61 protein-coding genes, 3 pseudogenes and 1 riboswitch (1 of these 65 running past the window's edge) are annotated in these 54,270 nt (G+C 67.5%); of the genes and pseudogenes, 40 read left to right on the top strand and 24 right to left on the bottom strand.

Annotated features, from left to right (window positions below):
* Positions 1-51 precede the first annotated feature (51 nt).
* The 3 genes from JVH1_RS36695 (at position 52) to JVH1_RS36685 (ending at position 3,309) form a co-directional block, all read left to right on the top strand.
* On the top strand, positions 52-720 hold the full coding sequence (locus JVH1_RS36695) for a PAS and ANTAR domain-containing protein (RefSeq protein ID WP_009472698.1): 669 nt from the start codon (positions 52-54) through the stop codon (positions 718-720).
* 238 nt (positions 721-958) lie between these two features.
* Positions 959-2,518: a membrane protein gene (locus JVH1_RS36690; protein WP_009472699.1), complete on the top strand. Its 1,560-nt coding sequence runs from the start codon at positions 959-961 to the stop codon at positions 2,516-2,518.
* 197 nt (positions 2,519-2,715) lie between these two features.
* On the top strand, positions 2,716-3,309 hold the full coding sequence (locus tag JVH1_RS36685; protein WP_237735072.1) for a nitroreductase/quinone reductase family protein: 594 nt from the start codon (positions 2,716-2,718) through the stop codon (positions 3,307-3,309).
* Positions 3,310-3,359: 50 nt separating this feature from the next.
* On the opposite strand, the gene JVH1_RS36680 is transcribed toward JVH1_RS36685, so the two are convergent.
* On the bottom strand, positions 3,360-4,088 hold the full coding sequence (locus tag JVH1_RS36680; protein ID WP_009472701.1) for a TetR/AcrR family transcriptional regulator: 729 nt from the start codon (positions 4,086-4,088) through the stop codon (positions 3,360-3,362).
* 169 nt (positions 4,089-4,257) lie between these two features.
* Between JVH1_RS36680 and JVH1_RS36675 the strand changes: the two genes are divergently transcribed.
* The 3 genes from JVH1_RS36675 to JVH1_RS36665 all read left to right on the top strand — a co-directional run bounded on the left by JVH1_RS36675 (position 4,258) and on the right by JVH1_RS36665 (position 8,024).
* Positions 4,258-5,787: an APC family permease gene (locus JVH1_RS36675; RefSeq protein WP_009472702.1), complete on the top strand. Its 1,530-nt coding sequence runs from the start codon at positions 4,258-4,260 to the stop codon at positions 5,785-5,787.
* Between the two features lie 60 nt (positions 5,788-5,847).
* Positions 5,848-7,503 carry an amidohydrolase gene (locus JVH1_RS36670; RefSeq protein ID WP_009472703.1) on the top strand — a complete coding sequence of 552 codons (1,656 nt, stop codon included), beginning with the start codon at positions 5,848-5,850 and terminating at the stop codon, positions 7,501-7,503.
* A 116-nt stretch (positions 7,504-7,619) separates the two neighbouring features.
* The gene (locus JVH1_RS36665) at positions 7,620-8,024 is read left to right on the top strand and encodes a hypothetical protein (protein WP_009472704.1); all 405 of its coding nucleotides are present in this window, start codon (positions 7,620-7,622) and stop codon (positions 8,022-8,024) included.
* A 10-nt stretch (positions 8,025-8,034) separates the two neighbouring features.
* Here JVH1_RS36665 and JVH1_RS36660 read toward each other — a convergent pair whose 3' ends face one another.
* Positions 8,035-9,198: a sensor histidine kinase gene (locus JVH1_RS36660; protein ID WP_029539645.1), complete on the bottom strand. Its 1,164-nt coding sequence runs from the start codon at positions 9,196-9,198 to the stop codon at positions 8,035-8,037.
* 46 nt (positions 9,199-9,244) lie between these two features.
* Here JVH1_RS36660 and JVH1_RS36655 point away from each other — a divergent pair, with 46 nt between their 5' ends.
* The 5 genes from JVH1_RS36655 to JVH1_RS36635 all read left to right on the top strand — a co-directional run bounded on the left by JVH1_RS36655 (position 9,245) and on the right by JVH1_RS36635 (position 13,682).
* Positions 9,245-10,012, top strand: coding sequence for a TSUP family transporter (locus JVH1_RS36655; RefSeq protein ID WP_009472706.1), 768 nt, complete (start codon positions 9,245-9,247; stop codon positions 10,010-10,012).
* Positions 10,013-10,034: 22 nt separating this feature from the next.
* On the top strand, positions 10,035-11,555 hold the full coding sequence (locus tag JVH1_RS36650) for a TldD/PmbA family protein (protein WP_009472707.1): 1,521 nt from the start codon (positions 10,035-10,037) through the stop codon (positions 11,553-11,555).
* Entirely contained in the window at positions 11,552-12,913 is a 1,362-nt protein-coding gene (locus JVH1_RS36645; protein WP_009472708.1) for a metallopeptidase TldD-related protein, read from the top strand. Before JVH1_RS36650 ends, JVH1_RS36645 begins: the two co-directional genes overlap by 4 nt.
* A 218-nt stretch (positions 12,914-13,131) precedes the next feature.
* The gene (locus JVH1_RS36640) at positions 13,132-13,338 is read left to right on the top strand and encodes a hypothetical protein (protein ID WP_009472709.1); all 207 of its coding nucleotides are present in this window, start codon (positions 13,132-13,134) and stop codon (positions 13,336-13,338) included.
* The gene (locus JVH1_RS36635; RefSeq protein ID WP_009472710.1) at positions 13,335-13,682 is read left to right on the top strand and encodes an ANTAR domain-containing protein; all 348 of its coding nucleotides are present in this window, start codon (positions 13,335-13,337) and stop codon (positions 13,680-13,682) included. The genes JVH1_RS36640 and JVH1_RS36635 overlap by 4 nt, the downstream gene beginning before the upstream one ends.
* Here JVH1_RS36635 and JVH1_RS36630 read toward each other — a convergent pair.
* Positions 13,651-14,838, bottom strand: coding sequence for a DUF418 domain-containing protein (locus JVH1_RS36630; protein WP_009472711.1), 1,188 nt, complete (start codon positions 14,836-14,838; stop codon positions 13,651-13,653). The two genes, JVH1_RS36635 and JVH1_RS36630, sit on opposite strands and share 32 nt — an antisense overlap.
* 79 nt (positions 14,839-14,917) lie before the next feature.
* Between JVH1_RS36630 and JVH1_RS36625 the strand changes: the two genes are divergently transcribed.
* Positions 14,918-15,502: a TetR/AcrR family transcriptional regulator gene (locus JVH1_RS36625; RefSeq protein ID WP_009472712.1), complete on the top strand. Its 585-nt coding sequence runs from the start codon at positions 14,918-14,920 to the stop codon at positions 15,500-15,502.
* 58 nt (positions 15,503-15,560) lie between these two features.
* Here the strand turns inward: JVH1_RS36625 and JVH1_RS36620 are convergent, their stop codons facing one another.
* The 3 genes from JVH1_RS36620 to cobN form a co-directional block, all read right to left on the bottom strand.
* A complete protein-coding gene (locus JVH1_RS36620) occupies positions 15,561-15,770 on the bottom strand; it encodes a hypothetical protein (RefSeq protein WP_237735073.1) in 210 nt (69 codons plus the stop codon).
* A gap of 198 nt (positions 15,771-15,968) precedes the next feature.
* Positions 15,969-16,370 carry a PPOX class F420-dependent oxidoreductase gene (locus JVH1_RS36615; protein WP_009472714.1) on the bottom strand — a complete coding sequence of 134 codons (402 nt, stop codon included), beginning with the start codon at positions 16,368-16,370 and terminating at the stop codon, positions 15,969-15,971.
* 32 nt (positions 16,371-16,402) lie between these two features.
* A complete protein-coding gene (cobN, locus tag JVH1_RS36610) occupies positions 16,403-20,005 on the bottom strand; it encodes a cobaltochelatase subunit CobN (protein WP_009472715.1) in 3,603 nt (1,200 codons plus the stop codon).
* A gap of 55 nt (positions 20,006-20,060) precedes the next feature.
* A riboswitch (cobalamin riboswitch) is annotated at positions 20,061-20,204 on the bottom strand.
* A gap of 6 nt (positions 20,205-20,210) precedes the next feature.
* On the opposite strand from cobN, the gene cobG reads away from it, so the two are divergent.
* The 3 genes from cobG to JVH1_RS36595 are packed head-to-tail and all read left to right on the top strand — an operon-like array spanning position 20,211 to position 23,494.
* Positions 20,211-21,344, top strand: coding sequence for a precorrin-3B synthase (gene cobG, locus JVH1_RS36605; RefSeq protein ID WP_011593486.1), 1,134 nt, complete (start codon positions 20,211-20,213; stop codon positions 21,342-21,344).
* 24 nt (positions 21,345-21,368) lie between these two features.
* On the top strand, positions 21,369-21,995 hold the full coding sequence (locus JVH1_RS36600; RefSeq protein ID WP_009472718.1) for a precorrin-8X methylmutase: 627 nt from the start codon (positions 21,369-21,371) through the stop codon (positions 21,993-21,995).
* On the top strand, positions 21,992-23,494 hold the full coding sequence (locus JVH1_RS36595; protein WP_043777431.1) for a precorrin-2 C(20)-methyltransferase: 1,503 nt from the start codon (positions 21,992-21,994) through the stop codon (positions 23,492-23,494). The genes JVH1_RS36600 and JVH1_RS36595 overlap by 4 nt, the downstream gene beginning before the upstream one ends.
* A gap of 5 nt (positions 23,495-23,499) precedes the next feature.
* On the opposite strand, the gene JVH1_RS36590 is transcribed toward JVH1_RS36595, so the two are convergent.
* Both JVH1_RS36590 and JVH1_RS36585 read right to left on the bottom strand, forming a co-directional pair.
* Positions 23,500-24,411: a serine hydrolase gene (locus JVH1_RS36590; RefSeq protein WP_009472720.1), complete on the bottom strand. Its 912-nt coding sequence runs from the start codon at positions 24,409-24,411 to the stop codon at positions 23,500-23,502.
* Positions 24,408-25,301 carry a LysR family transcriptional regulator gene (locus tag JVH1_RS36585; RefSeq protein WP_009472721.1) on the bottom strand — a complete coding sequence of 298 codons (894 nt, stop codon included), beginning with the start codon at positions 25,299-25,301 and terminating at the stop codon, positions 24,408-24,410. The genes JVH1_RS36590 and JVH1_RS36585 overlap by 4 nt, the downstream gene beginning before the upstream one ends.
* A 147-nt stretch (positions 25,302-25,448) precedes the next feature.
* Between JVH1_RS36585 and bla the strand changes: the two genes are divergently transcribed.
* Positions 25,449-26,402, top strand: coding sequence for a class A beta-lactamase (gene bla, locus JVH1_RS36580; protein ID WP_009472722.1), 954 nt, complete (start codon positions 25,449-25,451; stop codon positions 26,400-26,402).
* Between the two features lie 164 nt (positions 26,403-26,566).
* On the opposite strand, the gene JVH1_RS36575 is transcribed toward bla, so the two are convergent.
* Positions 26,567-26,887: a hypothetical protein gene (locus JVH1_RS36575; protein ID WP_009472723.1), complete on the bottom strand. Its 321-nt coding sequence runs from the start codon at positions 26,885-26,887 to the stop codon at positions 26,567-26,569.
* A gap of 219 nt (positions 26,888-27,106) precedes the next feature.
* Here JVH1_RS36575 and JVH1_RS36570 point away from each other — a divergent pair, with 219 nt between their 5' ends.
* Positions 27,107-27,229 (top strand): hypothetical protein, encoded by a 123-nt coding sequence (locus tag JVH1_RS36570; RefSeq protein WP_009472724.1) that lies wholly within the window; start codon positions 27,107-27,109, stop codon positions 27,227-27,229.
* A gap of 15 nt (positions 27,230-27,244) precedes the next feature.
* On the opposite strand, the gene JVH1_RS36565 is transcribed toward JVH1_RS36570, so the two are convergent.
* Entirely contained in the window at positions 27,245-27,418 is a 174-nt protein-coding gene (locus tag JVH1_RS36565) for a hypothetical protein (RefSeq protein WP_009472725.1), read from the bottom strand.
* Positions 27,419-27,576: 158 nt separating this feature from the next.
* On the opposite strand from JVH1_RS36565, the pseudogene JVH1_RS36560 reads away from it, so the two are divergent.
* From JVH1_RS36560 to JVH1_RS36545, 4 genes and pseudogenes are all read left to right on the top strand, one after another.
* Positions 27,577-27,735, top strand: a pseudogene (locus JVH1_RS36560) (hydroxyquinol 1,2-dioxygenase); the annotation flags it as partial.
* Between the two features lie 146 nt (positions 27,736-27,881).
* A complete protein-coding gene (locus tag JVH1_RS36555) occupies positions 27,882-28,631 on the top strand; it encodes an SDR family oxidoreductase (RefSeq protein WP_009472727.1) in 750 nt (249 codons plus the stop codon).
* 59 nt (positions 28,632-28,690) lie between these two features.
* A complete protein-coding gene (locus JVH1_RS36550) occupies positions 28,691-29,152 on the top strand; it encodes an Rrf2 family transcriptional regulator (RefSeq protein ID WP_011593492.1) in 462 nt (153 codons plus the stop codon).
* Between the two features lie 69 nt (positions 29,153-29,221).
* Positions 29,222-29,416, top strand: a complete 195-nt coding sequence (locus JVH1_RS36545; RefSeq protein ID WP_005246414.1) for a hypothetical protein — start codon at positions 29,222-29,224, stop codon at positions 29,414-29,416.
* Positions 29,417-29,469: 53 nt separating this feature from the next.
* Here the strand turns inward: JVH1_RS36545 and JVH1_RS36540 are convergent, their stop codons facing one another.
* Together JVH1_RS36540 and soxR are read right to left on the bottom strand one after the other, a co-directional pair.
* Positions 29,470-29,772 (bottom strand): hypothetical protein, encoded by a 303-nt coding sequence (locus JVH1_RS36540; protein WP_009472729.1) that lies wholly within the window; start codon positions 29,770-29,772, stop codon positions 29,470-29,472.
* Between the two features lie 170 nt (positions 29,773-29,942).
* Entirely contained in the window at positions 29,943-30,383 is a 441-nt protein-coding gene (gene soxR, locus JVH1_RS36535; RefSeq protein WP_009472730.1) for a redox-sensitive transcriptional activator SoxR, read from the bottom strand.
* Positions 30,384-30,433: 50 nt separating this feature from the next.
* Between soxR and JVH1_RS36530 the strand changes: the two genes are divergently transcribed.
* The gene (locus JVH1_RS36530; RefSeq protein ID WP_043777435.1) at positions 30,434-31,813 is read left to right on the top strand and encodes an MFS transporter; all 1,380 of its coding nucleotides are present in this window, start codon (positions 30,434-30,436) and stop codon (positions 31,811-31,813) included.
* Between the two features lie 26 nt (positions 31,814-31,839).
* Here JVH1_RS36530 and JVH1_RS36525 read toward each other — a convergent pair whose 3' ends face one another.
* The 4 genes from JVH1_RS36525 to JVH1_RS36510 all read right to left on the bottom strand — a co-directional run bounded on the left by JVH1_RS36525 (position 31,840) and on the right by JVH1_RS36510 (position 35,125).
* Complete coding sequence (locus JVH1_RS36525) at positions 31,840-32,676, bottom strand: CoA ester lyase (protein ID WP_009472732.1); 837 nt, start codon at positions 32,674-32,676, stop codon at positions 31,840-31,842.
* A gap of 130 nt (positions 32,677-32,806) precedes the next feature.
* Positions 32,807-33,094, bottom strand: a complete 288-nt coding sequence (locus JVH1_RS36520) for a hypothetical protein (RefSeq protein WP_009472733.1) — start codon at positions 33,092-33,094, stop codon at positions 32,807-32,809.
* Between the two features lie 67 nt (positions 33,095-33,161).
* Positions 33,162-33,791, bottom strand: a complete 630-nt coding sequence (locus JVH1_RS36515; RefSeq protein WP_009472734.1) for a transglycosylase family protein — start codon at positions 33,789-33,791, stop codon at positions 33,162-33,164.
* A 482-nt stretch (positions 33,792-34,273) separates the two neighbouring features.
* Positions 34,274-35,125 (bottom strand): LuxR C-terminal-related transcriptional regulator, encoded by an 852-nt coding sequence (locus JVH1_RS36510; protein WP_009472736.1) that lies wholly within the window; start codon positions 35,123-35,125, stop codon positions 34,274-34,276.
* Positions 35,126-35,248: 123 nt separating this feature from the next.
* On the opposite strand from JVH1_RS36510, the gene JVH1_RS36505 reads away from it, so the two are divergent.
* From JVH1_RS36505 to JVH1_RS36485, 5 genes and pseudogenes are all read left to right on the top strand, one after another.
* A complete protein-coding gene (locus JVH1_RS36505) occupies positions 35,249-36,853 on the top strand; it encodes an AMP-binding protein (protein WP_009472737.1) in 1,605 nt (534 codons plus the stop codon).
* Between the two features lie 82 nt (positions 36,854-36,935).
* On the top strand, positions 36,936-37,667 hold the full coding sequence (locus JVH1_RS36500) for a hypothetical protein (protein ID WP_009472738.1): 732 nt from the start codon (positions 36,936-36,938) through the stop codon (positions 37,665-37,667).
* Between the two features lie 241 nt (positions 37,668-37,908).
* Positions 37,909-39,312 (top strand): phenylacetate--CoA ligase family protein, encoded by a 1,404-nt coding sequence (locus tag JVH1_RS36495; RefSeq protein WP_043777455.1) that lies wholly within the window; start codon positions 37,909-37,911, stop codon positions 39,310-39,312.
* 116 nt (positions 39,313-39,428) lie between these two features.
* A complete protein-coding gene (locus JVH1_RS36490) occupies positions 39,429-39,746 on the top strand; it encodes a chorismate mutase (RefSeq protein WP_009472741.1) in 318 nt (105 codons plus the stop codon).
* A gap of 173 nt (positions 39,747-39,919) precedes the next feature.
* Positions 39,920-40,350, top strand: a pseudogene (locus JVH1_RS36485) (UPF0182 family protein); the annotation flags it as partial.
* A 223-nt stretch (positions 40,351-40,573) separates the two neighbouring features.
* On the opposite strand, the gene JVH1_RS36480 reads toward JVH1_RS36485, so the two are convergent.
* A complete protein-coding gene (locus JVH1_RS36480) occupies positions 40,574-41,002 on the bottom strand; it encodes a DoxX family protein (protein ID WP_083849682.1) in 429 nt (142 codons plus the stop codon).
* A gap of 96 nt (positions 41,003-41,098) precedes the next feature.
* Between JVH1_RS36480 and JVH1_RS36475 the strand changes: the two genes are divergently transcribed.
* Positions 41,099-42,025 (top strand): LLM class F420-dependent oxidoreductase, encoded by a 927-nt coding sequence (locus JVH1_RS36475; protein WP_043777444.1) that lies wholly within the window; start codon positions 41,099-41,101, stop codon positions 42,023-42,025.
* An 11-nt stretch (positions 42,026-42,036) separates the two neighbouring features.
* Here JVH1_RS36475 and JVH1_RS36470 read toward each other — a convergent pair whose 3' ends face one another.
* The 4 genes from JVH1_RS36470 to JVH1_RS36455 form a co-directional block, all read right to left on the bottom strand.
* Complete coding sequence (locus tag JVH1_RS36470; protein WP_009472745.1) at positions 42,037-42,423, bottom strand: hypothetical protein; 387 nt, start codon at positions 42,421-42,423, stop codon at positions 42,037-42,039.
* Between the two features lie 157 nt (positions 42,424-42,580).
* Positions 42,581-43,633, bottom strand: a complete 1,053-nt coding sequence (locus JVH1_RS36465) for a sigma-70 family RNA polymerase sigma factor (protein ID WP_009472746.1) — start codon at positions 43,631-43,633, stop codon at positions 42,581-42,583.
* A 94-nt stretch (positions 43,634-43,727) separates the two neighbouring features.
* Positions 43,728-44,225, bottom strand: a complete 498-nt coding sequence (locus JVH1_RS36460; protein WP_083849683.1) for an SMP-30/gluconolactonase/LRE family protein — start codon at positions 44,223-44,225, stop codon at positions 43,728-43,730.
* Positions 44,226-44,229: 4 nt separating this feature from the next.
* A complete protein-coding gene (locus JVH1_RS36455) occupies positions 44,230-45,504 on the bottom strand; it encodes a serine hydrolase domain-containing protein (protein WP_043777458.1) in 1,275 nt (424 codons plus the stop codon).
* Between the two features lie 220 nt (positions 45,505-45,724).
* On the opposite strand from JVH1_RS36455, the pseudogene JVH1_RS36450 reads away from it, so the two are divergent.
* From JVH1_RS36450 to JVH1_RS36395, 12 genes and pseudogenes are all read left to right on the top strand, one after another.
* Positions 45,725-46,580: pseudogene (locus JVH1_RS36450) on the top strand (cupin domain-containing protein).
* A 461-nt stretch (positions 46,581-47,041) separates the two neighbouring features.
* Positions 47,042-47,194 carry a hypothetical protein gene (locus tag JVH1_RS36445; RefSeq protein ID WP_009472754.1) on the top strand — a complete coding sequence of 51 codons (153 nt, stop codon included), beginning with the start codon at positions 47,042-47,044 and terminating at the stop codon, positions 47,192-47,194.
* A gap of 284 nt (positions 47,195-47,478) precedes the next feature.
* On the top strand, positions 47,479-48,192 hold the full coding sequence (locus tag JVH1_RS36440) for a hypothetical protein (protein ID WP_371113077.1): 714 nt from the start codon (positions 47,479-47,481) through the stop codon (positions 48,190-48,192).
* Positions 48,193-48,197: 5 nt separating this feature from the next.
* A complete protein-coding gene (locus JVH1_RS36435; RefSeq protein WP_371113076.1) occupies positions 48,198-49,379 on the top strand; it encodes an SRPBCC family protein in 1,182 nt (393 codons plus the stop codon).
* Entirely contained in the window at positions 49,376-49,789 is a 414-nt protein-coding gene (gene gvpJ, locus JVH1_RS36430) for a gas vesicle protein GvpJ (protein WP_009472758.1), read from the top strand. Before JVH1_RS36435 ends, gvpJ begins: the two co-directional genes overlap by 4 nt.
* Complete coding sequence (locus tag JVH1_RS36425; protein WP_043777483.1) at positions 49,789-50,577, top strand: GvpL/GvpF family gas vesicle protein; 789 nt, start codon at positions 49,789-49,791, stop codon at positions 50,575-50,577. Before gvpJ ends, JVH1_RS36425 begins: the two co-directional genes overlap by 1 nt.
* A 3-nt stretch (positions 50,578-50,580) precedes the next feature.
* The gene (locus JVH1_RS36420; protein ID WP_009472760.1) at positions 50,581-50,835 is read left to right on the top strand and encodes a gas vesicle protein GvpG; all 255 of its coding nucleotides are present in this window, start codon (positions 50,581-50,583) and stop codon (positions 50,833-50,835) included.
* A gap of 6 nt (positions 50,836-50,841) precedes the next feature.
* Positions 50,842-51,132, top strand: coding sequence for a gas vesicle protein (locus JVH1_RS36415; protein ID WP_009472761.1), 291 nt, complete (start codon positions 50,842-50,844; stop codon positions 51,130-51,132).
* Complete coding sequence (locus JVH1_RS36410) at positions 51,129-51,536, top strand: gas vesicle protein (protein WP_009472762.1); 408 nt, start codon at positions 51,129-51,131, stop codon at positions 51,534-51,536. Before JVH1_RS36415 ends, JVH1_RS36410 begins: the two co-directional genes overlap by 4 nt.
* Positions 51,523-52,302: a GvpL/GvpF family gas vesicle protein gene (locus JVH1_RS36405; RefSeq protein WP_009472763.1), complete on the top strand. Its 780-nt coding sequence runs from the start codon at positions 51,523-51,525 to the stop codon at positions 52,300-52,302. Before JVH1_RS36410 ends, JVH1_RS36405 begins: the two co-directional genes overlap by 14 nt.
* A 4-nt stretch (positions 52,303-52,306) precedes the next feature.
* The gene (locus JVH1_RS36400; protein ID WP_011593512.1) at positions 52,307-52,516 is read left to right on the top strand and encodes a gas vesicle protein; all 210 of its coding nucleotides are present in this window, start codon (positions 52,307-52,309) and stop codon (positions 52,514-52,516) included.
* Positions 52,509-52,841: a gas vesicle protein K gene (locus JVH1_RS36395; RefSeq protein ID WP_009472765.1), complete on the top strand. Its 333-nt coding sequence runs from the start codon at positions 52,509-52,511 to the stop codon at positions 52,839-52,841. Before JVH1_RS36400 ends, JVH1_RS36395 begins: the two co-directional genes overlap by 8 nt.
* Positions 52,842-52,862: 21 nt before the next feature.
* On the opposite strand, the gene JVH1_RS36390 is transcribed toward JVH1_RS36395, so the two are convergent.
* The 3 genes from JVH1_RS36390 to JVH1_RS36380 all read right to left on the bottom strand — a co-directional run.
* On the bottom strand, positions 52,863-53,057 hold the full coding sequence (locus JVH1_RS36390; RefSeq protein ID WP_029538518.1) for a CsbD family protein: 195 nt from the start codon (positions 53,055-53,057) through the stop codon (positions 52,863-52,865).
* 97 nt (positions 53,058-53,154) lie between these two features.
* Positions 53,155-54,213, bottom strand: coding sequence for an S-adenosylmethionine:tRNA ribosyltransferase-isomerase (locus JVH1_RS36385; protein WP_009472767.1), 1,059 nt, complete (start codon positions 54,211-54,213; stop codon positions 53,155-53,157).
* Positions 54,210-54,270 carry the final stretch of an SDR family oxidoreductase gene (locus JVH1_RS36380; RefSeq protein WP_043777495.1) on the bottom strand. Its footprint extends 650 nt past the window's final position, so the window shows 61 of its 711 coding nt (coding positions 651-711); its start codon lies off the right edge, out of view — the gene reads right to left on this strand; it ends in the stop codon at positions 54,210-54,212. The genes JVH1_RS36385 and JVH1_RS36380 overlap by 4 nt, the downstream gene beginning before the upstream one ends.

Raw genomic sequence — 54,270 nt, 5'->3', positions numbered from 1 at the left:
GATGATCGCTGGACCAGTCGTCGTCGGGGCGAAACCACGAAGGAAGTACGCATGCCCGGGTTCCCCCTCGCACCGGCCGACAGCGTCGGCCACGACGCGTTCACATCGCTGGTCTCTCTTCCGCGCCCGGTCTGCGTCTACGACGACCGACGGCAACTGGTGTTGACGAACCCTGCCCTCGCCGACCTCGTCGGATACCGATCGGACGAATTCGATCGTGTGGACCTCGCGGAATTGATGCACCCGTCGGACGCGCCGCGATGGTTCGGCCTCGTCCGGGGTGTCCTCGACACCGGTACCTCCGACGCCGGGTATGCCCGCGTCCGGCACAGGAACGGGAACTGGCTGTGGGCGCACGGGTTCGCCTCCACGTTCACGTCCGCGGACACCCGCTTCGTCGTGCTCGTGTGGCAGGACAGGACCGACGAGGTCTGGAACAACCCGCGCTTGCTCGACAAGGCCGGCGTCGCTTCGGCCGACGTCGTCCGTTCGCGGGCGATCATCGAACAGGCCAAGGGTGCGCTGATGCTCGTCTACTCCATCTCCGCGGACGCCGCCTTCGACCTCCTGACGTGGCGGTCACAGGAGACGAACACGAAAATCCGCGTGATCGCCGACCAACTCGTTCTCGCGTTCGGCGACGAAATCCACACGCCCGCTTCGTTTCGCGACCGTTTCGACGCTCTGCTGCTCACCGCTCACGAGCGGCACCGCCGATAGGAAAAGCCCGGGGGCGGTCCCGCGACCTGGGGGCTCAACCCGCGGAACCTGGGCCGGTGGTGCCACCGGTGACGCTTCCGACCCTGGAGCGTCGATTTCCCGTCTTGTCGAATGACTAAACAGTCGACGGGCACCAGCGAGTGCGCGCGGTGCGACTCTTCCGGGGACCGGGACCGTGCGGCCGTCGAATTCGGTGGCTGCCAGCAGCAGTCGCGGCTCCGGTCTCTAGGATGTCGCGGTGTCCACAGGATTGCTGAACGAACCGCTCGAGCGGTCTGCCCCGCCACCGGTACCGAGAGCGTTCCGGGCGCCGATGATCCTCGCCGCGTCCGGCGCGGTGGTGGCCGCCGTGTTGTTCTGGATCGTCTCCGGCAGCCTGACGGACGATGCCTACATCAGTTTGTCGGCCGCCAGGAACCTCGCCGTCCACGGGGAGTGGGCGATCGTCCACGGCCTGACCGCGAACACGTCGACGTCCCCGCTCAACGTGCTCGTGCTCGGGGCACTGACGTTCCTGACCCGGTTGTGGGGCCCGGGCGATCCCCTGTTGGCACTCGGAATGCTCAACGTCGCGGTCACCGCCCTGTTGGGCTGGGTGCTGGCGCGGATGTGCCGGCGGCTCGGCCTCGGGTCCGGGTGGGCGGTGCTCGCCGGCGCGCTGGTGGTGTTCAACCCGTTCGTGTTGTCCGCGGTCGGGCTCGAGGTGCTGCTGATCCCGGCGGCCGTCGCGGTGATGGTGTGGTTCGCGGTCGAGGGCAGGACCGCCTGGTTCGGTGCGGCCGCGGGGATGGCGACGCTGGTACGTCTGGACCTGCTCGTTTTCGTTGTGGTCATCGCCGCCCTGTCACCGGTGATTCGCACGCAACTGCGCCGCGCCCTCGCCGGCTTCGCCGCGATCGCCGGGCCGTGGTACCTGTTCAGCTGGGTCGTCCTCGGTTCGGCGCTGCCCGACACCTTCCTGATCAAGCAGGGCCAGGCCTCCGACGTGGGCGGATACAACTATCTCACCGGCCCGATCATGTACTTCGAGTCCAACCCGTGGCGGACCGTGGCGGCATTCGGTCCCGCGGCCCTCGCGCTCGTGCTGATTCTCGTCGCGCTCGCCTCGTACGCCAGACCGTGGAAGCGACCGGTGCCGGTGCCCGTGCCGCTGCTCGCGCTCGGCTTGTCCGGTGCCCTCTACTACGTCGCCTACGTCGTGCTCGACACCGTGCCGTACCACTGGTATTACGTGGCGCCGGCGACCACGCTGGCGATGTTCGCCGTCCTCGCCGCCGGCATCCACTGGAGCGCCGCGCGCGACACCCCTGACCGCGCCGTCGCCGGCTCGCTGGCCGGCCTCCTCGCTGTGCTGGGAGTCGGCGCCGTGTACTACGACGTCGAGAGCGGTCTCCCGTGGGACGCGCCGCCCATCTTCGGTAACTGGGCGAGCGCGCAGGACTACGAGCGGGTCGGCCGGGCGGTCGGGACACTCGTCGGGGAGGCGCCGGTGCGATCCCCCGGTGAGATCGGGACCCTCGCGTACTTCTGTGAGTGCGTGATCGTCGACGAGTTCTCCGACCGCGGATTGGTGGTCGAGGACCGGTTGGTGCCCCGTCTCGCGGAGGCCACCGAACCGGCGCGAACGTTGCTGCGCGCCAATTACGCCTTCTTCGACTACCGGCTCGCACCCGTGAACCCGGCGTTCGATCTCCGGTACGAGGAAGGCCGTGGTCCCGGCGGTCCCATGTCCTGGGACGTGTTCTCCGCCGCCCGCGGAGCCGGTCACTTCATCCTGGTGCCGCTCACCGCCGGCTGACGCCGTCGCGCGGCCTGCCCTCGAAGACGGTCCGTGCGTTGAAAAGGTGCGGATCCATCGGATTTCTCCGCCAACGGATTCTACGACCCGCTGCTACGACACGGCGCGCGATTCTTCGTCGCCTGACACGTGAAATGCCGCCGCGTGGAACGGTGAACCGTTGCCATATTGCTCGCGGGGAACGCTGGGACGGGGCGATGCGAGTGGCAGCTGACGAGAATCGATCGGCCACGCCGGATGATCACGAGCGGAACCGGAAGGTCCGCACTGCGGCGGCGGAGGAGGCGTCCAAGCACGGGCGCCTGATGCGGAGGCCTCGGAACGGGGCAGTCCTCGGTGCCCTGATGCTGCCCGGCTTCCTCGTGCGCCCTCCGACGGGATTTGCAGTACTGACGACGACTGGACGCAAGACGGGCAAACAGCGACGAAAGTGCGTGCGGGTGATCCAACGCGGTGATCGTGCCTTCCTCGTCTCTCTTCTGCCACCCGCGTTGGCGATGACGCGCCCGGATTTCGTCGCCGGCTGGGTGTGGAACATCCGTGGGAACCCACGGGTTCGACTTCGGTTGCCGGCAGGTTGGTTCGATGGACTCGCGCGAGAGATCACCGATCGCGCGGAGTTCGACGATGCCCGGGACGCGCTGTGCGAGACGGTCACTGTGTTCGACTACGGCGAATGCGCCGTGCATCTGCGCGGGTTGCCTACGCGCGCGAAGATCAAGGATCTACACCGGTACTGGTTCGACACAGGTCGGCCGCTCGTCGTCGAGCTCCGGGATGCTCCCCGGTGATCCGGCCCGGGTCCTCGGGCCGTTCGGCCGCGATTCGAGCCGAACCATTGTCACGAGGTTGCCGATTCTCGCTTCGCGTCGAGTCGGTGAAGCAGGGCGCGCGCGCCGTCGAGGAGCAGTTCGAGTGCGTCGGGATAGGCACTGCGGTCGGAGAGGTCGACGAGCAGGCCCGCGGTCGCGGCGATGTGCGGGTGCGTCTCGGCAGGCAGTTGCGCGTAGGACGATCGCCACAGTTGCCGGTCGGACTCGCGGACGTCCTCGGGTAGTGCGAGTTCGGCTCCGTCGAGGGCGGCGAACGCCAGCATCTGATCGACGAACGCGCGGTAGAGGCGCACCGCTGCGCCGTCGGGGAACCCCGCCTCGCGCAGTATCCCGAGGATTTTGTCGACGGCCGCTTTCTCCGAGGTGCGACCGCTGACGCGGCTGGCCGACAGGACTGCCGCCTGTGGATGATCCAGATACGCTGCATGCGAGCGTATTCCGAGGGAGTGCAAGTCGCGCCACCAGTCTCCGGTGGGTTCCCACCCGTGGAAAGACCGTCCGATCAGCTCGTCGGCGATCGCCAACGTCAGGTCGTCGATGCCCCGGAAGTACCGGTACAGGGTGCTGGGGTCGGCCCCGAGCGCAGCCCCGAGGCGGCGGACGGACAGGCCCGCACTGCCGTGGTGCCGGAGCAGCCGCAGCGCCGTCTCCATGATCAGCTGCTCCGAGAGAACTGCACCCTGTTTCGTCGGCCTGCGCCTCTTCCGGGACGAGTCCGACACCACCTGCTTCGCCATTCCCGGCTCCTTCCATCGGCCGCAGCTTATGCCAACACCGTTGACGGTGTAAACGGTGACGGTGTTGCATGTCACAGGCAGGGAGCGAAGCCCCAGGCCGCGGCACGAGACACCGGACCGGCGCGTGGCCTCGCGTCCCTCTCCACCCTCCAGCGAAAGCGACGCACACATGGCAGTAGTGAACAACGGCGCGGCCGACGCGCCGAGGGCGACGGCCCTCCGCAAATCCCTCGGCGTCATGGACGGAGTTGCGATCGCCGCCTCGAGTACCGCCGCGACAACCAGCATCGGTGTCGGTTTGGGAGTCATCGCCGCCGTGGTCGGCCTCCAGATGCCGGTGGTGCTGCTACTGGCCTTCGTCCCGATCCTGGGAATTGCCAGCGGATACGCCCGGCTCAACCGGGTCGAACCGAATTGCGGCAACAGCTACGTCTGGGTGGGCCGCAGTCTCAGTCCGTGGCTGGGCTTCCTCACCGGGTGGATGGCCATCGTCGCCGTTGTCGTGTTCATGGCCTACACCACCGCGATCGCCGGGTCGGCGATCCTGCAACTCGCCGGCATGGCCGGGCTGCACAGCATCGGCGGGCTCGCTCTCGATCCCGACTCCACGCTGCAGTCGACGATGCTGGGGCTGACGATCCTCGGTGCGGTGACCTTCACCGCCGTCCGCGGCGTCGCGGTCGCCGCACGGCTGCAGAAGTATCTCCTCGTCTTCGAGTACGTCGTGCTGATCGGCTTCTGCACGTATGGGCTGTTCGCCGGGAGCCAGCCGTTCTCCCTCTCCTGGTTCAATCCCTTCGCGATTCCGTCGTTCGCCGTGCTGGCCGAGGGAATGGTGATCGCGGTCTTCTTCTACTGGGGTTTCGAAGCGGCGTTCAGCGTGAGCGAGGAGGTGCGCGATCCGCGCGACGCGTCCCGCGCCGGCGTGATCACCGTCTTCCTGGTCCTCGGCCTGTTCCTGCTCGGTGCGGTGGCGTTCCAGCGCGTCCTCACCCCCACGGAACTGGCGGACAACGGGACCGTCGGGCTCGCGTTCCTCGGCGAGGCACTCGCCCGTCAGCCGCTGGCCGCGCTTCCCGTGGTGGCGTTGATGTTCTCCGTCGTCGCCTCGCTCCAGGCCACCGTGATACCCAGCGCGCGTGGACTGTTCGCGATGGGCCGGGACCGCACGCTCGGCCCGGTGTGGACCCGCATCCATTCCCGCTATGGAACCCCGGCGGCCGGAACCGTGCTGCTCGGCGGCATCTCCGCCGTGGTCGCGCTGCTGGCCACGGTCATCCCCAAGCTCAGCGACCTTCTCGGTGCGGGCATCAGTTCGATCGGTCTGGTGGTCGCCCTCTGGTACGGCCTGACGGCACTCGCCGCAGCCGTCCGGTTCCGCGGACTCCTGCGGGAACGTCCGTGGGAGGGACTGCGCGCGGTCGTGTTTCCCGCTCTCAGCGCCCTGGTGTTGCTGGCATTGGGCGGCTACCTGGGCTGGATCTTCTACACCTCGGCAGATCATCTCGAATTCAGCGCGACCAACGGTTGGTTTCAGCTGCTGTTCCCGATCCTCATCCTGATCTCGGGGCTGGTTGTGGCCGCGCACGCGAAGTGGGTCCGGCGGTCGCCCTATTTCGTCACCGGCCGCGGAACGGATGCCGACGACGTCAACCTGCTCGGTGCGCCCGCCGACGTTCCCGTGACCACCCGTTCCTGATCAGCGCGACGCGACCTGATCCGACCACCGACTAAATCACTTCCCGACAGGAGATTTTCGATGTCAGCAGAACCCGCAGATCTGGTCTTCACCGGCGGATCGATTGCCACCCTGGACCCGGCCCGCAGCCGCGCCACGACGGTCGCCGTCACCGGTGGCCGGATATCGGCCGTCGGCCACGACGAGGTCCGGGAGCTGATCGGCTCCCGCACCGAGGTCGTCGACCTCACCGGCAGGCTGCTGCTGCCCGGCTTCCAGGACGCGCACATCCATCCCGTGGTGGCCGGCCTCGAGTACGCCCGCTGCAACCTCACGGGCACCAGCGACGCCGCCGGCACCCTCGCCGCCATCCGCAGCTACGCCGACGCACACCCGGAGTTGCCGTGGATCGTCGGCGGCGGGTGGTCGATGGAGGCGTTCGACGGGGGCACACCCACCGCGCAACTCCTCGACACCGTCGTGCGGGATCGGCCGGTGTTTCTGCCCAACCGCGACCACCACGGGGCTTGGGCCAACACGAGAGCGCTGGACCTCGCGGGCATCACCCGAGACACCCCCGATCCCGTCGGTGGACGTATCGAACGCGACGCCGACGGCGTGCCGACCGGCATGCTCCAGGAGTCCGCGATGGAGTTGGTCGGCTGCCACACCCCGCAGCACACGCCCGACGACCGGCTGAAGGCCCTGCTCTACGCCCAGCAGCACCTGCATTCGCTCGGCATCACCGCCTGGCAGGACGCGCTACTCGGCGACACCTCCGGGATCTCCGACGTCTCGGACGCCTACCTGAGCGCGGCCGGCGACGGGTCACTCACCGCGCGGGTGGCGGGCGCCTTGTGGTGGGATCGCGATCGGGGCGCCGAGCAGATCCCCGATCTGCTCCGGCGGCGTTCCCTTCTCCGCGTCGGGCGGATGCGGGCCGACACCGTGAAGATCATGCTCGACGGTGTCGCCGAATCCCGCACCGCGGCCATGATCTCCCCGTATCTGGATGGATGCGGCTGCGCGACAGCCCATTCCGGCACCAGCTTCGTCGACCCGGACGAGCTGCGCGGATACGTCACCGAGCTCGACGCCCTCGGATTTCAGGTGCACTTCCACGCGCTCGGTGACCGGGCCGTGCGCGACGCGCTCGACGCGGTCGACGCCGCTCGGACGGCGAACGGATTCCGCGACACCCGGCCGCACCTCGCCCACCTGCAGGTCGTGGACCCGGACGACATCCCCCGCTTCCGCGCGCTCGGCGTCACGGCCAACATGCAACCGCTGTGGGCAGCCCACGAACCGCAGATGGACGAACTCACCATCCCCTTCCTCGGGGACGAACGCTCCCGCCGGCAGTATCCCTTCGGTTCCCTGCTGCGCTCGGGCGCAACGCTGGCGGCCGGCAGCGACTGGCCGGTCAGCAGCGCCGACCCGATCCACGGCATCCACGTCGCGGTCAATCGCGTGCTGCCGGGCCGGGACGGGCAGGGGCGCCCGGTGTTCCTCCCGGAGCAACGAATCGACCTCACGGCCGCACTGACCGCCTACACCGCCGGGTCCGCGTACGTGAACCACCTCGACGACACGGGGAGCATCGAGGTGGGCAAGCTCGCAGACCTGGTGGTCCTCGACCGGGATCCGTTCACGGGAACCGCCGACGAGATCGGCTGGAGCCGGGCGGTCCTGACCTATGTGGGCGGTAATCGCGTCTACTCCGCACCGGACGCCTGAGGACCAGCGGGAGGCAGCCCTGCTCGGCGGCGCGGATGCCGATCGGCGGACCGTCGTGGCGCCGATCGGCATCCGCGGCCACACTGGAGGTGTCCCGCCGAAGTCAGGAGACAGTGATGGGCGACAACAGGCCGTTCGGGTTCGACCCCGACGATCTCGACCGCGTGATCCGTGAGGCCGGCGAGGAATTGCAGGGCGTCAAGGACCGGATCGTCAGGTTCCTGGACCAGGCGGATTCTCAGATTCCGTGGACGGGCGTGTTCGCGGACTTCGCCCGCTCTCCGCGCGGCGCGGCGAAGCCGGAAACCGCCGGCGAGACCGGTGACGGTGTGTGGGCGATCTACACGCTCGACGACGAGGGCGTCGCACGCGTCGAGCAGGTGTATGCCACCGAACTCGATGCGCTCCGCGCGCACAAGCACAACACGGATCCCCACCGGTCGGTGCGGTTCCTCCCCTACGGCGTCACCGTCAGCGTCCTCGACCAGCCGGAGGAAGCAGCGCCACCGGAGACAGAGTGACCGAGGCCGCTCAGTCCTCCAGCTCGAGCGGCAACTCCGCGGTGACCCGCCAGCTGCCGTCTGTCTGCCGTCCCGCCTCGAGGGTGCCGTGCAGGACGGCGACCCGCTCTCGCATACCGAGCAGGCCGTTGCCCGACCCGAGCGAGAACTGCCCGGACGAGTTGCCGTTGTCGGTGATCTCGACGAGGACATCCGTCTCGCGCCGCCGCACCCGCACCTTCGCGCGCGGACGCTCCCCGGCGTGCCGCAGCACATTTGTCAACGATTCCTGGACCAGCCGGTGGACGCCGAGGCTGACCGCGGGGCTGATGTCGTCCAACTCCCCCGTCAGTTCGAGTTCCACGGGCAGGCCGGCGCTGCGCATCATGTCGACCACTCGGGCGAGGCCGGCCGTGCCGTGCTGGGGCATGTCGTCGGTCGCCGGTTCGGTGCGCAGCAGCGAGACGGTGCGCCGCAGTTCCGCCAGAGCCTCCCGCCCGGTGCTCGCGATGTTGGTGAGTGCCTGCTTCGCGATGTCGGGGTTGGTCTTCAGGGCATACGACGCGCCGTCGGCCTGAACGATCATCACGCTCACCGCATGTGCGACCACGTCGTGCAGTTCCCGGGCGATCCGGGTCCGCTCGGCCGCCACCGCATCCTCGGCGCGGCGATCCCGGTCGTAGTCGGCGACGACGAGGCGCGCGGCGACCTCCTCGTCGTAGGCCCGCCGGGCGCCGAGGAACTCCGCCGTGATCCACGAGAGCGCGAAGACGAGGACGGAGAACAGTCCGGCGGCCACCAGTTCCTGTTCCAGCAACCAGATCGACAGGGCCGAATCGACGACGAGACCCACCGCGTACACCGCGGCGGTGCTGCGGTCGACGTAGGCGACGAGCGTGTAGAGGGCGACGGCGAGCGCCAGCAGACCGGGATGTTCGGCGTCGAGGTCACCGATCGAATAACTGATGAAGGTGATCGTGATCGACATCACGAGAACGGCACCGGCCGCCGCCCGCGGGTACTTGCGACGCCACACGATCGGCAGGCACAGCAGGAAACCCATGACCAGCTGCACCCACGGCGAGCGGTCGCCCGACGCGGTGAACACGAACACCTCGAGGGTGAACAGGATCGCCGCCAGCATCGAGTCCGCAACCGTCGGCTTTCCTCGCAGCCACAGACTGAACCTCCGCATGTGCACAGCGTAAGTACCTCGGGGTGGGTGTGGTTGAGTCTGCACCATGAATGTGGGTGACTGGGCGCTTCTTCTCACCGCCGCGACGGCCGCCGGGTGGGTGGACGCCGTCGTCGGCGGCGGCGGACTGATCCTCATTCCCGCGCTGTTTCTCGTCGCACCGCAGCTGACGCCGCAGGCGGCGCTGGCCACCAACAAGCTCACCGCATTCACCGGCACCTCCGCCGCCGTCGTCACGTTCGCACGCCGGATCCCCATGAACTGGCGGCTGCTGGTTCCCGCAGGCCTGCTCGCGGCGGTGGCATCCGCGCTCGGCGCGGCAACGGTGTCGCGCATCGACAAGGACGTCTTCATCCCGCTCATCATGGCGGTGCTCGTCGGCGTCGCCGTCTTCGTGACGATCCGTCCGCAGCTCGGGACCACGCTGGCAAAGGATCCGCCGACACGGCGGAAGGTCGTCGCGGTCGTCCTGCTGTCTGCCGGGCTCCTCGGTTTCTACGACGGACTGTTCGGGCCGGGCACCGGCACATTCCTCATCATCAGCTTCGCCACGTTCCTCGGCACGGAATTCGTGCGCAGCGCGGCGATGGCGAAGGTGATCAATCTGGGATCGAATCTCGGTGCGCTGGTGTTCTTCGCCGCCACCGGTCACGTGCTGTGGGCACTCGGCCTGGGTATGGCGGTCTGCAACGTGATCGGCGCGGTCGTCGGCTCGCGGATGGCACTGCGCAAGGGCGCCGGATTCGTCCGGATCACCCTGTTGATCGTGGTGATCGCGATGGTGATCCGGTTGGGTTGGCAGCAATTCGGCTGAGCGACCGACTACGGTGGTCCAGGTGACGGCTCCACGACAGGTTGATCCGGAATTCCTTGCCCTCCCCCTGCGTTCGCTGGCGGACGCGGCACTCGCCGCTGCCCGCGCGGCGGGCGCGTCGCACGCCGACCTGCGGGTGCATCGGCTGACCAGCCAGTCGCTGCGGCTGCGCGACGGCGAAGTGCAGTCGGCGGTGGACACCAGCGAACTCGGCTTCGCGGTGCGTGTCGTCGTCGACGGCACCTGGGGTTTCGCGTCGCATGCCGAGCTGACGCCGGCGACCGCCGCCGCGACGGCGGAACAGGCCGTCGCGGTCGCACGGGCACTGCGTGGACTGAACCGTGAGCACGTCGAACTCGCCGCCGAACCGGTGCACACGGACGTCCGCTGGGTGTCCGATTACGACGTCGATCCGTTCGAAGTTCCCGCCTCCGACAAGATCTCGCTGCTCGGTGAATACTCCCGCAGGCTCCTCGCATCCGACGGTGTCGACCACGTCACCGCCGGATGCCTGCAGGTGAAGGAGCAGACGTTCTACGCCGATCTCGCCGGATCGTCCATCGTGCAGCAGCGGGTGCGGCTGCATCCGCAACTCGAGGCCACCACCGTCGACCAGTCGGCCGGTGTGTTCGAGACGATGCGCACCCTCGCTCCGCCCGTCGGCCGCGGATGGGAATACGTTGCCGGCGACGGGGTGTGGAACTGGACCGACGAACTCGCCCGGATCCCGGATCTGCTGGCCGAGAAGGTGAAGGCCCCCACCGTGGTACCCGGTCCCACCGACCTGGTGATCGACCCGACCAACCTGTGGCTGACCATCCACGAATCCATCGGGCACGCCACCGAGTACGACCGCGCCATCGGCTACGAGGCCGCGTACGCCGGCACGTCGTTCGCCACCCCCGACAAGCTCGGCACGCTGCGCTACGGGACGCCGATCATGCACGTGACCGCGGACCGGACCGAGCGGCACGGTCTCGCCACGATCGGCTACGACGACGAAGGCGTCGAAACCCAGTCCTGGGACCTGGTTGCCGACGGGATTCTCGTCGGCTACCAGCTCGACCGGGCGTTCGCGCCCCGGCTCGGGCTGGAGCGTTCCAACGGCTGCTCGTATGCCGACTCGCCGCACCACGTCCCCATTCAGCGAATGGCCAACGTGTCGTTGCAGCCCGACCCCGACGCCGACCGCAGCACCGACGACCTGATCTCCGGTGTGGAGGACGGCATCTATGTGGTCGGCGACAAGTCCTGGTCGATCGACATGCAGCGCTACAACTTCCAGTTCACCGGTCAGCGGTTCTACCGCATCCGCGGCGGGAAGCTCGACGGCCAACTCCGCGACGTCGCGTACCAGGCGACGACCACGGACTTCTGGGGTTCGATGGACGCCGTCGGCGGCCGCTCCACGTGGCAGCTCGGCGGCGCCTTCAACTGCGGCAAGGCGCAGCCCGGCCAGGTCGCGGCCGTCAGCCACGGCTGCCCGTCGGCACTCTTCCGCGGCGTCAACGTACTGAACACTCGGACGGAAGGCGGCCGATGATCGCACCGCAGCAACTCGTCGAGCAGGTCCTCGCCCGGGCCACCGTGGACGAAACCATCGTGATCGTCACCGATGCCAGCGAGGCGTCGCTGCGATGGGCAGGCAACTCGATGACCACCAACGGCGTGTCCACGTCGCGCAGCTGGACCGTCATCTCGATCGTCCGGGCCGGCGAGGACGCGAAGGTCGGCATCGTCACGTCCGCCTCCGTCGACGCCGCCGACATCGACGGTGTGGTCCGCTCGGCCGAAATCGCCGCCCGCGCAGCCACACCCGCATCGGACGCGATGCCGCTACTCACCGGAACCGACGCCGATGAGCGGTGGGACGACTCGGCGGAGCGCACCGAGATCGGCGCGTTCGAACAGCTCGCCCAGGATCTGAGCATGGGCTTCGACGGCAGCGACCAGCTCTACGGCTTCGCCCACCACCAGCTGCACACCACGTGGCTGGGCACGTCGACCGGGATCCGGCGCCGATTCGCCCAGCCGACCGGATCGGTGGAGATCAACGGCAAACGCGGCGATGCCAGCGCCTGGGTGGGCACCAGCACCAAGGACTTCACGGATGTGGCCAGCGTGAAGTTGCTCCAGGACCTGTCCACGCGCCTCGACTGGGCACGCAACCGGGTGGAGTTGCCCGCGGGCCGTTACGAGACGATCCTGCCGCCGTCCGCGGTCGCGGACCTCATGATCTACCTCATGTGGACGATGGAGGGCCGGGCCGCGGAAGAAGGGCATTCCGCCCTGTCGGCGCCCGGGGGCACCCGTATCGGGGAGAAGCTGAGTGCGCTGCCCCTCACCCTCTATTCCGATCCGGCCGCGCTCGGCCTGGAATACACGCCGTTCGTCGTCACCGGGTCGTCGTCCGAATCGGTGTCCGTCTTCGACAACGGGATGGACGCGGGCCGGGTCGACTGGATCCGCGACGGGATCGTCAATGCGCTCGCGTACCCGCGGGCTGCGGCGAAGGAGTTCGGCGCCGACGTGACCGCGCCCGGCGACAACCTGATCCTCGACGCCGGCGGTTCGGTGTCACTCGAGCAGATGGTGGCCGAGACCGAACGAGGGCTGCTGCTGACCACCCTCTGGTACATCCGGGAGGTCGACCCCGCCACCCTGCTGCTCACGGGATTGACGCGGGACGGCGTCTACCTCGTCGAGAACGGGAAGGTCACGGGCGCCGTGAACAACTTCCGGTTCAACGAGAGCCCCCTCGACCTGTTGCGGAGGGTCACCCAGGCCGGTGCCACCGAGCGGACGCTGCCCCGGGAATGGAAGGACTGGTTCACCCGAACCGCGATGCCGGCGTTGCGTGTCCCGGACTTCCACATGTCGTCCGTCAGCAAGGCGCTCTGAGGGGCGGATTCTATGCGGACGCTCGTCTAGGTGACAGCCCGTGCAGTTTCCGTTATAAATGCTGCAGACATCGCGCATATGAGATTCCTCACTCCAGAGCCGTTTCGCCGCGCATGTCATATTCAGGTCTCCAGAGAACGGGGCCGAAACTCACCGTAGCGCCGCGTGGCCGGCGCATGCGCCGAGTACGTCCCTTGCCCGTCTGACCAGGAGGTTTCATGCACTCCGATACCACCACCCGCGACCGGCTCCACGGCCACACCAAGGTCACGAGACGGTTCGCTCTCGCCGACGTGGCGCTGACGACGTTCGTCTGCCTCGTCTGCGCCACCGGAATCGGCATCATCACCGGTTCGGTTCTCGCCGCCGCGACGGGAGGACTGATCGTCGTCCTCGCGACGGCCCTGATGGTGGCGGCGGTATGACCGCGCCCAGACATCAGCGAAGCACCACAATCCAGGAGATCACCGTGTCGAACGACGTACTCGAAACCGCACCGCCCGCACATTCGATTCCGCACCGTCACCCCGACGGACGCGAGGTTCTCGCCACCGCGAAAGGCATTCTCATCGCCACCCGCGGTTACGGCGATGCCGAGGCGTTCGAGGAGTTACTCGACGTCTCCCGACATCATCACGTCAGTGTGATGCGGGCAGCTAAGTCCTTGGTGGAGTTGGCGACTCGGCGACAGCCGTGCCCGTCCGTGACGACGCCCGCACCGTCGTACGCCCTCGAGTTCAAGGAATGGACGACGCTGCTGGCGCGGTGACACCGTCCCTGTCCGCCCGGGTGAGACGCTGGTAGCCCCGGTGCGTGAGCCACTCGAGCGGCCCCCGATCGAACCGCCGCAACCACAGGCGTGACACGACGATCAGGGTTGCCGAGACCGCACCGAACAGTGCGACCGTCGCCGGCACGACGGTGGCGCCGCCCAACCGGACCGCGAGGCCGAATCCCCAGCCGTAGCAGACGACCGAGCACAGGATGTTCTGCAGCACATAGCAACTGAGCGCAGTGCGGCCCACTCCCGAGAGCGCCCGACCGGCCGGGCCGGGTTCGCTCCCGTCAGAGTAGAAGTGTGCGATCGCGGCGAGTAGTCCCAGCGCCACCACCGGAGCGGTCCCGTACCTTCCGAGGATCAGGCCTGCGTCTCCGCCGAATAATCCGAGTGCGAAGTCCAGCGGAAGTGCGATCGCCAGGCCCGCGACCATCAGGTGGCGGCGCAAGGCGCCACGGTCCGGATCGAGGACGCGCGCACCGTAGAGGTGGGCGCCGACGAGGAACAGGGCGATCGACAGCGGCAGGATGAACAGCACCTCGAGCCGGAACAGCAACACGTGGTCGGCGCGGAAGACGACGAGATCCCAGAAACTGCCGTCCGCATAGGGGTTCGGTGACGGTGGCCGCGGCTCCCGCGTGGGCGCCGAGGACAATGCCGCGACGACGAGGCCCAGCATCGCCGCGTGGACGGTCACCGCGCACGCCACCCAGACGCGTTGCGCGCTTATGCCTGTGGTCAGGATTAAGGCGACGATCAATCCGGTGAGGGCGTAGCCGGTCAGCACGTCGAACTCGGTGAACAGCAGAAAATGTAGCGCTCCGTCGAGCATCAGCAGCCCCGCGCGCCACGGGTAGCCGCCCGGCCACCGAGCGCCACGTCGCTGCGCGGAGCGCTGCTGGATGACCAGTCCGATGCCGAACATGATGGTGAGCAGGCCGAGGAACTTGCCCTGCGCGAACTGCTGCAGAACCGCCTGCACCGGGGCCCATCCGCCGGTGGCACGTCCGGTGCCGTTGACATACCCCACCAGACCCTCGACGTTGGTGAAGATCCAGATGTTGGTGGCGAGGGTTCCCAGGATGGCCGCACCGCGCATGACGTCGAGCGCGGCGTAGCGGTGGGAACTCGACAGTTGCGACGTCATGCCTTCAGCCCTCCAGTACTTGTTAGTACGATCGTGCCAACAAGTGTCCATGCTAACACGGCCGTGCTAGCATGGGAGGGTGCCGAAGCTCATCGACCACGACCGAAGGCAGCAGGAGATCGCCGAGGCTGTGTGGCGGGTGATCCAACGCGAGGGCATCGGCGCCGTGTCCGTCCGGGATGTCGCCGCGGAGGCCGGAATCTCGAGCGGATCGCTCCGACACGTGTTCGCCAGCAAGGCCGAACTCCTCGCCTATTCGATGCGGCTCGTCGCAACGCGTGTCCGCGAACGAGCACAGGCCCACGCGTCGATCACCGACCCGTGGCAGCGTGCCCTCGCAGTGCTGGACGAGGTACTCCCCCTCGACGACCGCCGACGCTGCGAAATGGAAGTGAACCTGGCCCTCGTCGCGGAAAGCCCCGCCCATCCCCTACTGAAAGACATCGCCCTCGACGCCCAACGGCAGCTCCGTGGTGCATGCGCCGCGATCCTGACCGGCCTCGCTCAACGGGGCTTGATCGCGCCGGACATCGACGTCGACGCCGAGGCGATGCGCCTGCACGCACTTGTCGACGGCGCGGCGATGCACGTTCTGCTCGGCGACACCGACACCCCGGACACCGCTCGGCGCATGATCGCCGAGCATCTCCGCACACTCCTCTGACCGTTCACCGAGATGCGGTGCCACATACCCGTTCCGCGAGAAGCCGACCCGCCCCTCATCACGCGGGCCGGTAGCGGAGCCAGACGACGCCGTCGTCGAATGTACGGCTCGCGATGGGGTCGCCGCGCTTCCTGATGCTGTGAACGGCGTTGTCGGCCAGGTGATCCTTCTCGTAAATCGTGACCGTACCGAAGTAGTCCGCGAGGACGCGGGACGCGAGCAGTCCGGCGATGACGACGGCGTGTGCGTCCCGGCGTGGGATGTTCACGCGCCGCGATCGCATGGATCGGTCAACGCGGCGACGCAGGGCGATGTGGTGGTTCATGGTGATACTCCCGTCTACGGGACATACCCACCGTGATCCCCGCACCCGCACGCCGCCAGGCCCCTCGGGTCACCTTCCCTCACCCCAGGGTGAGGAAGGTGACCCAGGGTGGGCGCGTCCAATCCACCCTCGAACGTCCGATCACCCACGCCGGTCGTCGGCCGTCACGGCGAGCCCGATGGTGCCGGTCTTTCCTCGGCGCAGGAGGCTGCCCTTCATCGTGAGCCAACCGAGGATGCCGTACTTTCGGGCGATCACGTCCCGCGTGTGATCGGTGTCGGCAGCGTCGAGGATGACGGCGCGGGCAGGAACCTCGGGCCCCTTCGGCTTGCCGCGAGCATCGCATGCGGCCACCGTCACTTCCGGGTTGCGGCGGATGCGTTTGACCTTGTAGGAGTCGGTGACCGTCCACATCAACAGACGGTCACCGTCGGCGGCGGCCCACAGCGGCGTCGCCACCGGGGTGCCGTCTTTCCGAAACGTGGTGAGCAGGACATACTTCGCGGACGACACCCGGTCGAATTCTGTGGTCACCGGCCCCATGCTAGACCGAACTGCGAAGCCCGGGCGGTGGGTCAGTCCCCTTCGAGTTCGCCTTCGGTCTCGAGATACACCTGCCGCAGGCCGTCGAGGGTCTGCTGCTCGGGGTGCTCCCACATGTCCCGCTCGGCCGCCTCGAGCAGGCGTTCGGCGATGCCGTGCAGGGCCCACGGGTTGGACTGTTCCATGAACTTGCGGTTCTGGTCGTCCAGCACGTACGACTCGGCGAGCTTCTCGTACATCCAGTCGGCGACGACGTTGGTGGTGGCGTCGTATCCGAACAGGTAGTCGACGGTGGCCGCCATCTCGAACGCACCCTTGTAGCCGTGGCGGCGCATCGCCTCGAGCCACCGCGGGTTCACGACGCGGGCGCGGAACACCCGGGACGTCTCCTCCGACAGGGTTCGGGTGCGCACCGACTCGGGACGGGTGCTGTCGCCGATGTACGCCTCGGGCGACTTTCCGGTGAGCGCCCGCACGGTCGCGACCATTCCGCCGTGGTACTGGAAGTAGTCGTCGGCGTCGGCGATGTCGTGTTCGCGGGTGTCGGTGTTCTTGGCCGCCACGGTGATTCGACGGTATGCGGTCCGCATGTCGTCGGCGGCGGGTGCGCCGTCGAGTCCGCGGCCGTACGCGAAACCACCCCACGTGGTGTACACGTCGGCGAGGTCGGCGTCGCCGCGCCAGCTCTTGGAGTCGATCAGCTGCAGCAGTCCGGCCCCGTAGGTGCCCGGCTTCGACCCGAAGATGCGGGTGGTCGCGCGCCGTTCGTCGCCGTGCTCGGCGAGGTCCGCCTGGGCATGTGCGCGCACGAAGTTGCTCTCCGCCGGTTCGTCCAACGCGGCGACGAGCCGGACGGCGTCGTCGAGCAGCGCCAGGACGTGCGGGAACGCGTCACGGAAGAAGCCGCTGATCCGGACCGTCACGTCGATGCGCGGCCGGCCGAGCTCCTCGAGGTCGATCACCTCGAGGTTCACCACGCGGCGGCTCGCCTCGTCCCACACCGGGCGCACACCGAGGAGCGCGAAGACCTCGGCGATGTCGTCGCCGGAGGTGCGCATCGCGGACGTGCCCCACACGGACAGGCCCACCGAGCGGGGCCACTCCCCGTGATCGGACTTGTACCGGTCCAGCAACGATTCGGCCATCGCCTGGCCGGTTTCCCAGGCGAGCCGGGACGGCACGGCCTTCGGGTCGACGGAGTAGAAGTTTCGGCCCGTCGGGAGCACGTTGATCAGCCCGCGCAGCGGCGAACCGCTCGGCCCGGCGGCGATGAATCCGCCGTCGAGCGCGTGCAGCACCTGGGCGATCTCGTTGTCGGTCTCGCGAAGCCGGGGCACCACCTCGGTGGCGGCGAAACGGAGAATCTTCGCGACGGTGGCATCGTCGGTGAGGGTGTCGGCGGCGTCCGGTTCCCAGTCGGCGTCGTGCATCCCCTGCACCAGTGCGTGCGCCTGCTGCTCGATGTCGTCTACGCGGGTGCGGGATTCGTCGCCGTCCTCGCTGAGGCCGAGCGCCTCGCGGAGTCCGGGCACGTTCTGTTCGCCGCCCCACATCTGCCGGGCGCGCAGCATCGCGAGCACCAGTTCGACCTCGGCGTCGTCGCGGGGGGCCGCACCGAGGATGTGGAGGCCGTCACGGATCTGGACGTCCTTGATCTCGCACAGCCAGCCGTCGACGTGCAGCAGCATGTCGTCGAACACGTCCTCGTCGGGCCGCTCCTCGAGTCCGAGGTCGTGGTCCATCTTGGCGGCGCGCATCAGCGTCCAGATCTGCTGGCGAATGGCCGGCAGCTTGGACGGGTCGAGCGCGGAGATGTTCGAGTGCTCGTCGAGGAGCTGTTCGAGTCGTGAGATGTCGCCGTAGCTCTCGGCGCGGGCCATCGGCGGGATCAGGTGATCGACGAGCGTCGCATGGGCGCGGCGCTTGGCCTGCGTGCCCTCGCCCGGATCGTTGACCAGGAACGGGTAGATCAGCGGCAGGTCGCCGAGCGCGGCGTCGGTGCCGCACGACGCGGACATGCCGAGTGTCTTGCCGGGCAGCCATTCGAGGTTTCCGTGCTTGCCGAGGTGGACGACGGCGTCGGCGCCGAAACCGCCGGCGGCGGCGTCCGCGGCGATCCACCGGTAGGCGGCGAGGTAGTGGTGGCTCGGCGGCAGGTCCGGGTCGTGGTAGATCGCCACCGGCTTCTCCCCGAATCCGCGCGGCGGCTGCACCATCAGCACGAGATTTCCGAACTGCATTGCGGCGATGACGATTTCACCGGCAGGATCCTGTGAGCGGTCGACGTACAGTTCGCCCGGCGCCGGACCCCAGTGGTCCTCGACGCCCTCGCGCAGTTCCGCGGGCAGCGCCGAGAACCACTCGCGGTAGCGGGCGGCGGAGATCCGGATCGGGTTGCCCTCGAGCTGCTCCGCGGTCAGCCAGTCCGGGTCCTGTCCGCCGGCGGCGATGAGGGCGTGGATCAGCGCGTCGCCGTCCTGGGCCGCGAGACCCGGCACGGAATCCGGCCCGTCGACCGGGCCGAGGTCGTATCCAGCGGCCCGCATCTCGGTGAGCAACCGGATCACACTGGCCGGGGTGTCGAGACCGACGGCGTTGCCGATGCGGGCGTGCTTCGTCGGGTACGCCGACAGCATCAGAGCGATCCGGCGGTCGGATGCGGGGATGTGCCGGAGTCGGGCGTGCCGGACGGCGATCCCCGCCACCCGGGAGGCGCGCTCGGCGTCCGGAACGTAGGTGGAGAGACCGTCGGCGTCGATCTCCTTGAACGAGAACGGCACCGTGATCAGCCGACCGTCGAACTCGGGGACCGCGACCTGGGTGGCGACGTCGAGCGGCGACAATCCGTCGTCGTTGGACTCCCACGACTCACGACTGCTGGTCAGGCACAGGCCCTGCAGGATCGGCACGTCCAGCGCGGCCAGTGCGGCGACGTCCCACGCCTCGTCGTCGCCACCGGCCGAGACTCCGGCCGGCTTGGTGCCGCCGGCGGCGAGCACGGTGACCACCATCGCGTCCGCCCGGCGCAGCGTGTTCAGCAACTGCGGTTCGGCGGTACGCAGCGACGCGCAGAAGATCGGCAGCGGAGTGCCGCCCGCCGCGTCGACGGCGTCGCACAGTGCCTCGATGTAGCGGGTGTTCCCGGCCAGGTGCTGGGCGCGGTAGTAGAGAACGGCGATCGTGGGGCGCTCCGGGTTCACAGCGGGGGCGAACGGCGCGACACCCCAGCTCGGCAGGTGGACCGGCGCCTCGAAACCGTGACCGGTCAGCAGCACGGTGTCCGACAGGAAGTGGTGCAGCTGGGCGAGGTTGTCGGCGCCACCCTCGGCCAGATAGTTGTGCGCCTCCGCCGACACACCGGCGGTGACCGTCGAGCACTCCATCAGCTCGGCGTCCGGGGCGTGCTCGCCGCCGAGGACCACCACGGGCAGCCCGCTGGCCAGGACCGCGTCGAGGCCCTCTTCCCAGGCCCGGCGGCCGCCGAGGATGCGAACCACGACCAGGTCGGCGCCGTCGAGCAGTCCCGGCAGATCCTCCTCGACCAGCAGCCGTGCCGGGTTGGCCCAGCGGTAGTCCGCCCCGCTGGCGCGTGCGCTGAGCAGGTCGGTGTCGGAGGTGGAGAGCAGCAGGATCACGTGTGGAGCCTTCCTGGGGGTGTCGCGCCCCGTGGCAGTGGTTCTGTGCGGAACCGTAGGTCGGAGGACGGCAGGTGAGGGTCTGGCTCGCCCACCGGTTTCGGCGAGCTCACAGTGGCGCGACCGCGCCGGTTTTTCACCGGCTTCCTCTCCTGCTGTCGCAAGTGCTGGAGATGCTACCCGGGGCCGGACGTAACCTGGGACCATGGTCGACTCCCGTTCCCGCCCCGATGCATGCCCCGGCGCGCTGCAGGTCCACCAGGCCGCGGACGGTGCGCTCGCACGCGTGCGCCTCCCAGGAGGCGTGCTGACCTCCACCCAGCTGCAGACCCTCGCGGAATCGGCCCGCGACCTCGGGAACGGCGAGATCGAACTGACCTCCCGCGGCAATGCGCAGTTGCGGGCGGTCCGCGACCCGCAGGAATTCGCGCGCCGCCTCGCCGACGCGGGTCTCCTGCCGTCGGAGACGCACGAACGGGTCCGCAACATCCTCGTCTCGCCGCTGACCGGCCGGATCGGTGGACTCGCGGACCTGCGGGATCTGGTCGACGAACTCGACCGGACGTTGTGCGCGGACTCCGCGTTGGCGGACCTGCCCGGCCGCACCCTGTTCACCCTCGACGACGGGCGCGGCGACGTCTCGGCGCTCGGCGGCGATTTCGGTGTCCATGCGGTGAGCGAGACGGAGGTCGCCCTGGTTCTCGCCGGTCGCGACAGCGGCGCCCGGATCACGACGACGGAATCGGTGAAGGTGCTCCTCGACGCCGCCCGCGTCTTCCTGGAGCTGCGCGATCAGCACTGGCGGCTGTCCGAGATCGCCGACGGGGTCGAACGAACCCTGTCGGCATTGACGCTGGCTCCGACCGCCGACCCGGTGTACGGGTTCGACGAGCATCGGCCGCCGATCGGGTGGCTCGACCAACCGGACGGCAACGTGACCCTCGGCGGCGGTCTCGCGTTCGGGATCCTCGACGCCCGGCTGGCCGAGTTCCTCGCCGCCGTCGAGAAACCGGTGATCGTCACGCCGTGGAAATCGGTGCTGCTGTGCGATCTCGACGAGTGGTCCGCCGAGCAGGTCGTCCGGGTCCTCGCCCCGATGGGCCTGATCTTCGACGAGAACTCCCCCTGGCTGAACGTCAGTGCCTGCACCGGGCAGCCCGGATGCGAGAAGGCACTCGCCGACGTGCGGTCCGACGCGCGGGATGCCGTCGCGCGCGGCGAACTCCCGGTGGAGGGCAGGCAGCACTGGTCGGGCTGCGAGCGGTGCTGCGGGCGGCCCAAGGGTGAGGTCGCCGACGTCGTTGCCACGGAGACTGGTTACCGGGTGGAGGAGCCGTGACCGCGGTGCCTCTATCGTGAGCGAATGATCGAGTACATCCGAGACGGCGCGGAGATCTACCGCCAGTCCTTCGCCACGATCCGTTCCGAGGCGGATCTCAGTGCCTTTCCCGAGGACGTCTCGCAGGCCGTGGTCCGCATGATCCACGCGAGCGGTCAGGTCGACCTCGTGGACGACGTCGCGTTCACCCCCGGCGTCGTGAAGGCCGCCCGCGCGGCGCTGGCGGGCGGCGCCCCGATCCTGTGCGACGCGCAGATGGTGGCGGCAGGCGTGACCCGGAAGCGTCTCCCCGCGGACAACGAGGTGCTCTGCACGCTGCGCGACCCCCGGGTCCCGGTGCTGGCGGAGCAGATCGGGAACACCCGCTCGGCGGCCGCGCTCGAATTGTGGGGCAGCAAACTCGAGGGTGCCGTCGTCGCGATCGGCAACGCCCCGACCGCATTATTCTACCTGCTGGACATGATCGAATCCGGTGCACCCCGGCCCGCCGCGATCGTGGGCGGTCCGGTCGGTTTCATCGGTGCCGCGGAGTCGAAGGAAGCGTTGATCGAGCACCCGAGCGGACTCGACTATCTGGTGGTCCGCGGCCGCCGGGGTGGCAGTGCCATCACGGCTGCGGCGCTGAATGCGATTGCGAGCGAGGTCGAATGAGCTCCGAAGGGCGCGTGACCGGCAAACTGTGGGGCGTCGGCATCGGACCGGGTGACCCGGAACTGGTGACGGTGAAGGCCGCGCGGGTCATCGCCGAGGCCGATGTGGTGGCGTTCCACAGCGCCCGGCACGGCAAGAGCATCTCCCGCGCGGTCGCGGCGCCGTACCTGCGTGAAGGCCAGATCGAGGAGCACCTCGTCTACCCCGTCACCACCGAGACCGTCGACCATCCCGGCGGCTACCAGGGGGCGATGGACGAGTTCTACGAGGAGGCGTCGCAGCGACTCGCCGCCCACCTCGACGCCGGCCGTTCGGTCGCGCTCCTCGCGGCGGGCGACCCGCTGTTCTACAGCTCCTACATGCACATGCACAAGAGGTTGGTGCCTCGCTTCGAGGCGGAGGTCGTTCCCGGGGTCACGTCGATCAGCGCCGCCTCCGCCGCACTGGCGATGCCGCTGGTCGAGGGCGAGGAAATTCTGACCGTCCTGCCCGGAACGCTGCCGCCCGGCGAGCTGACGCGGCGCCTGCGGGAGACCGACGCCGCCGCCATCCTGAAGCTCGGACGCACCTACCCGGCCGTCCGGCAGGCGTTGAAGGACTCCGGCCGCATCGACGAGACGTGGTACGTCGAGCGGGCCAGCACGACCCGGCAGAAGATCGACGCCGCCGACGACGTCTCGGACAGCGACGTCCCCTACTTCTCGATCGCCATCGTGCCCAGCCCGTCGAACGCCCGCCGCGACGACACGGCACCGCAGGGCGAACTCGTCGTCGTCGGGCTCGGTCCCGGCGACCAGGCCTGGACGACACCGGAAGTGCAGCACGAACTGTCGCTCGCCACCGATCTCGTCGGCTACGGCCCCTACATCGACCGGGTCCCCGAACGTCCCGGCCAGCGCCGTCACTCCAGCGACAACCGCGTCGAGGCCGAACGCGCCGCGATGGCACTCGACCTGGCGAAGAACGGGTCCCGCGTCGCCGTCGTGTCGTCCGGTGACCCGGGTGTGTTCGCGATGGCCGCCGCGGTGCTGGAAGTAGCGGCCGAGGAGCAGTGGCGCGGCGTCCCCGTGCGTGTCCTGCCCGGCATGACCGCCGCGAACGCTGTCGCGAGCCGGGTCGGCGCACCCCTCGGCCACGACTACGCCGTCCTGTCGCTGTCGGACCGGCTCAAGCCGTGGGATGTGGTGGCGCAGCGCATCTCGGCGGTCGCAAGCGCCGACATGGCCTTCGCCGTCTACAACCCGGCGTCGAAGTCACGCACCTGGCAGGTCGCCGCGATGCGCGACCTGGTCCTCGAGCACCGCTCCCCCGACACCCCGGTGATCATCGGCCGCGACGTGGCCGGCGCGCAGGAGTCGGTGCGGGTCGTGCGGCTCGCGGACCTCGACCCGGCCGAGATCGACATGCGGTGCCTGCTCATCGTGGGCTCCTCCATGACGACCGTGGTCGAGAACGAACACGGGACCAGGGTGTTCACGCCCCGGCGTTATCCGGGCTGAGTACCTCAGTCCACGCGGCCGGAGCGGAGTTCGGTCACCGCGATCCGGGCGGCGTGCCCGATCGCGGCGTCGACCACCGGTAGTACGGGGTCGGTTCGGGCGGCGCGGGTGAAGACGGCGACCGCGACGGGCGTCTCACCGGGAAACGTCACGACGGCCACCTCGTTGCGGATGGCGCCGATGGTCCCGGTCTTCCCGGCGACGTCCACCTCGGAATACGGGAACCCGGACCGGATGCGGTGCTGCCAGATCTGCGCGGACATCACGTGCCGGACGAACTCGCCCTGCGGCCCGGGCACCGCCCTTCCGGTCCAGATCGCGTCGAGAAGCGAGGTCATCTCCCGCGGTGTCGTCGCGCTCGCATACGACGGGTCGTAGGCGGATACCGTCCACGCCTCGTCGTTGTCGGCCAGCGCCGCGAATGCTTCGGCGGTGGTGTGCGCATGGGCGTCGATCACCAGACTGCGGTGCGCATCCGCTGTGCCGCCGATGATGCGCGTGCTCGTCATGCCCAGCTCGGACAGTGTGCGCTCGACGCTCGCCAGTCCCACCTGCCCGAGGACGAGGTCGGCGGCGGCGTTGTCGGACACGGTCATCATCGACAGTGCCAGATCCCGCCAGCTCAGCACCACCGGATCACGGAACGTCGACACCCCGGTCGGTCCCGGGGTGCAGTCGGCCGGATTGACCCGGACGGACGCGGTCGGCGACAACTCCCCCGATTCGAAAGCGCGGCACAGGGCGACGAGTAGCGGAAGCTTGTAGACCGATGCCAGCACCACGAGATCGTCCGCGCCGACCGCGATGTCACCCGCGTCGCCGCCGGTCGGGGTCCCGACGCGGCGAGCGTGCAGCCATCCGGTGCACCCGGCGTCGGCGAAGACGTCACGGATCCGCTTCGCCGCCGACGGCGTCATCGACCGGCCCTCAGCAGCACCCGGTCGAGGGCGGCAGCGGACGGTGCCACGTCGGTCCCCGAGCGCCAGACGATGCGCACGCGCAGCGCGAGGTCTTCGCGCAGCAGATCGACCCAGGCCACACCCGGCATCACCGTCGGTGCCGTCGCCGTCACGCCGAAATGACCGCCTGCGGCCACGTGCGTGAAAATTTCGCGCGGACCCGGTGCGACCACGATGTCCGGGTCCAGCCCTCGGGCCCGCCACAGGTCGACGAACAGGTCGTGGGCAGGCGGATTGTCCGAGCGTGGACCGGTGGCCAACGCCAGCCCGCGCAGCATCCGGACCTGTGCCTTCTTCGCGACCGCCGCCGGGTGGTCGTCCGGCACCACCACCCACCGCCGAAGCTTCAGCACCGGCCCGCTGTCGAGACCGGTGAGCAGAGCGGGATGCTCGACCACGGCGACGTCGAGACTGCCCGTGCGGACGGCGTCCACGAGTTCGGTGGTGGACGCCGTGGTCGTCACCACCCGGGTGGGCCGGGTCTCGTCCGCGTCGCGGAGGGCACGGACACACCGCACCACCACACCGTCGGCTACCGAGTGCGGGACACCCCATCGCACCACCGCGTCGCGACCGCCGGCGATGCGGTGCGCCTCGTCCTCGAATCGGGCGGCGTCGGCGACGAGAAGTCGCGCACGCGGAAGCAATTGGCGTCCGGCGTCGGTGAGTCCGATTCCGCGGGCACTGCGATGGACCAGCTCCGCGCCGAGTCGCTGTTCGAGCCGCCGCACTCCCTGTGACAGCGGCGGCTGCGTCATCCCGAGCCTGGATGCGGCGTTGCCGAAATGTCCCTCCTCCGCAACGGCGACAAAGAAACTGAGGTGGCGGAGCAGATCCATGGCGACCATTGAATCAGTTCCGGCCGCCCCCATCTCGCGACGCCATCGTTTCCCGGGCACAAAACGTTGCCCTGAACTGGGGTGATAGCGCGCCCGACTCGCGACGACGCCGCTTTCGTCTTTGCGCTATGAGTGTCCGCATCCGACATTGGATCCATGTCCACCCACCGAAATCATCCGAAGCCCAGGCGCACCGGTCGCCGAGGTGCCGTCGCCCTCGCGCTGGCTCTGCCCTTGCTGCTCGGGGCGTGCACGGCCACCGCGGAGCAAGCCCAGCCCACCACATCGGTGGCCGCGATACCGGATCGCCGGTCCCTCGACGCGACGATCGACGCCCTGGAGGCGCAGTACTCCACGCGGATCGGAGTGACGGCCGTCAATCCCGCGACCGGCGAGGTCTACAGCCACCGGGGTGACGAACGGTTCGCGATGTGCTCCACGTTCAAGGCCTACGCATCCGCGGCGGTTCTGCGCAAGACCGAGGACGGGTCGACGTCACTCGACAAGACGGTCGTGATCGAACCCGGCGACCTCGTCGAGAACTCGCCGGTCACCGCCGCAGCGGTCGGCGCCCCGATGACGTTGGGGCAGATCGCCGAAGCCGCGTTGACGCAGAGCGACAACACCGCCGGGAACTACCTGCTCCGGGAGATCGGCGGGCCGCAGGCGATCACCGCCCTCGCCCGGGACGTCGGCGATGGGGGCACACGGCTGGACCGGTGGGAGACCGAACTCAACACCGCATTCCGCGACGACCCCCGGGACACGACGACACCGAACGGCCTCGCGCAGGGTTTCCGGGCGCTGCTCCTCGGAGATGCCCTCGACACGGCGAGCCGCGATCAGCTTCTCGAGTGGATGCGGGCGAGCAAGACGTCGGACAAGCGAATGCGCGCCGGTCTGCCGACCGGGTGGACTGCCGCCGACAAGACCGGTGGCGGCGGGTTCGGCACCGCCAACGATGCCGGTGTCGCGTGGAGTCCGGACGGCGCACCCCTCGTCCTCGCCATCCTCACCGACAGCCTCACCAATCAGCAGGACGCGCAGGGAAACAACCAGGCGATCGCCGACACCACCGCGGCCGTCATCGAAGGCTTGACTGCGCCGTGAGCCATCTGAGCAAGGCGCGGGGAGCCGGCCGACCTGTGACGGCCCGACTCCCCCGCCGCCGAAGGCTACGGGCGACGGCAGTCTCGTGCACCCGTACCAAACCTCGCTCTCGACTGCACAGGTGACCCACTAGCTGGTGCGTCGAGGTGCGGAGCGAACTGCCGCTAGCTCACGACGTCGTGACCGCGCATCGCCCGGCGCAGCGGCCTTTCCGTCTTGGCGACGCGCCGCCCGGCCACCGTCAACATCGGGCGCGGAATGCCGATACCCATCACCGGCACCCCTGTCACATACCCTTCCCGGTAGAGGTAATTCGACGCATCGGCCACTTCGTCCCGGGTCAGGGGCGCGGGCGCCCAGCCAACGGTCTCACCGATGGCATCCGCGTCCAGAATCGGACTTCGGTACCCTTCCGTGGTCTTCGCGAGAAGCCAACGCAGAACAGCGTCACGAACCGCCCATTGACGATCGGTAGCTGCATTCACATTTCAGTCCTCCGGTAGATGCCGTTGATGCTTGCATGCACCATAGCCACCGCCCAGGAATAAGCAAGTTCGTGAGCGTTCTTGCGGTTCTTGGGATCTCACGGAAGGATGCTTCCAGCTCGGCACCACGTTCGAGTCGGATACCGAAGTGGACTTATCCACTTTCCTGGGTATGGTCGGGATCAGTTCGTGGTTGCCACTTCCGAAGATGGAGCGACAATGGCTGACAAATCCGCCGTCAAGAGTTCGAAACAGTCCGCACGCGCACTCAAGGAGCGCCGGGCGGAGAAGCGGGCGAAGGCCCAGGAGTCGACGGCGATCATCCGAAAGAGGAAGGGCTGAAGTCGCATTGAAGGTTCACGACGTGCTCAGCTGGCGATGAAGCGCACCACCGTCCCCATAGTCGGTGCTGGTAATGATGCGGTTGCCTTTCACTTCCAGCATCTGCACTCCGGCCAGGTGCACACTCCGCCCTTTCGGCTCGTACGGGCCCAGGCGGCCATTCAAGTGGCCGGATAGTGCGTAGGTCACCGCCGCACGGTTGCCATCGATGAGCGCGTCATCGAGGTTCGAGACCGGCGGCGATCTTCTCCGGTGTGCGATGGTCCGCGCCGGTTGCGATATCGCGGTGCCGACATAGCGGAGCGTAGAGCTTTGCGACGTCCGCGGGGCGGTGGGGCGACCCGTAACTCGAACGCGGGGACAGCGTGTTCGGTGTGAAGGACTCGCTGATCAAGAACTTCGTGGAGCAACCCCCAGGGACACCCATCCCCGATGGGCGCCGCATCGGCGACCGGCATTGGTCTCGATGCGGGCTCGACATAGTCCGTGCACCAGAACAGATTTGATTCTCGCCGTCGGTGCATGCATAGCTCTGCCACGAAGGACGAGGAGGCCCACCCCGGCCCGGCGCACGGAACGTACACAACCCTTGACTCGGACACCTACCATCCGAGTAAACTCGGACAATATAAATCCACGTTAGGAGACGGGTATGAAGATCGTCATTTTCGGAACCGGACTGATCGGGAGTCAGGTCGCATCAAAGCTGACCGAGACCGGTCACGACGTCGCTGCACTCGGTCGCGGCGACGGCATCGACACCACCACCGGCAAGGGCGTCGCGGAGGCTGTGGAGGACGCCGACGTCGTCGTGGACCTGACCAACTCGCCGTCATGGGAAGACGACGACGTCCTGGCTTTTTTCCGCGAATCGACGAACCACCTGCTCGCCGCCGAAGAGGCGGCAGGCGTCCGGCACCATGTCGTCCTGTCCATCGTCGGCGCCGACCGGCTCCCCGACTCCGGATACATGCGCGCCAAAGTCGCCCAGGAGGATCTGGTCAAGTCCGGCCCCATCCCCTACTCGATCGTGCGGTCGACGCAGTTCTTCGAGTTCATCGCCGGTATCGCCGACGCAGGCACTGTCGGCGACACGGTTCATGCGACCCCGGCACACCTTCAGCCGATCGCCTCGCACGACGTCGTCACCCGGGTAGCCGAAGTCGCCGTCGGCGCCCCGCTCGACGGCACGATCGAGATTGCCGGGCCGGAACCGCTCGGCATCGATGCACTCGTTCGACGGCTGTTCGCGGCGACCGGCGACCAGCGGACCGTGACCACCGACCCCGACGCCGGCTATTTCGGCGCCAAGCTCGATGACGCTGCGATCACACCGACACCCGGCGCCAATGCCTGGATCGCACCGACCACGCTGGACGAGTGGTTGCGCGAACACGCCTGACACGATGATGCAGTACCACCCCACAACACCGACACAGGGGCGTGGATAGAGTCGTGGCCATGAAGCTTTCCGGCGGCGTGGAGTGGGCACTTCACTGCTGCGTGGTTCTCAGCCAGGCCGAGAGCCCGGTACCCACGGCCCGGCTGGCCGAACTGCACGGTGTGTCGAAGACCTACCTCGCCAAGCATCTACAGTCGCTCGCACGTGCCGGCCTCGTCCACCCCACCGAGGGGCGCGATGGCGGATACGTCCTGACCCGCGCACCCGAGGCCATCACCGTCCTCGACGTCGTCCAGGCCGTCGACGGAACCGAGCCCGCCTTTCGGTGCACCGAGATCCGCAGGCAAGGAGTGCTCGCCGCCCCTCCAGAGCAGTGCCGCTCCGCGTGCGGCATCGCGAAAGTCATGGCCGGTGCCGAACAGGCTTGGCGCGCATCACTATCGAGTGTGACGATCGCCGACCTCGGCGCAACGATAGACCTCACCGTCCTCAAACACATCTTGGCGACGTCTACGACCTGAGGTCACCCGCGGCAGACGGAACGCGAGATTCCTGACTTCCCCCACCGTGAACCGCCCTACGATCGATGGATGGAGACCGGAACCGACGAGACCAAGACCTGTTCGTTCTGCCGCGGTCCGATCGGATACGAGATCAAGGACGCTCATGCGGGCTTCGCGTCACTGCCCCCGGGTAAGCGATATCGCGTCTTCCACTGCATGAATCGATGCCCACGATCGGCGCCGGACGGCCTCGAATGCGGACACCGCCACGAATACCTCTGACCCGTCCGTCAATGCTCGCCGGGAGCGTTCGGCCCAGCGGGGTCATGCCCTGCTCACCCGCGTGAGAGTCCGGGCTGAGTCTGAATCTGTCCGGGACCGCCCTTGAAACCGCCGGCCTTGCCCACCGTCCATTCCCCGTCCGCACCGCACACCAGGGCGCCGTTGCGGTCTCCGGGCTTGCCGTACGTCACTGTCTCGTTGCCCTGCGAGTCCGTGTTCACGATCGGGCACGGGCCACCGGTGGGCCCGTTCGGGCCGATCGGCTCGGCATGCGCAACGGACGCCGCCCCGAAGGCACTCAGGACGGGAAGAGCAGCGAAGGCGACAGCGGCAATGGTGCGGCGGGCGTTGATCATTCAGTATCTCCAAGGGATGGTCGGACAGTGCTTCGTTGACAAGTACAACTCTGCCCACTCCAGCGCCCGAACTGAACCAACCCTCGGGGGGCTTCGCGGCACCCCTGGGATGCAATCACCCCACCCTTACGGAGATCGATCGCGACATACCGACTTTCGGGATCGGGTGTTCAGAGCCGGTTCGGACCCGAACCTTCCACGGCGAGTTGGTCTTCGGGATTGAGCAGATAGCACGCCTTCATCGACAGGCAACCACACCCGATGCATCCGGTGAGCTCGTGTTCGAGACGCTCGATACGCTTGCGCTGATCCTCGAGCTGCACCCGCCACAGCTTCGATACGCGCTGCCAGTCGCGGATCGACGGCATCCGGTCGGCCGGGAGCGTCTCGAACACCGCTCCCACGTCGGCCAGTGGAATCCCGAGCCGTTTGGCCACCACGATCAGCGAGATCCGCCGGAGCATGTGCCGTTCGTACCGGCGTTGATTCCCGGACGTCCGCGTCGACGCGATCAGTCCGAGCTGCTCGTAGTAATGGAGCGCCGAGACGGCCACACCGGTCCGACGGGACACCTCCCCCACAGACAGCAGATCCTTCGGATCCAATGACATCACATCCGCCCCTTGACCTCGAGTCCACTCGAGATTTTAGCGTGGTGTGCATGACATCGACCGCCCCGTCACCGGCCAGCTGGTCCGAACTGCTCGGACCCCGTTACCGCTCCACCTCCGCCGTCCTCGCCGGCGGCGTCGGACTGCATGCCGTCAACATCTTTCTGACGACGAGCCTGCTGCCCACCGCCATCGGCGAACTCGGGCGCGAATCGCTGTACGCGTGGAGCGCGACCGTCTTCATGGTGGCGTCCGTGATCTCGTCGATGACCGTCAGCCGGCTGCTCGCACATCGCGGGGCGCTCGGTGCGTACCTGTTCGCCCTGGTTCCGTTCTTCGTCGGCACGATGATCTGCGCCGTCAGCCCGTCGATGGAGGTGCTCCTCGTCGGACGAGCTGTCCAGGGGGTCGGTGGGGGCCTGCTCGCGGGGCTCGGTTACGCGGTTCTGCGCGAGGCGCTACCGGAGCATCTGTGGGCCCGCGCGACCGCGCTGGTCTCGGCGATGTGGGGCGTCGGAACCCTGGCCGGACCGGCGATCGGTGGGCTGTTCGCGCAACTCGGCCAGTGGCGTCTCGCGTTCGTCGCCCTGGCAGTGGTCACCGCCGCCATCGCCGTGATCGCGCCCCGGGCGTTGCCGCGAACCGAGCGTGTGCGTGGCGGAGAACCCGTGCCTGCCACGTCACTCGTCCTGCTCACCCTCGCGACGATCGCAATCAGCGTGGCGAGCATCGTCGGCAACCGGACCCACATGCTGGCGCTGATCGCGGTCGGTGCCGCGTTCATCGTTCTCTTCCTGGCCTGGGAGCGGCGATCACCGCGCCGGGTGTTGCCGCAGTCGACGTACACCCGGGCGTCGTCCCTGAAGTGGATCTACCTCACCATCGCGGTGCTCGCGTCCGGCACCGTGTCGGAGGCCTTCACACCGCTGTTCGGTCAACGACTCGCCGGACTGGTGCCGTTTGCCGCAGGATTCCTCGGCGCCATGATGTCGGTGGGATGGTCGGCAACCATGATCTTCAGCTCCGACATCTCCCGCCAGCGTGCGCAGACGGCGGCGAAGATCGCCGGACCTGCGGTCCTCGCCGCCGGCCTGCTCCTCACGGCGGCACTCTGGCGTGACGCCGCCGGACCGGTCAAGGTGATTCTGTGGGCGGGCACCCTGGCCATCGCAGGTGCCGGAATCGGCCTCGCTTTCCCGCACCTGATGGTCGCCGCCATGCGGAGCACCGACGACGAGCAGGAGGGAGCGAAGGCCGCGGCCGGGCTCAACACGGTCGAGTTGATCGCTATGGCCGTGGGATCAGCCGTCGCCGGTGTACTGGTCAATCTCGGTGCGCCCTCGACCCTCGCCTCCGCACGACTACTCTTCCTCGGCCTCGGCGTCATCGCGGCGGCCGGCGTGGTCACCGCGTACCGCGCGACCCGGTAAGCCGAGCGCGAGGACGCCGGACGGCCCTACGTCCGCGACGCGAAGTGAGCTGCGCGACGCAGAATGTCGTGGGCACGGGCGAGCTGCGGCGGATGCCCGCCGTGGGTAACACGACTACCGTCCGCACCCAGACGCGCGATCGTCGTTTCGGCCCAGGAGATATCGTTCGAGTCGGGTGCCAACGCGGTGTTGATCACCGGCACCTGCTCAGTAGCGAGGGTCAGTTTTCCGGTCATCCCCATTTCACGAGCCAGTCGCGTGTCGTCCCGTACGGCCTCGGCGTCGAGCGACAGTGTCGGTCCGTCGATCGGGGCTCCGATCCGGGCAGCCCGGCTCGCATTGACGAGCCGGGATCGGGCGTACGCCAACGCCATCGGGGTTCGCCCGGCACCGGTGTCGCGGCAGTAGTCGCCGATCCCGAACGCGAGACGAGAGACGGGAGCGGTGCGAGCGATGTCGTCGGCCGCCACGATCGCGGCCGCGGACTCGACGAGAGCGACCACCGGAATACCGGGAATTCCTTCAGCGGTGTCCCGTACCTGTTCGGGCGATTCGGTTTTCGACAGCATCAGCCCGCGCACTCCGGGCAGGCCGCGGATCGCGTCGAGGTCGCGCTGCCAGTGCGGGGTGGTCGCGTCGTTGATCCGCACCCAACCTGCATTGCGTGCGAGCCACTCGGCGGTGCGGGCGCGCCCCTCGTCTTTCGCAGCGAATGGCAAACCGTCCTCGAGGTCGATGACCAGCGAGTCGGCGCCGGACGCAGCCGCCGCCGCGAGGACCTCGCTCCCGACTGCGGGAACCAGAAGCCAACTCCGCGCCATTGCGACGCCGACCTCGCTGCGCTGGGCTGTCTCGACACTCATTCTGCTCTTCCCTCGGCCATACCGAGGAGTCTGCGCGCGGCCGGGAGGCGACGCACTCGACGAAGCGGAGTGCGCCGACGGTGTCCGGTCACCGCTTCGTCAGGTGCGCCTCCGATCCGCGCAGTCCACCTCAGAAGTCGAAGCCCCAGGAGGCCGGATTGAAGACGACGCGGTACCAGACGTTGGTCGGTTCATCGAACGTGCACGGCACGATCACGGCTCCCGACGTCTGTTCGAGCGCCGCGGCCTTCCCGCAGAAGTACTCCGCGCCTTCACCGGACGTCTCGGCACGGTAGACGGGGCCGATGTGCCATGGTTCGGCACTCGCGGTTCCGGCCCCGACGGTGGCTCCGAGGACGAGGGGCGCGGACAGTATCCCGACCAACGCTGCGGTACGCCGAGCCGACTTCTTCTGCACGGGATCTCCTTCGTAGGCGACGACACGACAGTTCTGTGTGATTAGTTCGCACAAGAACCGTCGGACGTTACCGGGGAGCCGACGCCCGCTCCTCGAACACCTGACCCGACCCGTTCTGCTCGGCAAGTTCACGCGCGCTGTTCAGCGCTTCCTGGGCCGCCGCCTTCACCGCTGCCTTCACCGCGGCGGAATCGTCGACGGTCGCAGGCGCTTCGACAACATCCGGCGTCTCGACAACGTCCGGCGTCTCGACAACGTCCGGCGTCTCGACAACGTCCGGCGTCTCGACAGGGTCGGGAGTTTCGATGGCCGGTGCAGGTGCAGGCGTGGTGTGGGGTACCTCGACGGGCGCTGTGCCACCCTTTTTCAGATACTGTCCGCACACGGGCCATGCGCCGGGGCCCTGGGTCTTCAGGACGTTCTCGGCGACCCGGATCTGCTCGGCCTGACTGGCTTCCGAGGCCACGCCCGTTCCACCGTTGGCCTTCCAGGTTTCCGGTGTGAACTGCAGTCCGCCGTAGAACCCGTTTCCGGTGTCGGTGGTCCAGTCGCCGCCGCTTTCGCACTCGGCGACTTCCTCCCAGTCGTGCGGGGCGCCTCCGGCGGTTCCGGCGCCCAGCCCGAGCAGAACGGTGACGACCGCGCCGATCAGGGCGATCCAGCCGAGGGTGTGCTTTTCCATGTTGCGAGTGGTCATGCTGGCTCAATCCTCTCCGCGCGTGCGGACGCGGCGTGCCGGCGACAACGCCTCGGTTGTCGGCCGTCCCTTTCGGTGCCTCGTCCCGCGCCTCGAAGGTGTCGGGATTACGAACCCGCGTCGGCAGATCTGCAGCGGCGGGCCCCCGAACGTGGCCTCCTCCCGAAATTCACACGGCATGAACAAGGTACGGATGTTCGACTATTGAGAAACGCGAGTGAAAATTGTGCTGTTCTGAGGTTTCGATGCCGTTTCGACGTCATGTCGTGACAATTCCGTAATGCCTCGGACGGGCAGGCGAATGCCCCAGCGGCTCACCCATTCCCGCCCCACGGCGTGGTCTCGATTTCGACACGGCCCAGCGCGGCGAACCTCCGCGGCCCGCAGGCGTGGCGGCAGACGCCGCCGTCCCCCGATCCGAACGAGATGAGCAGCCCTCGACAGCAAAGCATCTCGACGTCATTCACCGAATTGGTGACGGGTCAGGGAAGCAAACCCCGACGTCGGGCTTCCACAACAGCTTCCTGCCTGCTGCGTACCTCCAACTTGCCCATGAGATTGCGCATGTACGACTTGACGGTCTCGACGCTCAGCGACAGCCGGTCGGCGATCTCGGCATTGCGGCACCCCAGCGCCACGTGCGCCAGGACGTCACTCTCACGCCGCGACAGCGTCACCGTCGGTGGGTCGCCCGGCGCGGTGAGTCGGCGCAACTTCTGCTCGACCGCCTGCACCTCGGCGCCGAGACCGTCGTCGCCGAGCCTGTCCGCGATGTCGCGGAGCGCGAGGTAGCTCTCGGTGATCGCTTCCGACACGCGGACGTCTCGCGGAACGCCGCGATCTACGCCGCTCGACGCGGCGAGCATGGCGAGCCTGCGGTCGACCTCGTCCCGGATGTCGAGCTCGCGCGCCAGCCTGGCCGCCCCGCGCATCACCCGGTCGGTCACCCGGTCACCGAGCGGGCGGTTGGCGCGCAGTCCCCCGTAAAGGGTGCCGCGCGTGCGGCCACGAACCACGACGGGGACCGCGAGCAGGGTTTCGATCCCCTCGGCGCCCACCTGGACGTCGTACTCGTGCGTGATCGACTCCGAGTTCGAGTAGTCCTGGATCCCGATCGGGCGCTGCTCCGCGATGGCGCGACCGCCGACGCCGCACTCCGCGTCGATGACGAGGTCGCGCAGGATCGTGCTCCGTGTTCCCACGAAGCCGGACAGCGTGAGATGCCCGCCCTCGACCGTGCCTCCGAAGAGCACCGGAAAGTCGGTCTGCCGCCGTAGGTCGCGTAGTTCGGCGCGGATCGCGTCGGTGTCGCTGGGTCTCAACGTGTCGTTCACTGGCACTCTCATATTCGGCAATACCCACTTCGGAGGGTAGCGGTGCCGGCCTGACGTTCCCTAACGTCATCCGGGGCGTGTAGCGCCCGTCACAGTAGTCTCACCACATCTCGGAGGTTTCCAGTGTCCGGACCGACCCTCTCGACCGCGAACCACACACCGCTCAGCCCGCTGCGCTTCCTCGAGCGCTCGGCGAGCGTGTTCCCGGACCGGATTGCCGTCGTTCACGGCGACCGCCGCTACAGCTACCGCGAGTTCGGGGACGAGGTCGAGCGACTCGCCCGGGTCCTGCGGAGCCGGATCGAGCCCGGCGACCGCGTTGCATTCCTGTGCCCGAACACCCCCGAGATGCTGTTCGCGCACTTCGCGGTGCCCCTCGCAGGCGGCGTCCTCATCGCGCTGAACTCGCGGCTGGCGGGCCGCGAACTGGAGTACATCCTCGAGCACTCCGGAACGAGCCTGCTGTTCGTCGACTCCGAACTGGTCGGATCCGTCGCGACCGCCCGCGAGGCGGTCCCGAGTCTGCGCGAGGTGATCGAGATCCCCGACTCGACGATCGCGCGGCCGGTGGTCCCGGAGGGGATCGTGACCGGGATGTACGCCGACTTCCTCGCCGCCGCAGACGACGTGGACGGCACCCCGCTGCACTGGGGTGTCGACGACGAACAGCAGGTGATCGCGATCAACTACACGTCCGGAACCACCGGGAAACCGAAGGGCGTGATGTACACGCACCGCGGTGCCTACCTCAACTCCCTCGGCGAGACGTTCCACAACGGCTTCACCGGGTCCACCAAGTACCTGTGGACGCTGCCGATGTTCCACTGCAACGGCTGGTGCACCCCGTGGGCGGTCACGCAGGCCGCCGGCACCCACATCTGCCTGCGGGCGGTGCGAGCCGATGCGATCTGGGACGCCATCGACACCCTCGGTGTCACTCACCTGTGCGGCGCTCCCGCGGTGTGCTCCACCATTGCCGAAGCGCCCCAGGCACATCCGGTCGACGCCCTGCGGATCACCACCGCCGGGGCACCGCCGTCACCGACGGTGATTGCCCAGCTGGAGGCGATCGGCGTCACCGTCGTCCACGTGTACGGGCTGACCGAGGCCTACGGGCCGTACACGATCTGTGAGTACCAGGACTCGTGGAGCGATCGGACCGCCGAGGAGCGTGCGTCCCTGCTGTCCCGGCAGGGCGTGGGCATGGTGCAGGCGGAGAACGCCCGCGTGGTCGACGCGCACATGAACGACGTCCCGGCAGACGGCGAGACCATGGGGGAGATCGTTCTGCGCGGCAACAACGTGATGCTCGGCTACTACCGCGATCCTGAGGCGACTGCGGAAGCGTTCGCGGGTGGCTGGTTCCACACGGGCGATCTCGGCGTCATGCACGCGGACGGCTACATCCAGCTCAAGGACCGCGCGAAGGATATCGTCATCTCCGGCGGCGAGAACATCTCGACCGTCGAGGTGGAGCAGGCGATGATGACGCATCCCGCCGTACTCGACGTCGCGGTCGTCGGTGTCCCACATCCCAAGTGGGGTGAGCGGCCCAAGGCATTCGTCATCGTGAAGAAGGGGGCCACCGTCACGGCCGAGGAACTCGTCGAGCACACCCGTGGGCGCATTGCGAAGTTCAAGGTTCCCGACGAGATCGTCTTTCCCCTCGAACTCCCCCGCACCCCCACCGGGAAGGTCCTCAAGTTCGAACTTCGAAATTCGAACTGACGCATCTCGCAGGCAGCGCTCGGCGCGGAAACGGAGAACAAAACCTTCCAGTCGGACTTTTTCTATGGCATCGTAACGATCCATGGGGGAACCAGGAGTCGACGCGTTCGCCATCTTCCACGCAGCGAACCAGCGGGTCACACCGATGGTGGCGCTCGACTACGACGTCGAACCCGGCATGCAGCACCGCCTGCTGCGGAAGTTGGCGGGGCGCGGATGGCGGGATCCCAGCCCCGTCTTCGACGGCGTCGACGGCGTGACGTCGCCAGTGCTGTCGTTGCGATCGCTCGACGGGCGCACCCTGTTGATCGAGGATGACACGGACGTTCTCTTCGAGGGCGTCGTCGTGCCCCCACACGGGTGGATCGACGATGTTCGAGCCCTCGGCGCGGTCGGCGTGATCGCCGGAGCGGGCATCACCTCGATGCCCGACTGGGAACGGCAACTCCCCCGGTTGGCCCGCGAGAGCGAACTGCTCGGTTCCGTCGCCACGGTTACCCTCACGAACGCCTTCGGCAGGGAAGATGTCAACGCGTTTGCATACGAGGTGATCTCGGCGTTGCGGCCGATGCTCCCTGCCGAGGCGCTGCACGACGCCGGCTTCGCGCTCGAGGACGACCGGCCCCACCGCGCGGTCATCGAGGTCGTCGCAAGTGCGGCGAGACACCAGGTGGTCGTCCCCGCACGAATATTCGACCTGGTCCACCGCCGCGCCACGGACCGCACCTCGTTCGGGTGGCGGGAGTCCCGAATACTGAGGCGGCTCCTGCGAAAGGTTCGCACCGACGAACGCGCACCGAACGCCGAAGCCTGAGGGCCCGAGTAGTAACGCGACTGATTGCTTCGCCACTACTTCTTCCCCGGTGTCATCGCATCCGCCACACTCCGCTCGGCACAACGAGAACTACCCCCAGGCCGGGGGCTCCGACCCGCCGGGAGACATGTGGGCACCGAGCTGGGCTCGCGCACACCTGACGATCGATGCGTCGCTGTGCGAAACTCGAAAGGGCACGCACGAGCGTGGTGCGCCGAACCACCGTGATGCGGAGGGCGTCATGACCCGATCGGTTGCCGGAGGTGCTTCGGAAGACGCGGAGCGCAGGGCGTACGCGCGTGTGCGCGCCGGCCATGTGAATGCGGTTCAGGCCGCCCTCGAGGATCACCTGGGACGCCTGGACTGGTCGAGAGATCAGATCGAGCGCTACCGAACCGACCGGCTGCGGGCCCTCCTCGTGCACGCACGCGAGCGGTCGCCATTTCACGCCCGGAGGCTTCGTGATCTCGATCCGTCCTCGGCCTCGCTCACCGACCTGGCAACGCTGCCGATGATGACGAAGCGGGACGCTCAGGACGAGTGGGATGCGATCGTCACGGTGCGCGACCTCGATCGCGAACGTGCCGAACGGATTCTGGCCGAGCAGCAATGGTTTTCGTACACGTCGGGCGACGAGCAGATCTTCAGCTCGGGTGGGTCCAGTGGTGTCCGGGGCGTCTACGTCTGGGATTGGCAGTTCTACGTTTCGGCGGCGTGCCTTGCCTGGCGGGTACAGGCGCGCGAGGAACGGCGGGCGTCGTCGGTGCGGTCTCCCGCGCGGCTGGCCGTGCTGGCGGCCGGTGTCCCCCCGCATGCGAGCACGCCACTGTTCGACGTGCCGACCGCACCGGGAATGGAGACCGTCGTGATCCCGGCGGCCGCACCGTTCGACGAGATCGCCGCCGCGGTGGCCGCGGCCCGGCCCACGCATCTGGTGGGCTACGCGACGGTCATCGGGCGACTTGCCCGGGCCACGGTGGCGGGTGATCTGAAGATCAGTCCTGTGCGGGTGAGCACAAACTCCGAACCCCTGCTGGAGGAGGATCGGCAGGCCATCCGCGACGCCTGGTCGGTGCCGATCCACAACCTCTGGGGGTCGACCGAGATCGGCGTGCAGGCCGTGGGTTGCGGATACGGCGAGGGCCTGCACGTGTGCGAGGACGAGGTTGTGCTCGAGCGTGTCGATGACAGTGGTGCTCCGGTCGCAGCCGATGCGCCCGCGGCGCGAACGCTCGCGACGGGTCTGGCCAACCGCACGTTTCCCTTCATCCGATACGACCTCGGAGACCAGGTCACGTTGCTGCCCGGTGGGTGCGCGTGCGGAAGCGCGTTCGCACGCGTCGCCGACATCGGTGGGCGGCGCGACGACGATTTCCGGTACGGAACGACGATCGTGCCCGCAAGCACTTTTCGCTACGTCCTCGGTGCAGATCCGCGTATTTCCGAGTACCAGGTCCGACAGACCGCCGACGGAGCGGAGATCTTCGCGGTCGGCGACCCCGACGTCGCCGCCCTGACGCCGGCTGTCACGGCGGCATTGCGCCGGCAAGGTGTGGCCGATCCGCAGGTCCGGATCGAAGTGGTCGACCATCTGCAGCGTCATCTCGCGAGCGGGAAACTGCAGCGGTTCATCGCACTGCGATAGTCCGCAAGTGCCTCGCGGGAAGCAAGGGGTCGACGATCCGCACCCCAGGGTGTCTGTCGTCACCGCCACTCCGGTCCGACGATGGTGGTACACGATCACCCAGTCGAGGAGCAACGATGACGGACACGGATTTCGGGGCGGTCACCGAAAACGCAGCGGGCGCATTACCTGCCGCCACAGATCTGAATCGCGTCCACGCCGAGATCGCTCGCCTCGACGCGGAGATCCTGGACGCGGTCAATCGCCGTCTCGCTCTCGCGCAGCTCGCGGCCCGAACCCGGGTCGAGTCCGGAGCGCCGATGGTCGCGCTCGGCGGAGAGACGGACGTGATCCGCCGCTATCAGGACGAGCTGGGCCCCCGTGGCTCGCTGCTGGCCCTGGAATTGCTCCGGCTCGCGCGGCCACCCTTCTCGTCGACGTACCGAACTCGGTAGCCCCACCCATTCTCACCTCGGTCGATACCGAGCACGAGAGCAGTGCCCAGCAGTCACCATGACGCTGGGCACTGTTCGCCTGTCCAGCGCAATCCGGGACGGCACCCATTTCTCGTGGTGCCGGACGTGTAGCCGCGCCACGATGCGACGCGTTGCGCCCGTCGAGATGGGCGCCGGTACTGCAAACCTGGATGAACGTGTTCCCCGGAACCGTGGAACCGGAAGCGTCCGTCACGAGGAACTCCGCGCACACTTCCGCTATGCCGAGGACCTGTTCACCGTCCAACGCGAGATGATCGCGAAATATCACGTCGACGATCCCCGCGAATTCTTCACCACCAACGCCTTCTGGTCGGTTCCCAGCGACCCGATCGTCGACGACAATCCCCACCAGCCCCCGTTCGACGTCCTCGTCGGGGACCGGGGCACCGCGCAGCCGTCGTTCCGGCCGGCCGGCGCCATGGTCGGATACAACCGAGAATTCCTCTCGTCGTACATCTCCGCGCACTCCGACCCGGAGAACTACGGAAAGATCAGCGTGCTGCAGTTGCCCACCGACACGCTCACCCAGGGCCCGCAACAGGTTCAGAACTCGGTGATCTCCCACTCGATGTCGGAGGAATCACCACCCCGGACCGTCCGACGGCGGATGCGACCGCGCCTGTCGAGCTGAAGGCGGCACTCGAACAGCTCCGCGACGCCCAGCGGCGGGGCGACTTCAGTGCGTTCGGTGCCGCCCTCGACCGCCTCCAGCACGCGGTCGATGCCTACCTCACCTCCGGCGGATAACGGTCACCGCCCCGGCTCACGAGAAGCAGTTCAGGCGTTCACCTCACGCAATTCGGTGGTAGGTCCTTGTTCGCCGGCGGTGCCGCCGGCGCTCTCTCGCCCGACTGCGCCGTGCGCCCACCGCGAGCAATGAGGCGATCGAGCGAGAGAGCGCCGGCGCTGAGGAAGATCATCAGGAACAGGACCCAGCAGAAGATGGCCGAGAGCTCACCGTTGTTCTGGATGGGGAGGACGCCGTCCGGCTGATGACTCCAGAAGTAGGCGTACGCCATCGAACCCGAGGCAATGAACGCGGCGATTCGTGTCCCCAGGCCGAGGAACAACGCGGCGCCACAGACGAGTTGGATGACTGCGCCCCACCAACTCGGCCAGGCACCTACCGCTGCGGTATGCCCTCTATGAGGTGCAGTCGGCCACGCGAACAAGGTCGACGTGCCGTGGCAGAAGAATAGGAAGCCGATAGCCACACGAAAAGCAGCGACGGCGTAGTCGACCGCGCGGTCCCGGATTCACTCACCGCATTCGGTCACCGGCCGAGCCACTTCGGGTGCATCGTGAAGGCCATGCGTGATTTCAGATTCTCGTTCAACGTCTTCGGCTTCGAATCCCGCGACGCCCTTCTCGACCGATGTCGACTCGGCGAGAGCGCCGGCTACGACACCGTGTTCGCCGCGGACCATCTCGGGGCCCCGGCCCCGTTTCCGCTGCTGGTGGCCGCCGCCGACGTCACCTGCTTACGTGTCGGAACCCTGGTGCTCAACGCACCGTTCTGGAATGCCGCCCTACTCGCCCGTGAGATCGCGACGACGGACGTGCTCACCGACGGAAGGCTCGAGATCGGACTCGGCGCCGGACACATGAAGTGGGAGTTCGACGCTGCGGGTATCGAATGGAAAGCCCTCGGCGGACGGGTCGAACAGTTGTCCGAGATGGTCTATGGCCTACGCACCTTCTTCACCGCGGATCTCGACGAGCTACCCGAGGGCCGCGCCCTGCCACGACCGTTGCAGCGGCGCGGATTCGGCGGCTCGGGCCCACCGCTGATCATCGGCGGCACCGGGGACCGGGTGCTGCGGATCGCGGCGGCACACGCAGACATAGTCGGTGTCGCGGGGGCATTTCAGATTCCGGGCCGGCCACCGGGCACCTTCCGCCTCGCCACCGCAGATGAAACCGCCGAGCGAATTCGCTTCGTACGGACACACGCCGGAGCGAGAGCCGAAGACATCGAGTGGCATCTATTAGTTCAGCTGGTCGTCGAGACGGACGACCGCCGGGCCGCGGCCAACGAGATCGCGGACCGGCTCGGTGGGACGATGACGGTCGACGACGTCCTCGACACCCCGTATGTCCTCGTGGGAACCGTGGACGAGATGGCCGCGCAACTCCGACGCCATCGGGAGCGCTACGGTTTCTCGTACATCACCGTCCACGAACCGTATCTGGAGCTGTTTGCGCCCGTGATCCGTCAACTCCGCGAACAGAGTTGACGGACAACGACTCACGGCGTGTTGATGTATTCCTGGATGGCCTGTTGAGCCCGGGGGTTGCCCTGTCCGATACCGACGATCGCGCCGGTGATCGCCCCGATCGGTGTGCCGATGATGCAACCGGCGAGACTGCCGGGGAACATCGAGATACATCCGACGCCGAGACCCATGAGCGCGCCGATCGCCGTCCCGGCCGCTCCCCCGTTGGCCCAGCCGACGCCGAGCTCGTTGAGCATGTTCTCCAGGGCCTTCTGCTTGTCGACCTCGTGCCTGCCGGGGATCGCCAGCGCAGGCGTTCCCGTGTTCGGTACGACTGGGTCGGCGTGGGCCGTACCCGCCCCGAGTGTCACCGTCGCTGCGACGAGGACCGACGCTGCCGATTTCTTGATCAAGTTCATCGCGATCCCACCCTGCTGAAGAAGGAAAAACCGGTTCCGACTGTAACCTGCGGCTGCATCATCGGTGGCGAAACCGCAGCATCGGAAGATGCTACCGCGGCGATTGCCCGCCCGCACGGGTGCCGACGAATGGCGCACGATGGTCGCCGGCCCCAGATCAGGGCAGCGATTCGGGCAACCCGAAGGGGTCGAAATGCTCCGGCCCGAGGAACGAGGTCAGGTCCGCGATCTTGGTGCCGCGCAGGGTCAGCACGGTGATCGACCAGCGCAGGTGGGTGCCGGCGTCCTCGTCCCACAGGTAGAAGGCGACGGCGGGCTGACCGTTCGCACCGACCGGGAGGTGACGCCACGAACCGCACCCCGTGAGCGGGACCCGGACCGCGAAATCGGTGACCGCGTCGAGACCGCGGTACCAGTGCGCCATCGGCGGCATCGACCAGGTGACATCCTCCGTCAGCAGGGCAACCAGGGCGTCGGCATCACCGCGTTCCAAAGCAGTGGAGTACCCGGCGACGATGGCACGCAGACGCGCGTCGTCGATCTCTCGCACAGTGTGCGCCTGCGTCACCGGCGGAATCTTCTCGGCGACGATCGTGCGTGCCCGCTGCAGCGCGCTGTTCACCGACGCCGTCGACGTGTTCATGGTGTCGGCGATCTCGGCGGCGGAGAAACCCAGGACTTCGAAGAGAAGCAGGGCCGCACGCTGATTGCCCGGCAGATGTTGCAGTGCCGCAACGAATGCCAATTCGACGGCCTCACGTTGCTCGTAGCGTGCGGCCGGCCCCGCTGAACCGGCGGTCAGACCCGCGTCGGCGTACGGCCCCAGCCACGCCACGTCCGTGAGCGGGACGTCACCGATCACAGCACGATCACTGGACGGACCCAGGTCGACGGGCAGCGCCCGCCTACCGCGCGATTCGACAGCGTCCAGGCACGTGCGCGTCGCGACGGTGTACAGCCAGGAGCGCAGCGTGCTCCGACCTTCGAACCGCGCGAAACCCCGCCACGCCCGCAGCAGGGCATCCTGCAGCGCGTCGTCGGCGTCGTGACTGGAGCCGAGCATGCGGTAGCAGTGGGCGTGCAGTTCGCGGCGCAACGGTCCGACCAGGCGGGTGAACGCGGCGTCGTCTCCGTCGCGGGCCCGCGCCAGGTCGGCAGCCTCGGCGTCTGCCGCCGCCGCGTCGGGGGTTCGTGCGGACATGTCGGTCACAAGAAACGATTCTGCCCGACCGCCGGTGGTCGGACCCACTCCTGTTCGCGAACACCGGTCCACCACTCTGCGGCGGGGCGCGAGCACGCGTGCGTCACCCAACCCGACCGGTGACCTGAAGTCGTGCCACAGGAACTCGCGCCTCTGCGACGGGAAGTCCCTGCACGTCGACGTCATGACGCAACAGAGCGCCCGGCGTCGTGATGTATATCGCCGTTCCGGAGAAGGCGAGCGAGGACACGAAACGCCCTGCCAGGTCGATCAGCTCATCGAGGACTCCGTCGGCGCTGAATCGAGCGATGCCGCCGCTGCTGCCCAGGGCCACCCAGACGCAGCCCTCGACGTCGACCGGGAGCCCATCACATTCACCGCGAGGAGCATGAGCGAATGCCGAGGCCCCCTGCGGGCCCAGAACGCGGACACGCGAAGCGACGAACTCGGCGACGTAAACCCTCGTTCCGTCAGGTGAGATGCCGATACCGTTCGGCCACAGGAGGTCGTCGCGAACAACACGCACGAAGCCTCTCGGTGAAATTGTGCAGCAGTTCCTCCAACAACCCTTCTGCTTCGAACAGGAGCTCCACAACCACACCGCATCACCTGGTGGTGGTCGGGGCTGGTGTGGGCGCCAGGGACAACCCGGCGTAGATCTCGTCGAGAACTGTGGGCAGCAAGGCGTTCGCCGTGGTCTTGCCCTCCGGTGACAGGGTCAGGTTCGTCCAGATCACCAGCGTGACGTCGTTGTCCGGGTCGTAGCCGATGAACGAGTTGAAACCCGGCAGCTCACCGCCGTGGTAGTACATCGAGGCGTTCGGCCCGAAACGCTGATAGCTGATGCCGTACCCATATTGCTGCCCATCGGGTGTGCTCGGGTCCTCCGGTTGCAGGCTGTGGAGCCATTGCTGCTGGTACTCGGAATTCAGGACGTTGCCCGACACCAGTGCCCGGATCCACGCGGTCATGTCGTCCGCCGTGGAGATGGCGCCGCCGGCAGCGGTGGCGTAGGAGGAATTCTGGTTGGTGTAGTCGAGGGGTTGGAGTGTCCCCGCCCGTGCGGCGGCCTGCATGTCGGCGGGGTACTCCTCGTCGACCATCGCGAAGGACGATTCGCCGTACATGTACCCGTGTGAGTAGCGATCCGGGATGGTCGCGGCGTCGGCGGCGGCGGGAAGCAGGGTGTGCTGCAACCCGAGGGGACCGAACAATCGATCCCGGAATTGCTCGGTCAGCGGTCGCCCGCCGACCTTCTCGGCGATCAGACCCAGCAATGCGTAGTTGGTATTGCTGTACTCGTAGGAGGTGCCCGGCGGGAATTCCGGCGGGTGCCGGAACGCGATCTCCAAGACCTCTTGCGGCGTCCAGACCTTCGCCGGGTCGGTATCCAGAGTGGCCGCGAGTTCGGGCGAGTTCGTATAGTTGTACAGCCCACTGCGCATCGTCAACAGCTCTGCGACGGTGATGTTCTCGCCGTTCGGCACATCGGAAACGTAGGCGGACACCGGGTCGCCGAACTCGAGCTTGCCGTCCTGGGCGAGAAGCACGATCAGCGCCGCGGTCATGGTCTTGGTGTTCGACGCGATCCGGAAGTGGGTGTGTTCGTCAGGCGGCGTCTGCACGCCCAGTTCGGTCGTACCGACCACGGCGCCGAAGTTCCCCTGTGGGGTGCGGAGCTGCACCACCGCACCGGGCACGAGCAGTTCCTGGGCCGCAGCGTTCACGGCTGCCTGGAATGCAGCCGGATCGATGGGTTTCAGCGCCGACCCCGTTGAGGTGGTCGTGGCGGGCAGTGCACCGTTCGACGTCTGCGAGGTCGTCGGCTCGGAAGTGGTCGAGCAGCCCGCGATCACGACGGCAACGCCCACTGCGAGCACGACACGGGTGGTTCTCAGTGTGCGGTGACGACCCCCTCCGGCCGTCCGGCTCGGCACGTTCTCCGCCGGGGAATCCCTCATCGTCGGCACACCGCCTCTGCGGCTGAGTTCGATACCGCCTATGAGCGGGTATCGGCTGGGCAGATCTCCTTGTGCATCGTAACCCCGATGCCCACCCGCTCCTTCGACTTCACCGGAACAATCCTGCTCGGAACCCTGTATGTGCGAACTGCTTCCCACCACCGACACGGAAGGCAATTCCATGAGCACGCGACGCAGCAGCCACAGCACCTCGCTCACCGGTGGCGAGATCGTCGAGCAATCCGACCTCGGCTCGATCACCCGGATAACAGCGGACACGTTCCCGATCCTGAAAGGCATGTCGATCAAACGCGTGCTGATCAATCCCGGTGCCATGCGCACCCCCATTGGCACGCGAACGCCAACGAACTCACCTATTGCGTGTCCGGAACATCCCTGGTTTCCGTTCTCGATACCGGCAGCACATTCTCCACCTTCACGATCGGCGCCGGGGAGATGTTCCACATCGATTCCGGATCTCTGCACCACATCGAGAATGTCGGCGCCGACGTCGCGGAGTTCATCATCGCATTCCGGAGCGAGCGGCCTGAGGACTTCGGTCTGGGCGCTGCGTTCGGCACTTCTCCGACGGTCACAAGTTCGCCGTCGAGGAACAGAATCCGACCATGAGCCTCGCCGTCGGATCCGCCCACCTGGCACGCGTCCAGTTCTGGCCGGCGCTGAAGGATCTGTCGATGTACTCGCTGCGGATCCGCGAGGACGGAATGCGCGAACCGCACTGGCACCCGATCACCGCAGAGATGGGGTACGTGCGCCGCGGATCAGCGCGGATGACGTTCATGGACCCGGACGGCTCCCTCGACACCTGGCATCTCGAGGAGGGTGATGTGTCTTTCATCCCCCGCGCGTACCCGCATCACATCGAGGTCGTGGGATCCGAGGACATCCCTCTGCCGAACTTCCCGTTCACCTCGTCCGACCCGCTCCGCGTCACCCGCACCAACCCGCTCGACGAACGCGGCGTCGGAGAGTAATAGTGCCGCAATCCGCTCTCGTTCAAGAATGGTCGCGCGGGTGATCGCGGGTATAGGGGCACAAGTGACGACACGCGGCCGGAGGACACTGGCCCGCTGACCGCGGAGCCACTTCCTCCCGCAGCAAGACCAGGAACAGTGACAATCTGACGGCAACCACCACGTCGTCGACAGCTCGATCATCCACGACGGCGACGGCTCCCACTCAGGCGACCGGCAGCCACGAGAGCAACCTCCGCGGCCTGTTGTCGCGGGCGGTCGAGTCCGTCGCCGAATGACCGAAAGAGCACGTTTACCGGCTCGTGGACGCGGTGCGCGGCCGCGTGACACGGTGACCCAGAAATTGCGGCAGAATATCCCCGAATGGATGGACACGCTCGTCGACGCGACCGCGCAAAGCGAGCGTGGATGAAAGCCGGAATCGCAGGCATTCGGGCCGCCCTGACGGGTAAGAATCCGGTGTGGCCGCGATCAAAGCGCTGGTGTCCGGGTTGAGCGGCAAGGCCAAGGTCGCCCTTGTTCTCATCCTGACCCTCGAGGTCCTGCTCGCGCCGGTTCTCGTGGTCCTCCTGCTGGCGCTCGTCGTCGCGGCGGTGCGCGCCACTGCGCAGTGAAGCCTGAATTTAGAGTTTCACCGCGAACAGGGTTGCCGCTCAGTTGCTTTCGCTTTTCGGTACTCGATCGCACTCCCGACACAGCCCGCGTACATGCGCTGCCGCGGGAAGTTGCTCGAACCAAGTCTTCTGCTGCTGGTTGAGTGTCTCGCGGCTGGGGTAGTCCACAAGCGGCGCCCCTTACCGCGCACGGTTGTGCGACACATTTCCGAGGACGGTTCTGCGACACATTGCCGAAGTTGGCAAGCGGTGCGCCGGTGACTACTCGGTAAAGGGGTTCGACGATGAAAACCAAAGGTCAGGTGGCATTGGCCGTCGGTGCGGGATACATGCTGGGCCGTACACACCGAATGAAAATGGCACTGATGCTCGCGGCCGCGGGTGCGACCGGACGCTTCCCCGGCGGGCCACGCGACTTACTGGAACGCGGGACGAAAATGCTCGCGAGCTCCCCCGAGTTCGCCAAGATCAGCGACTCGGTACGCGAGGAGCTGGTCAACGCGGCAAAGGCCGCAGCGGTCACGGCCGCAAGCCAGCGCATCAATTCTCTCAACAACCGGCTCCTGTCGAGCGGCGGAGAAGCCGTCGGCGACGTGGGCGACACCGTGGACGACACGGTGAGCGGTGTCGGCAACTCCGTAGGCAAGCTCAGCAGGGTCGGAAGACTCGGCCGTAAACGACGCGGCCGGTCGCAGGACGACGAGTACGACGAGTCCGAAGTCGACGAAGAGCAGGACGAACAGCCCGACGAACAGTACGCCGAAGAGGACGACGAGTACGAGGAGCCCGAGGAGGAAGAAGCCGCCGAGGAGGAACCCGCCCCTCGCAAGCGCCCCGCCGCGCGTCGACGGACTTCCAGCAGCGGTAGCTCCCGGCCGGCAGGCAGGTCGCGGACCGCGAAATCCGACGAGGATGACGAAGAAGCTCCCACGCGCGGCCGCAAGACGCGGGCCAAAGCCACCACTGATTCAGCGCCCGTCCGACGGGCACGGAGGTGATGGCGATGACGAGCGCCGCGAAGAAACTACAAGAAGCCGCACCGGGTGACGGCAACGGATCGTCGAGCGTGCTGCAGGAAGCAATGCAGAAGCTGGTCGGCACGGTCGCCGAGAAGGCACTGTCCTCGGTCTCGGACAAGGTGGCGAACACCTCCGGGCGGCTCAGCGAGTACGCCGAGAACGGCGGCGAAGGAGGGCTGCTCGCCGCACTCACCGGTTCCGAGAAAACGGATGACGATGAGTCGGATGACGATGAGTCACCGGACGAGTCCGACACCGGTGGCGGCTGGTGGGAGGGCGCCAAGCAGACGGTCAAGGACAAGGCGTCCGACCTCAAGGACGCGGTCACCGGCGGTGGTGGTGGCGGTAGCGGAAAAGGCAAGAAGCTGAAGTTGACCAACATCGTCGAAACGATCGATGTCGGGGTCCCGGTTCAGCTGGCCTACAACCAATGGACCCAATTCGCCGACTTTCCGTCGTTCATGAAGAAGGTCGAACGGGTCGAGCAGGAAGCGGACGAGAAGCTCGAGTGGAAGGCGCAGATCTTCCTGTCGCACCGAACCTGGGAAGCGACGATCCTCGAGCAGGTTCCCGACGAGCGGATCGTGTGGCGCTCGAAGGGCGCCAAGGGTTTCATCGACGGTGCGGTGACGTTCCACGAGGTGACCCCGGATCTCACCCGCATCGTTCTGATTCTCGAGTATCACCCGAAGGGGTTGTTCGAGAAGACGGGAAACCTCTGGCGTGCGCAGGGACGCCGAGCACGGCTGGAATTGAAACACTTTGCACGCCACGTCATGACGCAGTCGATCCTCCATCCCGACGACGTCGAGGGCTGGCGCGGAGAGATCCGGGACGGTCAGGTAGTCGAGCCCGAAGAGGACGAGGCGCAGCCGGAGGAGTCGGAAGAGCTCGAGGAAAGCGACGAGGACGAGGGCGAGGAGCCCGCCGAGGCAGACGAGGACGAGTACGAGGAGCCGGAGGAGGCCGAGGCAGAGGAAGACGAGGCTGACGAGGGCGAGGGTGAAGACGAAGAGGAAGAGGAAGCACCCCCGCCGCCGAGACGCCGCGGTCGCCCACGCAAGACCGCGGCCGCCGCTGTGGACCAGGCCCCGAAACGGCGAGGTCGCCCACGCAAGGCAACGGCCACGAAGACCTCGAGCTCGCGACAAGGAGCACGGCGATGACGTCGATTCAACCGGCGGGGGGAGGCGGCGGCGGAGTCAGCGGTGGTCCCAGCTCGAGTAGCCTCGCCGACGTCATCGACACCATCCTCGACAAGGGCCTGGTCATCGACGCCTACGTGCGCGTCTCGCTGGTCGGCATCGAACTGCTGACGATCGACGCACGCGTCGTGGTCGCCAGTGTCGACACGTACCTGCGGTTCGCGGAGGCCGTGAACCGGCTCGAGATCGGCAGTGGCGAGCCGAAAGGCCTGACGGATCTGGTCGGGGACGTCACCGAGGGAGGCGCCAAATCGAAGACCAAGGGCGCGCTCGAGTCCGCCGGTGAGAAACTCGGCGACATCCTCGGCGGCGGAAAGGAAGAACCTGAGCGCGAACGCGTTTCGCGCAAGTCCACACGAGGTGACAAGTGATGTCTACGTCGAATGTGAACACCGACTCAGCTGAGGAGCCGCGCACCAGCGGTGTCTACGTGTACGGCATCGTGCCCGCGGACGTACAAGCCGAAGAGGACGCTGTCGGCGTGTGTGACGGACCGGTCAGCATCGTCAAGCACGGCGACATCGCAGCGCTCGTGAGCGAGATCTCGGTGGACAGGCCGCTCGGCAAGCCCGAGGACCTCCGAACCCATGCGCACGTGCTGGACGGCACGTCGCGTGTGGCCCCGGTGTTACCGCTTCGTTTCGGGGCGGTCATGACTGATGAAGGGGCCGTCGAGGAAGAGTTGCTCGCAGCACACGCCGACGAGTTCGCCGCGGCGTTGAAGGAACTCGAAGGCCGAGCACAGTACGTGGTGAAGGGGCGATACGTCGAGCAGGCGATCCTCGAGGAAATAATCGAAGAGAACGAGCAGGCGAGCAAACTGCTCGGCGCGATCCGCGATCAGCCCGAGGAGACCACCCGCGACGCCCGCATGGCCCTCGGCGAGATCGTGAGTAACGCCATCGAAGCCAAACGCGACGAAGACACCCAGAAGGTGGTCGAGGCACTCGAGTCGCTGTCCGATTCGGTCAACGTCCGGGAACCGACGCATGAGGAGGAGGCCGCGCAAGTAGCCGCCCTCGTCGAAGTCGCGCGGCAGGAAGAACTCGAGAAGGCAGTGGGAGAGCTGGCCGAGCAGTGGGACGGCCGGGTCGACATGCGCCTGCTCGGACCGCTCGCCGCCTACGACTTCGTGGTGACGCAGAAGCCGGAGGGCTGACCGATGGGTCTGCTGTCGTTCATTGCCACGCTGCCACTCGCCCCCGTTCGTGGGGTGATCTCGCTGGCCGAGTTGATTCAGCGACAGGTCGAGGAGGAAGCCCACAATCCCGCGAGTGCGCGGCGTGCTCTCGAGGAACTGGAGGACGCGCGCGCGGCAGGCGAGATTTCCGCCGAGGAGGAAGAGCAGGCCCAGCAGGCCATCCTCGACCGGATGACCGGGACGGCACGGCCGCCCTCCGGTACGGAGAAGGAGTGACCTGCGATGGCAGAAGAGCAGCCACCTCCGTTGCCGGCACCCGAGATCGCCGAGATCGCAACGCATGACATTGCGCAGTTGACCGGCAAGAAACCGCTGGGTGCGACATCGGTCATGCCGACCGACGACGGCTGGACGGTGGAGGTGGAGGTAGTCGAGGATCGGCGAATCCCGTCGTCGACGGACATGCTCGCGATGTACGAGGTGGTGTTGGATCTGGACGGAGAGCTGTTGTCCTACCGCAGAACCCGCCGCTATATTCGCGGTGTCGGTGACAGTGGGAGCGCGTCGTCATGACCATCACCGGCGGCGGTGCGAGCAACCTTCCGCAGAGCTCGGGCGGCGGAATGGGCGGCGGGCATCAGTCGACGAACCTCGGCGAGATTCTCGAGCGGGTGCTCGACAAGGGGCTCGTGATCGCCGGAGACATCCAAGTCAACCTGCTCGATATCGAACTGCTGACCATCAAGGTGCGCCTGGTGATCGCCTCTCTGGAGACCGCGAAGGAGGTGGGCATCGATTGGTGGGAGCACGACCCCTGGCTGACCGGCAAGAACAGCGACGTCGAACTCGAGAACCGGAAGCTGCGGGAGCGGATCGCCGAACTCGAGTCCGACAGGTCGGTCCGCCCTGCCGTCCAGGCCGCCGACACGGTCGAGGTCGAGGGGAAACGTCGGAAGCCCCGCGATGACCGCGGATGAGGGTGTCTGGCTGTACAGCATCACCACCGACAGGATCGGCGACGCACAACTCGCCGGAGTCACCGGCGTGGCAGGCGAGCCGGTCCGCGCTGTGTCGTCGGCTGGTCTCGTCGCGGTGGTGGGAACGGTGAGCCTGAGCGAATTCGGGCAGGAACCGCTGCAGCGCAACCTCGAGGACCTCGACTGGCTTGCGGCAACCGCGAGAGCACACGACGCGGTGGTGGCTGCCGTGTTGCGCAGCGGTCCCACCGTTCCGTTGCGACTGGCAACCCTCTACCTCGACGACGATCGCGTTCGCCTCCTCCTCGACGAAAGACAGGACGAGTTCGGCGCAACGCTGCGTCGGGTGACCGGACGAAGCGAGTGGGGTGTCAAAGCGTACGGAGACGCGAAGGCCCTGGCGCAGAACGTGAAGGAGGATCCCGCCGCGACGGGTGCGGCAGGTAAGGGGACCGCGTACCTACTGCGTCGCCGTGCGGAGTTGAGCGCACAGCAAGACGTCGAACGCCGGGCGGCCGGCCACGCGGACGAGATTCACTCCGCCCTCCTGGGCCATGCCGTCGACGGGGTTCGACGGCAGGTCACCGATCCGGTGCTGACCGGGAAACGGGCCTGGATGATCTTCAACGGCACCTACCTCGTCGACGACGAGCGGGTCGACGACTTCGCTGCGCTCGTTTCGGCACTCGACACCGCACGCCCCGGCATCACACTGGACCTGACCGGACCGTGGCCGCCGTACTCCTTCGCCGGGATCGACGGGTGAGCACATGAGCGAGATGGTCCCCGCGGACGACACTCGCCGCATCGCGCTCGTCGATCTGCTCGATCGGGTGCTCGGCGGCGGCGTCGTCATCACCGGTGAGATCACCCTGTCGCTCGCCGACGTCGACATGGTCCGAATCTCACTGCGCACACTCATCGCTTCGGTCAGCGCACTCGTCCCCGACCCGGTCGGGCCGGAGCCCACCGATGACTGAGCCCGAGCCCGTCGATTCGGATGCACCGACCGACATCGGTCGCCGGGTTCTGCCGCAGCGAATCGACGCCGACCCCGAATCCGTCGAGAAGGGCCTGGTCACCCTGGTCCTGACGATCGTCGAACTACTGCGCCAACTGATGGAACGGCAGGCGATACGCCGAGTCGAGCACGGCGATCTCAGCGACGAGCAGATCGAACGCATCGGCACGACACTCATGCTACTCGAGGAGCGAATGGCCGAGTTGCGTGAGCATTTCGATCTCACCCCCGAGGACCTGAACATCGATCTCGGACCGCTGGGGCCGCTGCTGTCGAACGAATAGTCCGGGCTCTCCGCGGTTCGATCAATGCTTGAGGGCGTTCTTGATCTTCTTGCCCGCATCCTTGACCTTGTCTCCCATCTGCTTGGCATTGCCCTTGGCCTGCTCCTTGCTCCCCTCGGCTTCGAGGTGGGCATTCCCCGTGGCCCTGCCGACAGCCTTCTTGGCGGCGCCTTCGGCGGTTTCGACCTTGTGCCGGATCTTCTTTCCCATGTTCATGACGACGTCCCGTCCTCTGTGATCCGTTCCGTTTTCGCGATCACCAACTTCAGTCAACTCGTCCACAGCGCCGCTGTCGAGAACCTCGATCGCGTCGTCACCGTCGCAGCAACAATGCACTGTCTCCGAACTCGTGCCACAGGTAGCCACGTGCGAGCGCCTCGTCGTAGGCACGACGGACGGCCTTCTCCCCCACCACCGATTCGAGCAGCATCAGGTGTGACGCCCCCGGTGCGTGCCAGCCCGTGATCAGGCCGTCCACGGCCAGGGTCGGCCTACCCGCACTCAGCACCAGGTCCGTCCAGCCGGCGCCCGCCACCGCCATGCCGCCCGAAGTGGCCTCGGTCTCGAGGGCCCTGGTCACGGTGGTTCCGACCGCGATGACGCGGCCTCCGGCGGCACGCCGGTCGTTGACCAGCCGCGCCGTCTGCTCCGGCACCTCGAACCGCTCCGGGATCGGCGGCTCCCCTCGCTCCGGCGAGGAGACCCCCGTGTGCAACAGGATCGGTGCCACCACCACCCCCGAGGTCGCGAGGTCGGTAACCATCGGATGAGTGAACGGCCTAGCGGCGCTGGCCATCTCGGCGCTTCCACCGGTGCGACCGAAGATCGTCTGGTACGAGGACAGGGGCCAGCGTTCGTGGACGTACGCGTAGGTGATCGGACGGCCCGAGGTGGCGAGCAGTTCCGCGGCTACGTCCGCGACGCCGTCGATCGAGGCCCGCCACAACCTGGTCGACCCGAGAGGCCAGGGTTTCACGAGCGTCGCAACGACACCGCGCGGCAGAATGATCCGCGTTCCCGCCGCAATCGTGTCGAGGGCGCCGGAGACCGGTCCCGGCGCTCGCACCTCGACCGCCCAGTCTCCGTCCTCGAGATCGGTCGAGAAGTGCACGACCACAGGTCCGACCGCGTCGACGGTCCCGTCCACCGCCGCCGCCAGTGTCGACGACGCGTTCACCACCACCACGTCGCCCGGCCGCAGGAAACGCGGCAGGTCGTGAAATCTGCTGTGTTCCACCCTGCCCCGATCGGACACCAGCATTCGCACCGAGTCGCGCAGCAGCCCCCGGCTCTCCGGTGGGCCACTCGCCTCCAATCGCTGAGGCAGCACGAACCGGAACTCGGCCGCGGAGGGGATGCGTGCGCGGGTCACGACGATACCCCCGTGTTCGCTGCGACCGCGAAGTCCGCCGCACGGTACCGGCCGCTG

Origin of the sequence: Rhodococcus sp. JVH1 (assembly GCF_000280725.2) — a bacterium.
GTDB classification, from domain to species: domain Bacteria; phylum Actinomycetota; class Actinomycetes; order Mycobacteriales; family Mycobacteriaceae; genus Rhodococcus_F; species Rhodococcus_F jostii_A.
The sequence above is the reverse complement of the archived record's forward strand: the minus strand, read 5'-3'. Positions and strand labels throughout refer to the sequence as shown.

Excerpts from the sequence above, each read along its gene's own strand:
- JVH1_RS36400 (WP_011593512.1), top strand. The coding sequence starts at position 52,307 with ATGAGCGAGATGGTCCCCGCGGACGACACTCGCCGCATCGCGCTCGTC.
- JVH1_RS36545 (WP_005246414.1), top strand. The coding sequence starts at position 29,222 with ATGGAGACCGGAACCGACGAGACCAAGACCTGTTCGTTCTGCCGCGGT.
- JVH1_RS36685 (WP_237735072.1), top strand. The coding sequence starts at position 2,716 with ATGCGAGTGGCAGCTGACGAGAATCGATCGGCCACGCCGGATGATCAC.
- JVH1_RS36660 (WP_029539645.1), bottom strand. The coding sequence starts at position 9,198 with ATGCGGAGGTTCAGTCTGTGGCTGCGAGGAAAGCCGACGGTTGCGGAC.
- JVH1_RS36425 (WP_043777483.1), top strand. The coding sequence starts at position 49,789 with ATGTCTACGTCGAATGTGAACACCGACTCAGCTGAGGAGCCGCGCACC.
- JVH1_RS36475 (WP_043777444.1), top strand. The coding sequence starts at position 41,099 with ATGCGTGATTTCAGATTCTCGTTCAACGTCTTCGGCTTCGAATCCCGC.
- JVH1_RS36655 (WP_009472706.1), top strand. The coding sequence starts at position 9,245 with ATGAATGTGGGTGACTGGGCGCTTCTTCTCACCGCCGCGACGGCCGCC.
- JVH1_RS36415 (WP_009472761.1), top strand. The coding sequence starts at position 50,842 with ATGGCAGAAGAGCAGCCACCTCCGTTGCCGGCACCCGAGATCGCCGAG.
- JVH1_RS36675 (WP_009472702.1), top strand. The coding sequence starts at position 4,258 with ATGGCAGTAGTGAACAACGGCGCGGCCGACGCGCCGAGGGCGACGGCC.
- JVH1_RS36550 (WP_011593492.1), top strand. The coding sequence starts at position 28,691 with ATGAAGCTTTCCGGCGGCGTGGAGTGGGCACTTCACTGCTGCGTGGTT.
- bla (WP_009472722.1), top strand. The coding sequence starts at position 25,449 with ATGTCCACCCACCGAAATCATCCGAAGCCCAGGCGCACCGGTCGCCGA.
- JVH1_RS36645 (WP_009472708.1), top strand. The coding sequence starts at position 11,552 with ATGATCGCACCGCAGCAACTCGTCGAGCAGGTCCTCGCCCGGGCCACC.
- JVH1_RS36530 (WP_043777435.1), top strand. The coding sequence starts at position 30,434 with ATGACATCGACCGCCCCGTCACCGGCCAGCTGGTCCGAACTGCTCGGA.
- JVH1_RS36695 (WP_009472698.1), top strand. The coding sequence starts at position 52 with ATGCCCGGGTTCCCCCTCGCACCGGCCGACAGCGTCGGCCACGACGCG.
- JVH1_RS36630 (WP_009472711.1), bottom strand. The coding sequence starts at position 14,838 with ATGACGTCGCAACTGTCGAGTTCCCACCGCTACGCCGCGCTCGACGTC.
- JVH1_RS36665 (WP_009472704.1), top strand. The coding sequence starts at position 7,620 with ATGGGCGACAACAGGCCGTTCGGGTTCGACCCCGACGATCTCGACCGC.
- JVH1_RS36635 (WP_009472710.1), top strand. The coding sequence starts at position 13,335 with ATGACCGCGCCCAGACATCAGCGAAGCACCACAATCCAGGAGATCACC.
- JVH1_RS36500 (WP_009472738.1), top strand. The coding sequence starts at position 36,936 with ATGGGGGAACCAGGAGTCGACGCGTTCGCCATCTTCCACGCAGCGAAC.
- JVH1_RS36540 (WP_009472729.1), bottom strand. The coding sequence starts at position 29,772 with ATGATCAACGCCCGCCGCACCATTGCCGCTGTCGCCTTCGCTGCTCTT.
- JVH1_RS36600 (WP_009472718.1), top strand. The coding sequence starts at position 21,369 with ATGATCGAGTACATCCGAGACGGCGCGGAGATCTACCGCCAGTCCTTC.
- JVH1_RS36595 (WP_043777431.1), top strand. The coding sequence starts at position 21,992 with ATGAGCTCCGAAGGGCGCGTGACCGGCAAACTGTGGGGCGTCGGCATC.
- JVH1_RS36435 (WP_371113076.1), top strand. The coding sequence starts at position 48,198 with ATGACGAGCGCCGCGAAGAAACTACAAGAAGCCGCACCGGGTGACGGC.
- JVH1_RS36670 (WP_009472703.1), top strand. The coding sequence starts at position 5,848 with ATGTCAGCAGAACCCGCAGATCTGGTCTTCACCGGCGGATCGATTGCC.
- JVH1_RS36640 (WP_009472709.1), top strand. The coding sequence starts at position 13,132 with ATGCACTCCGATACCACCACCCGCGACCGGCTCCACGGCCACACCAAG.
- JVH1_RS36525 (WP_009472732.1), bottom strand. The coding sequence starts at position 32,676 with ATGAGTGTCGAGACAGCCCAGCGCAGCGAGGTCGGCGTCGCAATGGCG.
- gvpJ (WP_009472758.1), top strand. The coding sequence starts at position 49,376 with ATGACGTCGATTCAACCGGCGGGGGGAGGCGGCGGCGGAGTCAGCGGT.
- JVH1_RS36420 (WP_009472760.1), top strand. The coding sequence starts at position 50,581 with ATGGGTCTGCTGTCGTTCATTGCCACGCTGCCACTCGCCCCCGTTCGT.
- JVH1_RS36440 (WP_371113077.1), top strand. The coding sequence starts at position 47,479 with ATGAAAACCAAAGGTCAGGTGGCATTGGCCGTCGGTGCGGGATACATG.
- cobG (WP_011593486.1), top strand. The coding sequence starts at position 20,211 with ATGGTCGACTCCCGTTCCCGCCCCGATGCATGCCCCGGCGCGCTGCAG.
- JVH1_RS36410 (WP_009472762.1), top strand. The coding sequence starts at position 51,129 with ATGACCATCACCGGCGGCGGTGCGAGCAACCTTCCGCAGAGCTCGGGC.
- JVH1_RS36395 (WP_009472765.1), top strand. The coding sequence starts at position 52,509 with ATGACTGAGCCCGAGCCCGTCGATTCGGATGCACCGACCGACATCGGT.
- JVH1_RS36405 (WP_009472763.1), top strand. The coding sequence starts at position 51,523 with ATGACCGCGGATGAGGGTGTCTGGCTGTACAGCATCACCACCGACAGG.
- soxR (WP_009472730.1), bottom strand. The coding sequence starts at position 30,383 with ATGTCATTGGATCCGAAGGATCTGCTGTCTGTGGGGGAGGTGTCCCGT.
- JVH1_RS36570 (WP_009472724.1), top strand. The coding sequence starts at position 27,107 with ATGGCTGACAAATCCGCCGTCAAGAGTTCGAAACAGTCCGCACGCGCA.
- JVH1_RS36615 (WP_009472714.1), bottom strand. The coding sequence starts at position 16,370 with ATGGGGCCGGTGACCACAGAATTCGACCGGGTGTCGTCCGCGAAGTAT.
- JVH1_RS36585 (WP_009472721.1), bottom strand. The coding sequence starts at position 25,301 with ATGGTCGCCATGGATCTGCTCCGCCACCTCAGTTTCTTTGTCGCCGTT.
- JVH1_RS36555 (WP_009472727.1), top strand. The coding sequence starts at position 27,882 with ATGAAGATCGTCATTTTCGGAACCGGACTGATCGGGAGTCAGGTCGCA.
- JVH1_RS36390 (WP_029538518.1), bottom strand. The coding sequence starts at position 53,057 with ATGAACATGGGAAAGAAGATCCGGCACAAGGTCGAAACCGCCGAAGGC.
- JVH1_RS36680 (WP_009472701.1), bottom strand. The coding sequence starts at position 4,088 with ATGGCGAAGCAGGTGGTGTCGGACTCGTCCCGGAAGAGGCGCAGGCCG.
- JVH1_RS36490 (WP_009472741.1), top strand. The coding sequence starts at position 39,429 with ATGACGGACACGGATTTCGGGGCGGTCACCGAAAACGCAGCGGGCGCA.
- JVH1_RS36495 (WP_043777455.1), top strand. The coding sequence starts at position 37,909 with ATGACCCGATCGGTTGCCGGAGGTGCTTCGGAAGACGCGGAGCGCAGG.
- JVH1_RS36515 (WP_009472734.1), bottom strand. The coding sequence starts at position 33,791 with ATGACCACTCGCAACATGGAAAAGCACACCCTCGGCTGGATCGCCCTG.
- JVH1_RS36470 (WP_009472745.1), bottom strand. The coding sequence starts at position 42,423 with ATGAACTTGATCAAGAAATCGGCAGCGTCGGTCCTCGTCGCAGCGACG.
- JVH1_RS36590 (WP_009472720.1), bottom strand. The coding sequence starts at position 24,411 with ATGACGCCGTCGGCGGCGAAGCGGATCCGTGACGTCTTCGCCGACGCC.